The sequence below is a fragment of the Pseudogracilibacillus sp. SO30301A genome (genome assembly GCF_037072025.1).
Lineage (GTDB): Bacteria > Bacillota > Bacilli > Bacillales > Amphibacillaceae > Pseudogracilibacillus.
Genome location: NZ_JAXHDD010000033.1, coordinates 1 through 45,313 on the forward strand (window position 1 = coordinate 1; position 45,313 = coordinate 45,313).

The following is a 45,313-nucleotide window of genomic DNA, read 5'->3' on the forward strand; positions in this document are numbered from 1 at the left end:
CAACAATTTTTGGATATCCTTATAAAATCTATCGATTTTAGATGTTTTATTTCTCAAAGGTCCTTATAACAGCTGGTGTTTCTACTGAACTTTCAGTCCCGCGCAATGTTGGGCATGCCTATACGTATATAGTTGACGAGGATCCTGCTGTCCGTTCCGAAGTAGAGCGAATTTATACGTGGTTAAAGGATAACAAAACATCAATTAATTAACGTATATTTGGTTCCAAGCAAATTTTTTATTACTTGGAACCTTTTATTTTTAAATTTTTGGCTAGTTATGTCCCTCTATTAATAATGTTCTTGCATGATAATTTCTTAATTAAAATAGGGAGTATTATAAATGTTTTTATGCACTACCCATTTAGCATCCATTTTTTGTTTGTGATCTGTTTCTTTGGCCGGATATCCCATTGGAACGAGACCTAACGGTTGGACATAAGGAGGTAACTGAAGTAGATTTCTAATTTTTTTTTCAAGGAATCCACCAACCCAGCAACCGGAAATGCCTAATTCCGTAGCGGCTAATAACATATTTTGGACAGCGGACGTGGTATCCAAAGGAGCCAACTTATAACCTAGATCGCCATATCTGGCAACGGTACGTTTAAAATTAACACAAGGAATGATGATGATACTTGCGTCTTCAATCCAGTGTTGGTTTAATGATCCTTTCGAATAAAAACCACTAAAGGTACATGTTACTACTTTTTCTTTTGCCTCTGGTTCATCAATTATTATAAATTCCCATGGTTGCATATTGCCGCTTGCAGGAGCCATAGTCCCTGCGTTGATAATCTCTTCTAAGATCTGTTTTGGGATTTCTTTCCTGATAAATGATCTGCAGCTAACTCTTTTATAAATTGCATCAATCCGCGGATATTTATTCAATTGATTCATTTCCAATCCTCCTTGCTTACTACTTCTGAAATAGACAGTCGAGGGGGAGAGAATATTTCATCATTGCAGTATCCGGCAGTTATTATGGTACTTGGCTCTATGTACCATGGCAATTTTAAGTTTTCCTTTAACTTTTTGGGATCAAATTCTCGTAAACATGTTGTACAGACTCCGTGTGATTGTGCTATTAAACGAAAATTTTGAATTGCTGATTCAGCTTCTTGAATGGCAATTCTTTCTCCTATTTCTCCGACTCTTGCAATTGCTCTTCTATTTTCAATTAGAACAATCGCTACAAAAGGCGCTTGTAGCAGCCACTTTTGAGCTCCATAACTATCTTTTGTAAAGTAGGGATTTAATGTAGCATCAATTATTTGATGCCGTGTATTCGTTTTATCAACAACAAGTAATTCTCTAGCTTGTGTACTGACAGAAGATGGACCTAAAATAAATGCTTGAAACATCTCTTCCAAAACTTTTTTGGGAATGATTTGATCCTCAAAATTTCTAACATTTACTACTTCATTCATTATTTGCAGTAATGTTTTGGACAATGGCTTCCTCTCCTAATAAATAATTTACAGATTTTCAAATTACTTTTTTAATGAAAACTAGTATGCAAGCGCTTTTATGTAAAATCATAATAGGTACACTGTCTCTCTCTTTATAATTATAACACTACCACATACAGAAATTATAATGCAACCCTAAATTGCATACATTTTGGTCACTCAATTTATCCAATGATTACCATTAGGTATTTAAATGTTGCACTGAAGTATAATTAACGTTATATTTAGCAATTACTATCGCTTATGCTTCTGTTTAAGACTTTCATTCTAAATTGTTTAAATTATGAAAGTTTTTTAAAGAAACTGTTGTTAATGGAATAAATTATATGCTATAATTATTTTTAAATAAGGACAACCGTACCTTTATAAGGTACAAAGTAAAAAGAGCGCTTACAAATAGTTTGATGATTGGGCTAATGGTAAGTGTGAAATTGGAGGGAATAGCGTGAAGAAGAACATTATTGGCTTTATTTTATTTTTATTTGCAAGCGTTATCTTTTTGAGTGCTTGCGGGGGGAATGATGAGGAAAGTGGTAGTAGTGGAGAAAATATTGAGGGAGCAGAAGAGGTTGTTCAATTAAGTGAGATGCCTGATCGTCCATTCGTATTTATGTCGCAACAGATAATTGAAACGATTGATCCGGCCAAGCATACGGATGAAACAACAACGGCAGCTGTAATTAATATATATGATGCGCTAGTTTATCCGGATGTAGAGGCAGGAACGATTGACCCTTCTCCTAATTTGGCAACAAAATGGGATGTTTCCGAAGACGGCCTAACTTATACCTTTACATTACGTGATGATGTACAATTTCATAGCGGAAATTCCTTAACTGCCGATGACGTTGTTTATTCTATGCAACGCCTACTTGCTATTAAGCAAGGAAGTTCTTGGATGTTTTCCGATGTTTTAGAACCGGAAAATGTGAAATCAATCGATGACCATACAGTAGAGTTTAAGTTAAATACACCATACGCTCCATTTGTATCCACGCTTACACAATTATATGTAGTGGACAGTGAGTTAGTAAAAGAAAATGCGGTTGATGGTGATTATGGTGAATTCGGTGACTATGGTGAATCGTTCTTAGAAAATAATACGGCCGGAAGCGGTCCATATCAGGTAGTATCATTTGATCGAAGTTCTGAATTAAGTTTAACAAGGTTCGAGGATTACTGGAAAGGCTGGGAAGAGGGTCAGCTTGATGAAGTTAAAATCCGTGTTGTGGAGGAAGAAGCAACAGTTAGAACACTGCTTGCTGCAGGTGACGCGGATATGGCAAACCAATGGTTATCAATGGAAAGCTATAAAAACTTTGAAAATATGGAGGGCATAGAAGTTGCGGAAAATGTTGATACATCTATTTATCATATTCCAATGCATACTCAAAAACCCCCATTAGATGATGTGAATGTACGCAAAGCGATTGCATATGCTTTTGACTATGAGACTGCTGTAAACGACATTATGAACGGTGCTACACAAGCACGTGGACCAGTGTCTGAGGCAATACCAGGGCATAATAATGAGGCAATTCAATATTCAAAAGATATTGAAAAAGCGAAAGAATTTTTGTCGCAATCAAAATACGCTGGTGAAGAGCTTGAGATAGATTTTGTCTTTATTGGAGAATTCCCGGAACATAGACAATTTTCCCAATTATTACAAAATAACTTAAAAGAAATTGGAATTAATGTGAATCTGAAGCCAGATACATGGGCGAATATTACAGATATGGCGTCTGATATTGAATCTTCTCCACATATGTTCCTTGTAAATGTAGGTTTACGTTATCCACATGCGGATGCACATACATATGGTATGTATCATCCATCTGTTCACGGAAGTTATTTGGCAGCAAGCTGGTATGATAATGATGAGGTTACAAAGGTTCTAGAAGAGGGTCGTAAAGCAATTGACGTTGATGAACAGATGAATTATTATGCTCAAGCACAAGAATTAATTGCAGAAGACGCTCCATCTGTTTATATTGCAAACCAAACCCATAGAATTGCCTACCGCGACTATATTACCAACTATAAGTTTGTAGGTATTCTTGGATTTGATTTGAATTTCTATTATCTGAGAGCGAATCAATAATTAATAATGCTAGTATCTGAGACTTTTCAGATACTAGTAACTTTTCTTTACTATTAAATTTTAAAAAATATATCGGAGGGGAATAAAATGAGAATACATATCATTATGCCAGTGATATCAGATAAAATGAATGATACGATTATGGGACACTTAAGATGTGTTGCTTCTAGTGAAACGGAGTTAACAATAAGAACGGTAACGAGTGGTCCTTTGTCGATTGAATCAATGTTTGATGAAGGATATTGTGCAAGGCCAATTTTGGAAGAAGCACTTAAGCAAAGAGATAAAGGTGTCAACGGTATAATAATTTATTGCTTTGGAAATCCAGCAATCGAAGCGGCAAAAGAAGCTTTAGACATTCCTGTAATTGGAATCGGTGAAGCATCCCAAACGATTGGACTACCTTTATCTGATCAATTTGGTATTGTTACTACAGTTAGAAATTCTGTAGCACGAAATAAACGAAAAACGAGGACTTTAGGACTCTCAGATAAGTTAGGTGCTGTCATTCCACTAGATTTTCCTGTAGTTGAGTTAACGAATCATAACCAGGAACTAATTGATAAAATTTGTCATATTATTCAACCTTATGTACAAAATCAGACAATTGACTTATTGCATTTAGGCTGTGGTTATTTGATAGGTTTAGCAGATAAGTTATCAAATCAGTTAGGCATCCCAGTCGTTGATCCTGGATTAGCTGCCTTAAAATTAATGGAAGTATATGTGAAATTGAATCTAGTCCAAAGTCCAATTAGTTATATGACTCCTCCCGAAAAAGAGCGTATTTAAATGGTTACATATTAGTAAAGGAAGGTTATTGTCTATGAAAGAGTTTATTATAAAAAGAGTCTTACAGATGGTTCCTGTACTAATTGGTTTATCAATACTCATATTTTTCTTAACTAGAATTATTCCAGGTGATGCTGTAAGACTTGCGTTGGGACCTCAAGCAACTGAAGAACAAATTGCGGCGATGCAAGAGAAACTTGGTTTAAATGACTCGATTATTATTCAGTATTTTAACTATATGAAAGGATTATTCCAAGGGGATTGGGGTTATTCATTACGGACATCGCGAAATGTATTCGATGATTTGATTGCTACTTTTCCTGCAACATTTGAACTAACAACAGTAGCTCTACTTATTGCAATTATTTTAGGTGTTCCTCTTGGCGTTATTTCTGCTATCCGTAAAGATAAGTGGGCGGATCAGTTTTCACGAATTTTTGGTCTCACAGGTGTAGCGATGCCTCGATTTTGGTTAGGTATCATGCTGCAGATTGTATTTGCCTACTGGTTATCGTTATTTCCTATTATTGGAAGAGGAGATATTGAACTGACAACGATTACAGGAATGCGATTATTTGATAGTCTAATCACACTAAATATTCCTGCATTTATTGATAGTTTAAAACATATTATTTTGCCAGCGATCGCATTAAGTGTCGGTGCTATGGCGCAAATTATGCGACTTACACGGGCAAATATGCTTGAGCAGTTAAATAAAGATTATATTCTTGCATCAAAAGCATATGGATTACCACGAAACACGATTGTGTATAAATATATGCTTAAAAATGCTTTTACCTCTACATTAACGATTATTGGTTTAACATATGGATTTTTAATTGGTAATGCTTTTTTAGTAGAGGCAGTTTTTGGTTGGCCAGGTATGGCACAGTATGGTATTCAGGCGGTTATTTATCAGGACTTCAATGCTATTGTTGGTATTACACTGGTAATCGGTGTAGTATTTGCGGTTGCAAATTTAATTGTAGATATTCTTTATTCATATTTAGATCCGAGAATTAAGTATCAATAATGAATTTAGTTTCTTCATAGTAAAATTTTTGAAATGAAGATAATTGTTAGATTACGTAATAGTAAAGGGATAAAAAAACTGTATGAAAGAAGTGATAATAATCGAAAGCATAGCTAAAAATGAGAAAGTTGTAGAGAAACAAAATGTGAGTGAATGGCGAAAGTCGTGGCGAAGAATGAGAAGAAGTCCGTTAAGTATGGTTGGTTTAATTATTGTAACGTTTGTTATTTTGATGGCTATATTTGCACCTGTTGTGGCACCTTATCCAGACGACGTTTCCGGTGCAATTCATTTTGACCGAATGCTTGAACCGCCAAGCAGTGAACACTTACTAGGAACAGATGAAGTTGGAAGAGATATTTTAAGTAGGGTTTTGTATGGAGCAAGAATTTCATTAATGCTAGGCTTTATTGTACTAGGTTTATCTACATTAATTGGTTTACCGCTTGGTCTAATAGCTGGTTTCTGGGGTGGAAGAATTAATACAATTATTATGCGAATTGCAGATATTTTCTTATCTGTCCCTTCGTTAGTACTGGCATTTGCAGTTGCAGCGCTATTCCAACCCACATTAACAACTATCATGATCGCACTATCTTTTAGTTGGTGGCCTTGGGTAACGAGATTGGTACAAGGTGAAGTGTTATCTATTAAAGGTGAACAGTTTGTACAAGCAAGTATTGGAATAGGTGCAAGTAAATGGCGAATTGCTTTTAAAGAAATCTTACCGAATTGTATTTCTCCAATAATAGTAAAATCTACATTAGATATGGGATTTATTATTCTTATGGGAGCGAGTCTTGGTTTTTTGGGACTTGGTGCGGAACCGCCTACACCCGAATGGGGAACTATGATTGCAGAGGGAAGAGCATACTTACCTGAAGCATGGTGGGCAGCAACCTTTCCGGGACTTGCCATCTTGTTTGCTGTAATTGGTTTTAATTTATTAGGTGATGGTCTTAGAGATGTATTCGATGTTCAAATGGATGAATAGGAGTGAAAAATCATGGCTGAACCCCTACTCGAAGTAAAAAAATTAAAGATTAATTTTAGAACCGAAGATGGTATTGCCCAAGTAATTAATGATATTAATTTACATGTAAATAAAGAAGAAGTTATTGCTATTGTTGGAGAATCTGGATGTGGTAAATCTGTAACTGTACGGTCAATGCTTGGCCTGCTCTCTACTCTGCCAGCCCAATTTATTAATGGTGATATTAGTTTTGAAGACGAGAGTTTAGTAGGGTTATCTGAAAAGGAATGGCAAAAAATAAGGGGTAAAAAGATTTCGATGATCTTCCAAGATCCAATGACATCGTTAAATCCAGTATTTACAATCGGCGAGCAATTAATTGATGTTTATATGCTGCAAGGAAAATCAAGTTCTATTAATCTACCATCTAAGAAAAAGAAAGAGCTTAGAAATAAAGGAAGAGAACGCGCTATAGAAATATTAAAGAAAATGCGAATCCCTGATCCTGAATCGATATTAGATCGCTATCCAGTTGAATTGAGTGGTGGAATGAGACAACGGATACTGATTGCTCTAGCCTTAATTCATACACCTCAATTATTATTAGCGGATGAACCTGGAACAGCTTTAGATGTGTCTGTACAAGATCAAATTTTACAGGAGTTAAAAAGACTTGTTGCTGAAGAGAATGTTTCAATGGTTTTTATTACACATAATTTAGGGGTAGCTCGTATGATTAGTGACCGTATTTATGTTATGTATGCCGGGGAAGTAGTTGAAACAGCCGAATCTGAAGAATTGTTTAAAGACCCTAAACATCCATATACAAAAGGTCTGCTCAGTTCTATTCCTAAATTAAATGGAGAAATGGGCGATGGAATTGATGGAAGAATCCCTGATTTTGTAGACCCACCTCAAGGTTGCCGTTTCTATGACCGATGTCCCGTAAGAATGGAAAAATGTGCTTCCATGCGTCCAGAATTAATTGATGTTAAGTCGAATCACAAGGTAGCATGTCATCTGTTTGAGTAGAGGAGGTCAAAGATGAGTGAGAAAATTTTAGAAGTCAATGGATTAAAAACATATTTTCCAATATATAAAGGAATTTTAAAACGAAAAGTAGGGGAAGTAAAAGCGGTTGATGATATTTCATTAACAGTTAAAGAAGGAGAAACTGTTGCTGTCGTTGGGGAGTCAGGTTCTGGAAAAACAACCTTAGCAAAGACAGTAATGAAATTTATTGAGCAAACAGATGGGGAAGTGTTTTTTGAAGGAACAAACATAAAGGATATTAATGGAAGTAAGCTAAAAGAACTTAGAAAAGATATGCAGATGGTTCATCAAGACCCATCTTCTTCATTAAATCCTCGGAAACGTATTAGGCAAATATTGCTTGAGCCATTGATTATTCATAAAATTGGTACTCCGAAAGAAAGGGAAGAGAGAGTAAGAGAGTTAATAAATATTGTTGAGTTACCTGAAGAGTTTTTGGAAAGATATCCTCATTCTTTAAGTGGGGGACAGAAACAAAGAATTGGTATCGCAAGAGCATTGGCACTCGAGCCTAAATTCATTTTATTAGATGAGCCGACATCTGCTTTGGACGTTTCAGTACAAGCGAGGATCATTAAATTATTGAAAAAGCTCCAAAAAGAGTTTAATTTAACGTATTTTTTCATTACTCATGATTTAAGCCTAGTACGTAATATTGCGGATAGAGTTCTTGTTATGTATTTGGGAACTGTTATGGAACAAGGTGATGTAGAAACGCTTTATTCAAATCCCCAACACCCATATACTCAGTCACTATTTTCTTCTATTCCAGTTGTTGAAGAAAAAGAGCGTGAAATGTTACCGATAAAGATACCTCTTAAAGGAGAAATCCCTAGTCCAAGTAATGTTCCGACTGGTTGTAAGTTTCGTACACGATGTCCATTTGCGGAAGATAAATGTAAAGAACGACCACATTTGGAACAGAAAGAAAATGGTATCTATGCTAGTTGTCACTTTACAAAAGAGATTCAACAAAAAACGGAGATTATCTTATCAGAAAGTGTGAAGTCGATTAATGTATAAATCTAGAAGAATGAAGATTGCAACAAAGTTAAAGAATCAAGGGTATTCGTGGCTTGCCCTAGTGCCAGGTCCAAACCTTTATTACTTTACGGGACTTGCCTTGAAACAGTCAGAACGAATTTCGTTTGCATTATTATCAAATGCAGGAGATCTTGTTTTTATTTTACCAGAAGTAGAACAGAGTAAAGTCAAGAAAAAGGATGCTACGGATATCCTTGTTTACGCAGATAAAGAAGGGATTGAAAGTTTGTTTCCTCATCCTTTTTTTGACGGAATTTCAAAAGATTCAGTTGCGGTTGAAGATAACCATATGCGATTGGTAGAAGCGGAAGTTTTACAACAGTGTGGATTTGAAAAAATTGTTTCGTTTGGTGAGGAATTGCATAGAGAGCGTGTTATAAAGTCAGAAAAAGAGGCAAAAGATATACAAAGTGCGGTACATATATTAGAAACAAGTTTACAAAAAGTGTTGAAAATTATACAACCAGGAATGACTGAATTTGAAATTGCCGCTATTTTAGAATTTGAAATGAAAAAAGCCGGTTCAAAAGGAACACCATTTGAAACTATTGTAGCATCGGGCGAACGTGCTGCAATGCCTCACGGAAGAGCTTCAGAAAAGAAAATTATGGATGGAGAATTAGTCATTATTGATTTTGGTGCTTATTACAATGGTTATGTTGGAGATATGAGTCGTACGATTGCAATCGGAAATATTTCTGATAAGCAAAAGGAAATATATGAAACGGTGCAGATTGCTCAAAGGTTGGCTTTGGAACAAATTAAACCTGGAAAGACACCTCATGAAATTGACGTTGCAGCAAGAAGTTATATTACATCACAGGGGTACGGGGAATATTTTCATCATCGTACAGGACATGGCATGGGTATTGAAGCACATGAGGAACCTTATATTAGGCAAGGAAATTACGAACAGCTTCAACCAGGTATGGTCTTCACGGTTGAGCCAGGAATCTATTCAAAGGGTTCCTGTGGTGTCCGAATTGAAGATAATATTATCATCACAGAAACAGGATTTAAAAATTTTATGTCATTTTCAAAAGAACTGATTGTGATAGAAGAATGAGGTGGAGAAAATGAAGATTGCACATATTATGCCGGTAAATGCGAGTAAAGAACGAAAAGAAAAAGTTTTGAAAAAGTTGAAACAAGTTGTTCATTCAAATACAGAAATTGATATTATTGATTATAAAGATGGACCGGTAGACTTAGAATATTATGAAGATGATTTGAAGGCTGTTCAATTAATGATGGCTGATCGCGAGCGTCTGGCTCAATATGATGGTATTAATATTGCGTGTTTTTATGATCCGGGTTTAAGAGAATTGAGAGAAGTACTTGAAAACCCTGTAATGGGTATTGGTTTTGCGTCTATGACAGTGGCGAATATGCTTGGTAGCAAATCTACAGTTATTGTGGGGCGGGACAAATGGATCCCAAAAATGTCTGATAATAGTTTGATTTACGGACTAAATAAAAATGTTACAAATTGGCGGAGTGTTGGTTTATCCGTTCATCAATTAAAAAGTGAAAAAAAATTAACTAGAGAGAGGATACTTGAGCAAACACGGTTGGCGATTGAAGAAGATTTAGCAGAAGTAATTATTATGGGCTGTGCGGCAATTGATAATATTGAACAGGAGATTGAAGAAAAGTTTGGTGTACCAGCTGTAAATCCAATTATTGCAGGTATAACGATAACAGAAACATTAGCTCAATTAAGACTAAAAAATAATCTGTCACACAGTAAAAAGTATGATTATGCAATGAGGGTACAATAGAAAATAGTTTTATTTTAGCTCATGGATTGAACTGTCATTTGAACGGATGACAGTTTTTTATATTTAAATTTCAGAAGAAAATAATCGCCTTAGCTTAACATTTTACTGAGCTAAAGCGATATTAAATATATTATTACCCTATTCTACTTTTGTATTCTGGACTATTAGTTGGTGTTAGGTGTATTCTTTCTTTTGTAAATCCAATAATTTCATTTAGGTTTTCATCAATTATTATACCGTATTTCTCTTTTGCATCCCGGATGGTGATATAACCATTTATTACATCTTCTTTAACTTTTTCCGGTTTTCGGTGAAGAGGATTTCCATAACCCCCACCTGTTCCAGTGATTAGTTTTACTACATCGTCTTTGTCCAATGGAATTCGCGCTTTAAGACCATAAGGACCAAGCACGGTACCGTCTTTCTTTCTAATCACTACTTTATTTGGAGAACCTTCTTGTCCACCGTCAATGGACCAAGGAGCAAATTTATGGCGTCCAAACATACTTGTAACCGTTTGATTATCACTAAGTACACGGTAAGCTCTTATTACACCAAACCCTCCTGTATATTCTCCGGATCCTTGTCCGTCTGTATGAAGGCAATACTCGTCAATTAACACACCGAATCTTTTCTCTGCAACTTCAACAGGTACATTGTATGTTTCGCCTGGTCCTACACAAAATTGTGCACTATTTCCATCTAAGTTCTCACCAGCGCCCCATCCACCTACAGATGGTTCTACAATTAAAAACGGCTCCTTAGTGTCAGGATGATTTCCGGTTAATGTAATGGAACATATCGATAGAAAGTGACCGGCAACAAGTCTGTTGGGGAGATCGTTTGCTAGTGCTTTCCAAATTAGATCGGCACCACAAAGCCGTCCTTCAAAGTTGATAGAAACAGGTGCAGGTCGTTCTGCTGAAAGGATTGATTTCCTATCTGTAATGAGTTTCAGAGGTCTAAATACACCATCATTTATATTTTGTGTTGGATTGGTTACTGCTAAGAATAATGTTCTGACCCCGGCCATCAATGCATAATATGAACAGTTTACAGGACCTTTTACTTGCGGTTGGGAACCTCTATAGTCAACAATAAATTCGTCATCAGTAATCGTCACTTTGACCTTTATTTTAAAAGGTCCGTTTCCGAATCCGTCATCATCAATATAATCTTCAGCTGTGAATGTTCCTTTAGGTAATTTTTTCAGTTCTGCTTTAGCTACTTTTTCTCCTTGGTCCAGCAAGTGATCGATTGCATATAGTATTTGTTCCTTACCATGTTTATTACAAATTTCAAGAAATCTTTTTTCCCCTGTTTTAAGTGCAGCAACCTGTGCCCATAAATCTCCAATTGATAAATCAGGAAAACGTACATTCGCTTCAATCATTTCTACGACACTATCGTTTACTATTCCTTCATTAAATAGTTTTATGGCCGGAAACTGTAATCCTTCCTGATATATATCGGTAGAATCACTTGTAAATGATCCTGGGTCTTTTCCGCCAACTTCTGTCCAATGTCCTTTATTTGATGAAAAGGCTACTAATTCACCTTCGTAAAAAATTGGCATACAAAGTCCCACGTCGGATAAATGAGAACCGCCTCCTTTATATGGATCATTCATAATGATGATGTCTCCAGGTTTTAAGGCAGCACCATTGTCGTACTTTTTTAAAATTTCTTGAACCATCGTACTTAGCATTCCAATGAAACTCGTTACACCATTTCCTTGGGTGAGTAATTGTCCTCTGGCATCTGTCAAGCCAGTTGCATAGTCCAAAACTTCGTATATGATTGGACTCATTGATGTTCTTGAAAGAGCATAAAACATCTCGTCTCCAATAGCCATTAACGAGTCTTTAATGATTTCGAGGGTAAAAGGATTTATTTCATTTTTAATCATAGAATTAGTCGCTCCTTTTGTTAAATTTTAATATGCAAGTTTCCATATTCATCTATAAAAAACTTTTGATTAGGGTAGACGATTGAAGCAGCTGTAGGTTCTTCTACAATTAAAGGACCTTCTGCTTCCATACCGGGCTCTAATAGATCTCGATCATATACTTTTGTCTTAACCCATCCGTTTTCCTCAAAATAAACATTCCGTATTTCTTTAACCGCTTCCTCTATCTTTTTACCTGTACCTTTTATTTTGTTGAGAGAAGGTTTTTCGACATGGCCAAAAGAAACTAAATGCATATTAACAATTTCAATCGCTTTATCTTCTAGCTTGAATGTGTAATTTTTTTCGTGTTCTTCATGGAAAATTGTTGCGATCTCGTCAAGAGAATTAGAATTCCATGCACCACTTGGTACATTAACTTTTACAGTATGTTCCTGTCCAGCATATCTTAAATCAGCCATTCTGTGAAATAACATTCCAGATGATTCGATTCCTTGTTTTTCTAATTGGATTTGCGCTTCTTTTTCAATGCTTTCCCATTGTTTATTCATAATATCTATATGATCTGTATCAAGTTTATTAACAAGTGTTTTTATAAAATCATAACGCAGATCAGTCATTAACATTCCGAAAGCCGAAAAAACGGAAGAGGCGATCGGTACAATAACTTTCTTCACACCGAGTTCTTTTGCTAAAGCAGATGCATGTAATGAGCCACCACCTCCAAATGCAATTAATGAAAACTCGCGAGGATCATAACCTTTTCTTACTGAAATAAGTTTAAGAGCATTTAGCATATTGGAATTGGCTAATCGAATGATGCCTACTGCGGCTTCTTCAGTTGACAAACTAAATGGTTTTGCTATCTTTTCCTGAATGGCCTTTGCAATTTCTTCCATACTGCTTTTTGTATTAAAGTTCGCTAATGATAATCTTCCCGTAAACAAATTGGCATCGGTTGTCGTTGGATTTTCGCCCCCACGACCATAGGCCACAGGACCTGGTGTAGACCCAGCCGACTGTGGACCAACTTGAAGAGAACCTGAATCATTGATATGCGCAATGGAACCGCCTCCATTTCCGATTTCAACAATATCCACAACCGGGACTTTTATTGGATAGCCAGCACTTTTTTCATTCTTCTCTATATAGTAGTCAGTCGTTATTTTTACTTCGCTTTTGCTTATAAGTGAACATTTTGCAGTGGTGCCACCTATATCAAACGCAATAATATTTTCTTCGCCAAGTAATTTTCCTAAAATGGAAGCACCATAAATTCCTGCCACAGGACCTGATTCTACCAAGTTAATCGGTGTTTGCTTTGCTTGTGTGAATGAAGTAGTTCCACCATTAGACTGCATAATGTATCGTTTTCCATCTAACTTTAACTCATTTAACTTTTTCCCCAGTTGATTTACATAAGACTCAGCGATAGGTTTTACATACGAATTAAGTACAGTTGTATTTGTACGTTCATATTCACGCCACTCTTTCGTCACTTCATAGGAGCAGGTGACAGCTAACTCTGGCCATACAGACTGTATATATTCCGCTGTTTGTTTCTCATGGGTTGGATTTTGATAGGCATGTAAGTAAGCGATTGCAATTGCATCAATATTTTGTTTTTTAAAATATTCTACTATAGATTTTAATTCTTTTATATCTAGCGGTGTCAATACCTCTCCTTTGTAATTTACTCGTTCATTTACTTCTTGTCTTAAATATCTCTCGACGAACGGTTTAGGCTTTTCATAACGTATATTAAATAAATCCGGACGATTACCTCTGGCAATCTCTAAAACATCACGAAACCCTCTAGTTGTAATTAAAGCGGTTTTTACCCCTTTACGTTCTGTTAGTGCATTAATAATTATAGTAGTTCCATGTATAAAAGTATCAATGGATTCTGTATTAATACCACTCTTTTTAATGACATTAATTACTCCTTCTTCAAAATTTGCAGGAGTTGTATCAGATTTTTTAGTACCGAAGTTTCCATTCTCGTCTACGTAGACAAGATCAGTAAATGTTCCGCCGATATCTGTAGCGATTCTCATATCTAGGCTCCTCCCATGTTGTACCAAATAAAGGTACACTGTATCTATTTATTTAAATCTATTTTATACTAAATTTTTAGAGTATACAATAGATTTATATTATTTTTTTTCAATGCTGATATAATAAAGATAATAATTATATGATGGAGTGAGTGGAATGACTTTAAAAACATTAGATAGCGCATTAGAGATTTTGAAATATTTTACTAAAGATAAGGCGACATGGGGAGTTAGAGAGCTTGCCAAAGAAATGGAGAAAAGTCATTCGGTTGTTCATAGAATGCTCGTAACATTTGAAAAACATGGTTTTTTGCAAAAGGATATAGAAAGTCAAAAATATGAACTGGGCTTGAAGTTTTTTGAATATGGGTTGATTATTCAAGAAAAGTTAAAATTCAAAGATATGATCATGCCATATATGGACATGATTGCCGAACGGTCTAGGGAAAGTGTTTTTTTAACATTGGTTGATGGGACGGAAGGGGTCTGTATTGCTATAGCAGAAAGTAATCGCTCAATAAAATTTGAGGTAACGATTGGTACGCGCACACCGCTGTATGCTGGTGCTTCTTGCAAGTCAATCATGGCATATTTACCAAAAGAATTAAAAGACGAAATTATTAAGGCAGGTTTAAAGGAGTTCACTGATAATACAACCATAGAACCGAATGAACTGTTATCTGAACTAGATGAAGTAAAGAGAAAAGGATATAGTTATACGATTGGTGAATATACGGATGATGTTGTTGGTATTAGTGTGCCAGTATTTGATCATAACGGAAAAATATTTGCTTCTCTCACGATTGCTGCTCCTTCTTACCGAATTACAGATGAGATAGCTATGGAATGTTTATCATTACTTAAAGAAGGTGTTAAGAATATTCAGGAAAAAATTAACTCATATAGTATTACACAAAGTATAGGTGTCCTCCACAAGCAATGAGTATGGTCATTGTAGAGATTTTATATAAAATTAATTGAACATTAAGATTCTATTAGATCAATATTGAAAAGAAAAATACATGCAAATCTCTAAAAAAGGTTGACAAAATAAAAAAAAAATTGATTTAATATGACCAAAATCGTTACACTGTATCGTTTATCGGAACAGTTTTTTGTTGCTGTTTGAAAACGTTGCCAAATGAAACGAAACTCAAATTAAATCAGGAGGATATTTTATGGTATATAGTGAAGTTTCTCATTTAGAGTGTTCTAAATGTAAGGCGAAATATGAGCATAATCAAGTACTGAATCTTTGTAAATGCGGAAAGCCATTGTTTGTAAAGTATTATTTGGATAATTTAGCTAATGAATGGAATAAGGATTCCTTAAAGAACCGAGAACCTAGTTTATGGCGATATCACGAATTATTACCTATCGTTCATAAAGAAAATGTAGTGTCTCTTGGAGAGGGTATGACCCCTCTGTTGCGTATGGATCAAATGGGAAGCGAATTACATATTAATGATTTTTATTTAAAAGACGAATCTATCATTCCGTCTGGTACTTTTAAATCACGTGGAGCAGCTGTTGGAGTATCTAAAGCAAAGGAATTAGGCATTCAAACTATTGCTATGCCTACCAATGGAAATGCTGGCGCTTCATGGGCTGCTTATGCGACACGTGCAGGTATTAAAACAAAGATCGTTATGCCGGAATCAGCACCTACAATTCCACGGAATGAATGTTTTATGACTGATGCGGATTTGTACTTGGTGGATGGATTAATTAGTGATGCTGGACAAATAATTGGAAAAGCAGTTCAGAAGTATGACTGGTTCGATGCCTCCACTCTAAAAGAACCATATCGAATTGAAGGAAAAAAAACAATGGGCCTAGAAGTTCTGGAACAATTAAATTGGGAAATTCCAGATGTTATTTTATATCCAGCAGGAGGCGGAGTAGGAGTAATCGGTATTTATAAAGCAATACTAGAATTACAAGAAATAGGTTGGATCACTGAAAAATTACCAAGATTTGTTGTCGTTCAGTCCGACGGTTGTGCACCGATTGTAAGAGCATGGGAAGAGAATAAAAGAGAATCAGATTTCTGGGAAGATGCCGAAACAGTTGCATTCGGTATTACGGTACCAAAGGCATTGGGAGATTTTCTCGTTTTGGATATACTTTATAATACAGATGGATGTGCAATGGCAATATCGGATGACGACATGTTGAAAGAGCAGAAACATTTAGCTGCAATGGAAGGAATATATATTTGTCCAGAAGGTGCCACAACAATAGCTGCAACAAGAAAATTGCGTGAAAATGGTTGGATCAAGCAAAACGATAAAGTAGTTGCAATTAACACAGGCTCAGGCATTAAATATCCTGAGATTGTGGAAAGTAAAATTCCAATGTTACAAAAGGATGAGGAATTGTAATTTACAAAAACATTTTTTAATGCAGAAATAGATGTTGGAGGGCTATTCTCCGACTCTACCAACTATTGTATATGAAATTGAAGATGCCCACAAACCAGTAATCCTTTCTTACTGCTCACTGGCTAAAAGTGCGTTTATCTTCCAAAATCATTATGATTCTCTCCTTTACTAAGGTAGGGTACGTGGGATTGGTTGCAAGATAGCCCGACGTTATTCTGCTTTTCCGAATGTGTTTACCGATAATACTTTTAAATGTGGATTAAGACATTTTCTGCAGCCGCAACAGTTGTTTGCAGTAAATCCGGTTTACCACTTAGTACGTTTAAACGCGCCCGAAAGGATACCCGTATTTTCTAGTGATTATCCTTGTCAGTAAGATAGAAAGAAATTATAGTTTAAGAGGAGAAGGACTGTTAACGGAACAGAACATATCTAAATAGACTTTTGTTAATATTGGAAAGTTGCTCTATGTGAGAAATTTGGTTCAGACCCCGCTACGATAAAGCTTTAAGACTAAAATTTAATGTGGATTTAATGGGACTAGCTCTATTAGTATGTGACAACGTGTAAAGCTAGTCCTTTTAATTTACAATTCTTCAATCTTCCTTCCTGTAAATTTCGGTTTCCATAAGAAACTCTCATGACGGCAAAAAGCACACCGCCACCATCTATCATGAAAAGTATTTACATGCAAAACAAACACTCAAATATGCGTAGCAATTACTTTTTATAATGGTTAATATTAATTGCTCAAGGCGACTAATATACGTTTAAATTACCGTAAACTCAATTAAAATGGATGTGAAAAAACCTTAATTTGAGGGCTCGGTTTATCGTTCCTTACTCTCTTTATCCTATACATACATTCAAATGTCCGTTGCATTTGTCGATCTAAAATTTTAGATGGAATTTTTACAGCTTTACACTGAGGAAAAAGGAATCTTAAATTAAAATACTATTGACAAACTTAAAACTATATACTAGTATAATTGTATACAATTATTTTTGCGCACCTAACTAGGAGTGAAAGAAAATGAATTATCCAGGTACAACAAGGCTATCAGCAAAAGACTACGCTTACTTTGAAATAAAACAGAAGATTTTGGAAGGAGAATTGGCACCATCCCAATCTATCGTTGAGGAGGAATTATCATCTCAACTTGGAATTAGCAGGACACCCCTAAGAGGAGCCCTTCAACAATTGGAGTTTGAGAACTTGGTAGAACGAAAATCCAATGGAAGGTTAAAAGTCCCATCTATTTCTATTCAGGAAGTAGAAGAAATCTTCACGGTAAGAATGAAGCTAGAGGAAATTGCCGTTGAACAGGCGACAGATAATGCTACAGAGGATGATATTCATAATTTATCCAACATTGTTTATATGATTAAAAAAACATATGGAGATGGAAGAATCGAGGATATCCTGTATTACGGGGCACAGTTTCACAATTATCTTTATGATCTTAGCGGAAATCGCACAGTTAGTCACATTTTAACCCAGTTAAATGATCAAATTCATCGCTATAGAAGATTGGTTCCAGTGCAAAATGTCGATCGCAATAAAGAATCAGGCGAAGAACATGAGATCATACTCGATCGTATTGCCCAAAAGGATAGCCAAGGTGCCAAAGCTGTGATGCAAGAACATATTCAAAATAGTTTGGAAGCTGCAATTCATGCTATTAAAGCATTTAAAAAACAGTTTTAAAATCTGTATTGGAGGACTGGAACATGACAAAATGGAATTTTAACACGCAAGCAATTCATAATGAACAGGAACCAGATGCACAGACAGGGGCAGTATCTCAACCGATTGTCCCTGCTGTCGCATATTCGTTTGACACCGCAGAAGATGCTGTTGCGGTTGTAAATGGAGAAGCAGAAGGGGTGTATTATGGCAGGTATGGAAATCCAACATCCAGAAAACTGGAATTGAAGGTTGCATCTTTAGAAGGTTCTGAAGATGCACTAGCAGTTAGCAGTGGGATGGCAGCAATCAGTATTGGCCTGATGAACTTTCTTAGCCAAGGCGACCATGTTGTCGTAACAAAAGATGTATATGGTGGTACACATAAATTTCTTTCTACAATAGCACCAAGATATGGAATTGAATATGATTATGTCGATTGCACCGATGCGAGCGAGGTTGAAAAAGCAATTCAGCCAAATACACGTGCAGTCTATATTGAAAGCCCTTCCAATCCAAGTTTGACTTTAATTGATATTGAAGCGGTTGCAAAGGTGGCAAAATCACACAATATTCCTTTGATTGTTGACAATACTTTTATGACACCCTATTTGCAAAGACCTTTGGAACTTGGAGCTGATGTAGTGGTACATAGTGCAACAAAATATTTAAACGGTCATGGGGATGTCGTTGCGGGGATTGTTTGTGCAAACGAAGATGTCATCGCCAACATGCGAAAAAATGTGATGGGTGACCTAGGGCAACACATCAGTGCTTGGGATGCATTCCTGATTCTAAGAGGAATCAAAACACTAGGGATCCGTGTTAAACAGCATTGCCGGAATGCTTTAAAAATAGCTGAGTTTCTTGAAAAACATCCTGTTGTGGAAAAGGTTAATTACCCTGGATTAGCTTCACATCCACAGCATGATTTGGCAGTTAGGCAAATGGATGACATGGGTGGGATTGTATCCTTTGAAATTAAAGGGGGTGTAGAGGCAGGAAAAAAATTCATCAGTTCATTAGATATTGCGATGATTTCGTTTAGTCTGGGTGACCCAGAAACACTTGTGCAACATCCAGCATCGATGACACATGCATCCATACCTGAAGAAGAGTTGCATAAGTTTGGTATTTCGACTGGATTAATCAGACTTTCGGCAGGTTTAGAGGATGTTCAGGATATTATCAATGATTTAGATCAGGCATTATCAAATGTGGGGGAAAAAGTACAAATGTGATTAAAATGCTTTTAATGAAAATGGTGGTTATTTAGTTAGCTATTACACCACCATTTTATACCACCAAATTTATTAAAGTGTCTCATTCTATATTGAAAAAATGATACAAAATAAATGATATGCAAATTACAAATGTAAACGCCCATTGACAAAAAACTTTATCCGTTTTGATAATGGATAAGAACCCTATATATAAATTACTATAAAGTCGTAGATTTGAAAAAAGAAGGTGTCATGAATGCAAAACGAGATTGGCAATGAGGTAGCCATAATAAAAGAGAAGTTACTATATTGGAGAAGACATCTACATGAATATCCTGAATTATCATTTGAGGAAGTGGAGACATCGGAATTTATTTATTCCCAATTAAAAAAGCATAGAGAATTGGAAATATTCCGTCCAACTAAAACTAGTGTAATGGCTAGACTAATAGGTAATGAACCGGGTAAAGTAATAGCCATTCGTGCTGATATGGATGCGCTACCAATTACAGAAGATAATGATCTGTTGTTTAAGTCCAAAAAACATGGTGTTATGCATGCGTGTGGACATGATGCCCATACCGCAATGTTACTCGGTGTCGCAGAAATACTTGTTGGTTTAAAGGAACAGATAAAAGGGGAAGTTCGATTTATATTTCAGCATGCTGAGGAACTTCCGCCTGGTGGCGCCCAACAGATGGTAGATGCTGGCGTTATGGAAAATGTTGACCAAATTATTTGTGCACATGTGCGCTCAACTATGGAAATAGGTAAGGTAGGTGTGCTTGCGGGTCCTGTCTTGTCTTCCCCAGATACTTTTTCAATTAAAATTATAGGAAGTGGTGGACATGCAGCAAAACCACATCAAAATATAGATAGTGTAATTATCGCTGCTCAGGTGGTGACCAACCTTCAGCAGATTGTATCAAGAAATATAGACCCAATCGATGATGTTGTCCTATCAGTTACACAAATACATGGGGGAACAGCGCTTAATGTCACTCCAGGGTTTGTTGAATTGAGTGGAACGGTTAGAAGTTTTGATCCGAATCTAAGGAAGGATATACCAGCCCAGATGGAAAGAATTATCAAGGGAATAACAGAAGCACATGGCGCTTCCTATGAATTTGAATTTAAAAATGGGTACCGTCCTGTTATCAATGATGAAGAGTTAGCACAGGTTGTTAAGGATACAGTAATTGACTTGTATGGAGTTGATGCCTTAGGTGAAATTCGTAGAGGGATGGGTGGCGAGGATTTTTCCGCTTATTTACAAAAGGCGCCTGGATGTTTTTTTTATCTAGGAGCAGGCGAGAAAAATGCAACAAAAAATTATCCACACCATCACCCGAAGTTTACAATCAATGAAAATGTGCTTCCCCTGGGAGTTAACATTCTTGTAAACGCTGTCATGAGATTAATGATGAAGTAAGGAGATGTATCAGAATGGTTGATCCATCAAGATTGAAAAAGTTTCATAAGTATATGGAAAAAGAATGTTTGGATGCAGTTTTTATTACATTGCCAAGAAGTGTTTATTATTTTACTGGATTTAATACGAATCCTCATGAACGTTTTTTCGGTTTATACTTAGTGTTAGGCGAAGAACCTGTATTAATTGTTCCTGAATTAGATTTGGAAAAAGCGACCCTTAAATCAAACGTCCAGAATATACTCACGCATAGGGATGGCGACAACCCTTTGAAAATATTAAAAGAATTGACTACCCAAAGAATCGGAAAATGTGGGGTGCAGAAAGAGCATTTAACGTTAGCAAGATTTGAAGAAATTGATAGTGTTATTATGGCCGAATCTTATATTAATGTAGATGAAGAGATTCAGAAAATGAACGTAATAAAATCCCAGGATGAAATTGTAAAAATAAAAGAAGCCATTCGCATCTCAGATGAAGCACTGTATGAGGGCTTGAAAATAGTAAAACAAGGGATTAGCGAGTATGAAATAGCCGCTGAAATTCAATTTCAACGAATTAGGTTAGGGGCTGATGGTGGCGGATTAATGGTCGTGTCCGGTGAAAAGTCGGCTCTGCCTCATGGTCGTACTGGAGATCGAATTATAGAAGAAGGGGATCTTCTCTTAATTGACGGTGGAGTTCAGAAGGATGGATATGTATCGGATATCACAAGAACATTTGCGGTTGGAGAAATTAATGCGGAGAAAAAACGCATATACAATACTGTCCTGGAAGCGAATCATGCTGCAATAGAAGCAATTAAACCAGGTATATCTTTTGGAGAATTAGACACGATCGCTCGTAACATTATTATTGAAAAAGGGTTTGGAAAATATTTTACTCATCGCTTGGGACATGGTATGGGGATGAATAACCACGAATATCCTTCCATTCACGGTTTAAATCAAGATTTCATACAGGCCGGAATGGTATTTACTGTAGAACCCGGCATCTATGTACCTGATGTTGGAGGAGTACGAATTGAAGATGATGTTGCAGTTACTAAAGACGGTTTTGAAATTTTGACCCATTTTCCGAAAGAGTTAACAATTTTATAAATTATAAACTCTAAAGTTTAAGGAGGTGATCATGGTAGATTATATACCTATTTAGTAGTGAAATATAGTGGTGCCGGTCAAATATTTTATATTAGAAGTAACTATAAACAATTATGAACTATTACAAGGAGGAAAATTAATGAAGAAGATTTACCTTATGATTATACTAGCCGTAGTTCTAATCCTATCTGCTTGTACCGAGGGCACTGCAAATACGGATGGAAACAATACAAGTGATGAGCCAAAAAACAATGAAAATAGCAGTGATGAACTTCGTACAGATTTGAATATTGGAATTGAGGGAAGTCCAACAACACTTATTCCAAACACAGATCCAAACTTTGTTAAAGACTTGCACTTAAAAAGTATTTTTGAACCATTGATTGGTAGGGATCCAGACGGTACATTGACTCCACTTTTGGTAACGGAATGGGAGAATGTTGATGATTTAACTTGGAAATTTAAATTACGTGAAGGTGTAAAATTTCATAATGGCGAGATATTAACACCTGAAGCTGTCGAATATTCTATTGACTATATTATGGATGAAAAAAATAAATCTGGATACAGAGGTCACTTTGCACCTATTGAAAAAATTAACATTATTGATGAATTGAATTTTGAAATAATTACTAGTGAACCAATGCCTACATTGCCTATTAAATTAGCTGATAACATGTTGATCATGGAACCTAAACATATGGAAGAAGTTGGGGATAAAGCAGCTGAAGATCCAATTGGTACCGGTCCATATAAGTTTGTTGAAATGGTTAGGGATCAAAGTTTTAAAATGGAAGCATTTGAAGATTACTGGGGTGGGGATCTTGATATTCAAACTGTAAATTTCCGGGTGATACCGGAATTCAGTTCAAGATTGACAGCTTTTTTAGCTGGTGAAATTGATTTGCTTAATAATCTTCCAGTTGACTCAGTTGATAAAATCTTGGAAAGTGACCGTGGGGATATTGAATCAATCAGTTCAGCACGTATAATTTATCTAGGATTGAACGATAAGGAAGGTAGTCCATTTCTAGATAAAAGGGTTCGTCAAGCTGCTAACTATGCAATTGATCAAGACAGTTTATTAGAGAACATACTTAATGGTCATGGTACTAAAATGACAGGACCAATTTCGGAAATTAGTGAGGGTTATTCAGAAACAAAAGAATATGAATACAATCCTGAAAAGGCAATGGAACTATTAAAGGAAGCTGGATATGAACCAGGAGAATTAAAAATGACGCTTGAAACAACAAATGGTCGATATCCTATGGATGCACAAGTAGCACAAGCGATATCAACACAAATGAATGAAGCAGGTTTTGACATAAGTGTCCAAGTAAATGATTATTCTACACATGTAAGTAAAATTGCAGAAGGTGAAATAGAAGATATCTTTGTAAGTAGTATGGGAACACAGTTCGATGCATTCGGAACACTTGATAATCTATTTGTACCAGGCGGGACCTTTTTAATTCATACGGCGCCACAGGAGATACAAGACAAAATTTTACATTCCGGAACTATTATGGATCCGGAAGAAGCACAAAAGGAATTTGATGTATTACAAGAGTGGGTCGTTGAAGAGGCGGTAATGATTCCATTATGGCAACAAGGGGATATCTATGCGATTGATAAAAACTTGGAATTCCATCCACGTGTGGATCAGCGATATATTTTAACGGATGTAAAATGGTTAAATTAAATTCTAAATAGAAATTAATTTAAAAAATGAAGTATTATATTTATTTGAAGACAAAGGCTGCTATACAAAAATTAATAAACCATTTTTATAGTAGCTTTTAATTTTGAGATAATATTAAAAATCATTGATTCTAGCACACTGTCATTAAGTTTGACGAATCATAAATGGACGAAGTTCCGTAAACAAAAGCGGGTGTTAAGCTACATTTACGACTTGTGTTTATGGATAAAGAAACTGTATATCCAGAAAAAGCAGTGATAACAAATGTCATAGAACATGACAGAAATCTACTAGAAGTACTTGTAGATGATAAGGACGCCATGTATGTGTTTGGCCGTGGATGTGTTGACTACGAAAGGTTTGATCGAATGACAGATGACGATAACTTTTTCATTTCAAGAATGAAGAAAAACGCCGTCATTCGTGAAGTAGAATCCTTTTCGATTTCTGAAAATTCTACCATTCTATCTGGCAAAATGGTTTTCATCGATACAGTCCAATATCGTACGGAAAATGACTTCCGTCTTCTCGAGGTGGAGGATACAAAAGGAAACGTTCTTCGATTGATTAATAACCTTTTCGATTTACAACCTGATGAAATTAGTGATATATACCTTGTACGTTGGGAAATAGAGTTAATTTTCAAATGGTTTAAACAGCATGTTGCTAGGGTTCTAGTTTTTTAGTAAAACTGATAGAAGTCAGTTTACTAAACATTCCAACAAAATTTATAAAAACGCTAGTGATTAAAAATAATATTTTATTGAGCCAAATTAATAACCTACTAATGTTTGTCTCATGGAAAAGGAGGATCTTATGCTAGGATATATATTAAAACGTGGTGTACAGACATTGATTGTTCTTTTTATTACGGTGGTTTTGGTGTTTTTTATTATACGCTTAACTGGTGATCCCACGTATTTATATATGCCGGATGATGCCACAGATGAAATGGTTGAAGAGTTTCGCAAGCAGATGGGATTTGATCGTCCAATGTATATGCAGTTTGGAAACTTTTTAAAGGATGTGGTAACAGGTGATTTTGGGGAGTCTATTATGTATCGACAAGATGCATTATCCATGGTTCTTGCTAAACTACCGGCCACATTTCAACTAGCATTTGGTGCATTATTTATTGCTATAATGGTTGCTATACCTATAGGAGTGATTTCTGCTTATAAACAAAATACGATTTTCGACAGAATAGGAACAGGTTTTACTATAGTGGGGCAGGCAATTCCAGGATTTTGGTTAGGACTTTTGCTGATTCTATTGTTTTCTGTAACTATTAAATTATTCCCTTCAGGTGGTGGGGGATCTGTACTCCATTTAATTTTACCTGCAGTCACACTTGCGGCTCATAGTGCTGCGCGATTTGCAAGATTTACCAGATCGACAATGTTGGATGTATTACGTAAGGATTATATTCGCACTGTTAAATCTACTGGTGCACCGATGTATTCAATTCTATATAAATATGCATTGAAAAATACATTGATTCCTCTTATAACAATAGCTGCCTTGGATTTAGGTGTTCTATTGGGTGGAGCGGTTATTATTGAGTTTGTATTTTCTTGGCCTGGGTTGGGTCAATTACTTTTAAATGCAATGATGGGGCGAGATTTCCCGGTTGTTATAGCGGGTGTCTTTTTCATAGCATTAAGTGTTTCAGTTATAAACTTTTTTGCGGATATACTATATGGTCTTGTAAATCCACAGGTTCGGTTAAAGTAAGGAGTGATTTAATTGGCCAAAAAACTTGAAGATGTACAAACACAACAGGTTACAGTAGTACAAACATCACAAATAAAAGGAAGTAAAAAATCAAAATTTAATTATTATCTAAAGGAACTTATTCATCACCCTAGTGGTTTTACAGGGGCTATCATTCTAGTAATTGTCATTCTTGTCGGTATTTTTGGTAAAATGATTGCCCCTTACGATCCCATGGCTATGGATCTTGGTCTTAAACTTTTACCACCACTTTCGGAGGGGCATATTTTGGGGACAGATCAATTAGGTCGGGATATTCTATCTAGGATAATTGTGGGAACGAGGGTATCATTGATAATCGGTGGGGTTACAGTTATAGGTGCTGGTATAATTGGAACCGTTATTGGTATTATTTCAGGGTATTTTCGAGGATGGATAGATGCCGTCATAATGAGAATTGTTGATGTAACATTAAGTTTTCCATTTATATTAATGGTACTTGTCATTAGTACCGTACTTGGTGCAGGGTTGAAAAATATTATTTTTGCCTTAATTATCGCTGGATGGGTAGCTTTTGCAAGAATAGTAAGAAGCGAGGTACTAGCTCTAAGGGAAAAGGAATTTATTATTGCTAGTATTGCTACGGGCGTTCCCCGATGGGAGATAATTGTAAAACATATTTTACCTAACCTTTTTACCCCTATTATTGTTTTGGCTTCACTTCAAACAGCTAATTATATTATTGCAGAAGCTGGAGTAAGTTTCTTGGGCTTTGGAATTCAGCCACCAACTCCTGCATGGGGGAATATGCTAAGTGAGGGAAGAGATTTTATTTTCAGTTCCTGGTGGTTAATAACTTTCCCCGGTATTGCAATCTTATTAACAACCTTGGGAATAAACCTAGTAGGTGACTGGTTAAGGGATGTACTTGATCCTGAATACAAAAAGTAGGGGGTTTTTATAATGCCTAATGGGGATGTTGTATTAAAGGTAAATAATCTAAAAACTTATTTTCATACAAGTCGTGGAACAATTAAAGCAGTAGACGGTGTCGATTTTGAGGTCAAAAAGGGTAAAACAGTTGGATTGGTCGGCGAATCTGGGTGTGGGAAAAGTGTAACATCACTTTCAATTATGGGATTGCTACCAAAACATTTAGCAAAAATAGAAGATGGTGGAATTAATTTTAATGGGGTAGATTTAACTAATATTAGTGATCGGGAACTCAGGGGTATAAGGGGTAATGAAATATCAATGATTTTTCAGGAACCTATGACTTCTTTAAATCCGGTCTTTACAATTGGTCAACAGTTAAGTGAACCTCTTAAACAACATACAAAAATGAATAAATTAGAAAAGAAAAAAAGAATCATTGAAATATTAACATTAGTTGGTATACCGAGACCAGAGGGAGTTTATTCGCAATATCCGCACCAGCTATCTGGTGGGATGAGACAAAGGGTTATGATCAGTCTGGCTATGCTTTGTAATCCAAAACTCCTAATAGCCGATGAACCAACAACGGCGCTTGACGTTACTATCCAAGCGCAAATTTTGGAACTTATTAAAGAAATTAAAGATAGAACTAATATGTCTGTAGTTTTAATAACCCATGATTTAGGCGTTGTCGCAGAAATGTGTGATGAAGTAATCATCATGTATGCAGGTAAAATTGTGGAAAAAGCGGATGTAAAAACAATTTTCAATCTTCCAAAACACCCTTACACAAAAGGACTTTTAAAGTCCCGTCCAGGTATGAGTCAAAGTGGAAGAAAGCAGAAATTAGAATCGATTCCTGGAAGTGTGCCCAGACCAGATGAGATGCCAATTGGATGCACATTTGCACCTAGATGCCCTTTTGCTATGGAAAAATGTTTTTCTGAAAAACCGCCTCTTTATCAATTGGAAAAGCAAGTATCTAGATGCTGGCTTCATGAGAATGAGGGAAAGGAGATATTCTAATGTCTGAAGTTTTGCTAGAAGTGAAAGGCTTAAAACAGCATTATAGTATAGATCAGGGTTGGTTAAAAGAAAAAAAATACGTAAAGGCTGTTGACGGTATCGACTTTAAGGTTATAAAAGGAGAGACATTCAGTTTAGTTGGTGAAAGTGGTTGTGGAAAATCCTCCACTGGAAGAACCATTCTACGACTTAATGAGGCAACAGACGGGGAAATTATTTTTGAGGGTCAAAATATTGTGGAATTGTCATATAGAAAAATGAGAAAATTTCGGAAAAAAATGCAAATGATTTTTCAGGATCCATTTGCTTCACTAAATCCCAAGAAGACAGTGCGTCAAATTTTAATGGAGCCTTTGCGTGTTCATAACTATTATTCAGCGGAGGAACGTCTAAACAAGGTAATTAAAATTTTAGAAATTGTTGGTTTATCACAATATCATCTTGATCGTTATCCTCACGAATTTTCTGGTGGTCAAAGGCAAAGAATTGGAATTGCCAAAGCCGCAATATTAAATCCAGAATTAATTATTGCCGATGAGCCTGTATCCGCTTTAGATGTATCAATTCAATCACAAGTAATTAATTTATTGCTAAAATTACAAGAAGAATTAGGGCTCACTTATATATTTATTTCTCATGACCTTGGGGTTGTTCGTCATATTTCAGATCGCGTTGCCGTAATGTATCTTGGGAAAATCGTTGAAATTTCTAATACAGAAGAGTTATATAACAATCCTTTGCATCCTTATACGAAAGCACTAATGTCGTCGGTACCTATTGATCATCCAGAAGAGGTTAAAGAGAGGATTATTTTAACCGGTGATGTCCCTAATGCTGTTAATCCACCAAGTGGATGTGCGTTTCATCCAAGATGTCCATTTGCCATGGATATATGTAAAAATGTTAATCCTGTACCTACAGAAAATCCAAATGGGCATACTGTTTCGTGTCATCTGTATGAATAGGCTTTTGGTTTGTACATTAAAAAAGGAAATGGATAGGATCATTATAAACATCTATTTACCACAGCTTTAATTGATTTTTATATAATTTGTTAGGTTAATTCAAACGGATAACCACTAATTTTGTGGAAGTTAATACCAGCTAAATCATGTCGAATACTCATACGTGTTGATTATTCGGGTTTGCTGGCAATTTAATTGTATACAATTACACATATATTTAGTAGAAGTTTGCGGTTGTTATTGTAAGACGGAAAGAGTGTGTCCGTGTGATGAAGGTCATAATTTTTATGTGAAATTCCCAATGCGGAATTAATATAAAAAAGTAAAAATAATGGAGGGTATTAAAATATGAAAGCAATTGAGAGAATACAAAATATGATTGAAGGAAAAGAAGTAGATCGACCGGGGGTGTCATTTTGGAAGCACTTTCCCTTAGTCGACAGAAAAGTGGATAAAATGATCAAAACAACGATAGATTTCCAGCTGCAATTTCAATCTGACTTTGTAAAATTAAGTCATAATGGATTATATTCCACAGAAGATTGGGGCAATATTATTAAGTGGCCATCAAGAGAAACTGAAGTTGGGCAAGTCACTGAATTTGTCATTAAGGAGGCGGAGGATTGGAAGCGCTTAGAAGTAAATAAGCCAAATACAGGAGCTTTATTGCGTGAAGTATTGATTACAGAAGGAGTTCTTGAAAGGTTTAAAGGAAATGTGCCTGTTCTTTCAACAATCTTTAGTCCATTAACGACTGCGATTAAACTGTGCGGAGAAGAGACATTGCTCCGGCATATAAATGAAGAACCAGATTTATTGCGTAAAGGCTTGAAGACGATTACAGAGACAACCATATTATTTTTAAGAAAACTGAGTGAAAAAGGGATCGATGGCATCTTTTTTGCCTCCCAGTTGGCAACTTTCGATCGCTTAACATCTGAACAATATGATGTTTTTGGGAAAAGATATGATGAAATTGTTTTACAGGAGTTAACTGGGAATACCTGGTTCAATATTGTTCATATTCATGGAAAAGAACCAATGATTGAAAAGTTGGAAGCCTATCCAGTACAGGCATTGAACTGGCATGATCGCATAGCCAATGTAACATTAAAAGATGCACGAAAACTAACCGATAAAATATTAATCGGCGGTATTGAAGAAAATTATGATTTGGAAAATGTAAATGAGCACACGCTTCAGTCTCGTTTGGAAGATGCTGTTACACAGGTTGGTGATCTTAGTAAACTTATTTTAGGACCAGGTTGTGTCATGCCGCTCACAGCAACAAATGAACGCTTTGCTTTAACGAAGAGTATAGTTAATAAATTGGAAGGATTTAGGGTACCACAAGTGGAAGCATAAACATTACCCCAAAGCTTCGTAATGCACATTACGAAGCTTTCTGTGCATATGTAGGAGGATATTTATGGAGAAGTGGGGCAATTGGTTCATCTTTGTTTTTGTGTTGTCATATTTAGTAAGGCAGATATGTGATATACAATTTTTGGATTATATAAATGCTATTTTAACAATCATCATTATTGGGTTTACCGTTGCCTATAGTAAAAAGCTGCCAAAGCTATTCAGTTTTATCATGCTTGTAATTGGGGGAATCATTTTATTTACCGTGGAACCGTCAACCCAATTAGTCATTGAGAGTGTAACAAAAAACTTGCCACTTGTATGTTTAATCATCGTTGTTCCGATTTTATCTGTGCCGATCCATTTAGGTAAATATAATGAATCGATCGCCGCATTTTTGGCACAGTTTAAAAATAGAGTGGAAGTTTTATACATGCTTATTTATAGCTTTTTTTATGTATTGGCGCCAATCACCAACCTTGGTTCATTACATATTATTCATTCGATGGTTAAAAATATGAATCTGTCCAGTAACTTTCTCGGCAGACTTTATACGCGGGCATTTACATCCATTAATACGTGGGCCCCTTATTTTGCATCTGTATTTTTAGTTGTTTATTACTTAAAAATTCCAATGTATGTCTTCATCCCATTTGGTTTACTGTTAAGTATATTTCAATTCGCTACAGCTGTAATACTTTTTTCTGTTAAAGAAAAACGTAACATACAACTTAATGGTATGAAAGTGAAAGAGAAAAAGGGAAGTAAAAGTTTAATAGAATTATTGTTAGCTTTACTTTTATTAATTGGTGTTATTTTTGTACTGGAACCCTATATCAAGGTAAATGTCAGTGTGTTGATCATCATTTTAGCAATAGTGTTTTCGCTAATTTGGGCAATTTATTTGAAGAAAACAAAAGGTTTTGTTCAGGAGGTTAATAAGTTTACAAATGGGGTAGTCAGGAAGCAGTCAAATGAAATTGCATTATTTCTGACAGCGGGTTTTTTTGGTGTAACATTGGCTGCCTCACCGATTTCGGGTTACGTTAATGCGCTTTGGAGCATGATTGGCAATCAATCCTTTGTTTTATTAACATTTTTTACAATCCTTATTGTATCTTTCTTATCCATTTTTGGGATTCACCAAATCGTGATTGTGAGTTCCATATTGGCGAGCGTATCCCCTGATTTGTTAGGAATACATCCTATTACCTTTGCAATGATGTTATTAAGTGCATGGGCAATCGGTAGCACTGTGTCACCAATTGCTCCCGGTAATGTGATTGTGTCGAATTTGTTGCAGATTAATATATTTAAACTCATATTTAAGATGAATTTACTTTTTACTACCTTGTTAATATTTGTTCATACCATTGTAATTTATATTGTGCATTTGTTGATTTAACCATGGTGGGATTAGACAGTCACTCTAATTATGACCAAGATAGTTTAAATAAAGAATTTTAAAAGCATTTAAAAATTATAATTAAGGCAATGCTTACAGGTTATTATATGTATATTTTTGAGAAAAGAGAGAGGATGATGTCGTTTGAAAAAGAGATGCCTTCATTCCCGGTTCTCCCACATTCTTAGGGATTGAATCAAGAATAGCTCTAATCATTCAGATTGTACTTGGTGTAGTATACAATTTATTTAAACGAAAAGAATATAAAAACTTTCTGGATTGAACAACTAAGATATTTAACATTGGGAGAAAGTGCTAAGAGAGAAAACAGTAAAAGGTAATTCTAAAACAGTTCGTATCCATCTTGGTACGAACTGTTATACTATAAATTCAATTAAATGGATGTGAAAAAACCTTAATTTGAGGATTCGGTTTATCATTCCTTACTCTCTTTATCCTGTACATACATTCAAAAGTCCGTTGCATTTGTCTATCTAAAACTTCATATGGAACTTTTACAGAAAGCTTAAGGCCATTATTGAATATGATATTCGATTTTGAAGGGCAAGAGCTTTCTTTAATTTTGTATATGTGTTGGTAGGAAATCCATTTATTGTTGATGTCTGAAGGTGAATGGGTTGGAAAGAAATAGATTCCTTTCTGGATGTTGATTGGGATAGGGACTTTTCTTTTGAAGTTTGTATGATGGATGACTGCATTGCGCCTGCCTTCGTAAGTGCAACATTCTATATGGCAGGTTTCATCGATGAGTTCAAGTTGAGTTTTACGTACTTTTATAATTTGATCAGTCTCGATCACAATTGATTCAAATTCAATTTGCCTCGCTGGCAATAATGCCAGCGAGTTTTCATTAATGATATAATCTGATTTTATTTGCTTCATTTTTATCTCCTTTACATTATATTTTTTTCGTACCTGTTTATGATTTCGATTGCTTGCGGGAGGAAATCATTTTGATGAATTTCTAGTTCATGAGCTATTTTTAAAAATGTTATTATACCCGGAAGATGCTTCCCCCGTTCAATGCGACTTAAATGGTTCGGATCGACTTTGATCTCTTGACCTAATTTCTCTAATGAATAATTTTTATGTATGCGTCGGTGCTCTCTCGTTAGTTTTCCAAAAAAGTAGTTTAGATCCAAATATTCTTTTTCACTCATTAAAATTCTCCTTTTCTATCATTATGATATAGGTATATAGTCTGGTTCCAAGGCATGCATAGCTAAATTTATGAATATTTTATGACATTTCCTTGGATAAGAATCGTTATTTATTGTTTTAGTGATAGTTAAATCAAATATGCCCTAACCTCCTTTTAGTCGGGTGAAATGACTATTTAGCTATAAAAAACATGCCTTTAATACTATATTATCTCATATAAGGTTGATTATAGAACTAATTATGCATAGTTAGTGTTTGTGAAATTTATCTGGAATCTTCCTATGATAGTGTTACTTGCTCGAGCGGTAATACAAATCTAGGGGGAACGTGAATGAATAAAGAATTTGATGTGTTCTTTAAAGCGAATGAACGAAGAATTCATTATCAGATCCATCGATTAGGAATTACGGGTGAATGGTATGAAGACTTTTATACTGAAGGGATTCTGGCACTCTGGAAAGCATATAAAGAATTCAATGAGACGAAAGGGAAAATTGGGACATTTTTAAATTATCGTATTCGGTATAGATTGCTAGATTTGCTCCGGAAAAAATTACGTGAACAAGAACTAGTGGAAGAAATGAAACATGAAGAGTCAGTTCGATTAGATGACGGAAATCGACACCGAGGAACAGGGATGCCAGTTGTGAATGTACGTGGAATTGTGCTGGAAGACCACATGTTTTGGGAAAACGTTCGAAGCCGGTTATCAGAAAATCAATGGAAATGGGTGAAATATTTTATTATTGCTGATTTGTCCGTGAAAGAAATTATGGAACTTGAAGGTGTGACAGCTGATGCTGTAAAAGGATGGGGACAGGCGGTGAGGAGGAACTTGCGGGATGAGGAGTTGAGACGGAAGTTGGAGGAGATGATGTAATGAAAAAGTATGATGGTTAGGTTATAAATGGTGACTAGCTACAGAAAGTTCTCCATAAGGAATCTTTGATAGCTCTTCTACACCGTATTTGGTAACTCGCTCTATAAAAGTTGAATCCATTCCAGCCAATAGGGAAACCGGGCATGAGAAGTGAGTTTATCGCTGACGTTTTAGAGAATATTCTTAAAGTTATTGTCGAAGCTTTTAAATTAAAGATATAAGAGATATGTAAGATACTAGTGACTTATTTAGGAGAGATTAATGACTTCTTATAAACAGCGCCTAGAAAAAGCCTTGTTTATAAGAAGTCAATGATAGAACATTTAATTATCCTGCATTTATAGGAATATCCCTTTGATGGTTGTCTACGAATTATTTTTTGATTAATAATTATTTTCAATTGAGATTTTAATAGTTTTTCATGAAATTAATTTATGAATTGATCCTTGGTATAATCTTGATTTAATACTAATAACATTTCTAACGCACTCATTTCAGGTAATTTTTCAAGAAAATCTGTGAGTTCGTCGTAATGCTGGAAACTGAATGCTTCTAATTCCTGTACTGGTTTGTAGGTGTTTTCATACTCCTCAAAGATTAGTTTGTATAGACGGAGAATGTGAATAGATTGACTTGATTCTGAGAGTGCAGCAACTCCGATTTCAGTTGACACTGGTGAAAATATGACGGTCTCCAATTTCATATTCTCCATTAACTCATCTGGGAAAGCAACTGATTTTTCTTTCATTGATACATTCCTCCTTTTATTTTACAATTAAAAAAGTATTCTATTGTAAAAATTAAGAATAATTTGATTTCATTCTACCTTTTTATGAAGATAATGTCACCTTTTGGGTGCTCGATTTCCAAAACATTTATTTATAATCAGTGATGTAAAAGCGGCAGATTATTTTGTTGTCTTGTTTCAAAAATGAATTAGTAAAAGGTATCTTATTAATTTAGAAAGAAAAATTTTGGGGACTGTCTCCCGTGTTTTTCATTCGATCTTAATACATTGTATTCCATCAGTTTGTGCGAATTAGGCTTATTATAAGAGACCACCTAATCGAGAGTAAATATTTTCGATTAGGTGGTTTTCTTTTTCTAAGTAGACATAATAGACAGGGATCATCAGTTTATACTTTTCAAAAACTTAGTCAATAAAGCAATTTGTTCTTTTGTTAATGATTTTGTAGATTCTAATAATCGACGTTGCTCAGGTGGAAGACCAACTTCTACTTCTGAAAAGAATTCAGAAAGTGATATATTTAATGCTTTACAAATTCTCTCGAGAGCATCTAGTGAGGGTTTACTACCACCACGTTCAATTTTAGATATTTGTGATGGATCTAGGTTTGTCATTTGTGCTAATTTTCGTGCAGAAATGTCTGAAGTTTCTCTTAAATTTTTAATTCGCTTTCCAATATTAATCATTTTTTATTCCACCATTTCAATTATTATTTCAAAGAATGTCAAAAAATGAAATTAATTAAACAATAAGTATTGACAAGTTGAATTTTATTCAATATAATGTGGTTAGTAAGTTGAATTATATTCACTTTTTAGTCGTTTAATAAGAGTTAAATTTTACTTTAATGGCAAGGGAAGAAGGGAGGTGCATCTTTTAAAGGGATTGATTTTAATTCAACTATATTAGTGTATATTCCACCGCAACCATTATTGATAAAAAGTTTGTATAGGGTTAATTTTATCAATAAAGGTGCGAAGAGACAAGAAGTAAGAAGGATGATGAAACTTAAAATAAAAGGAAATCAACAAAAATATGTATCCGCTGTTAGCTGGAACTTTACCTGTTAGTCATCATATTTCTAAAGCGTTAGAAGATTATGTAGGTTTCATAAACGAAAAAGGTGAGAGAAAGATTGATGCAGTATATTATCCTTCCGGTCAGTTATTTGAAGATAATGCAATATTAGAAGCAATTCCTTCAGGTACAGTTGAGATGGCTCAGATAAATTACGATAAGGGGAGATAGCAAATTTAAATAGATTAATTTAAAAGGATAAAAAAATTTGGCTATTGTTTTATTGCACTTTTGGTATTATTCATTTGTTTAACTTATTTAAATAAGAGTAATGTTTTATCGGTTTGAATAATTCTAGTATAACAATGAGGTTAAAAAATGAAGCGGATGTTGCCGTAAAATGAAGTGTATCTAAACAGATTGGAGATTTAAAAAAAGATCTTATCGCTAGTATCAAATAAAACTCCCACATCTATATGATGTGGGCTATTCAAAACAATATGATTCTATCGATCTATTAAATCAATTATTTCTCGAATATCGTCAATTTGCAATGCATCTGCAATTTTTTCAATATGTCCAAAATTAATATTTTCTCTTTTTTGGTTTGATAGTTCACTTAAAGCTGCGTGACGAATGTCCGTTAAGCGCGAAAGTTCTCTTAACGAAATATTATGTTTTTTTAGTAAATCTTTTATTTTGACAATGACTTTTTTCTCCATAATTCACCTAATTATTAAAAAAGTATTTGACTATATAAAAAATTTAGCATATAATTCTTCGATAAGTGGTACGCATAAAAGTAACGAGGATGGATAAAGAAGTGAGTTGTAAATGTTTTTGTCGAAGGGTGGTGATTTAAAGATAAATGAAAGGGGTTTCAAAGATGGCAGACAACTAATTAAAGAATATTTGAAAGGGAGTAATTACCTATGGACATATCGCCTTGGACTCTATTGACGGATCTTGGGTTTGTTGCTTTGTTGTTATTGGTAGGGAGCATTCTAAGAGCTAAAGTTAAAGTTATTCAAATGCTGTTTTTACCTGCAAGTTTAATTGCTAGAATTTTAGGATTGATTCTAGGTCCTAATGGTGTAGGAGTGATACCATTTTCCAGTGCCATTGGAACATATCCTGGTATTTTAATCGCTGTAGTTTTTGCATCATTACCGATTGCTGCTAAAAAGATGAATTGGAAGACGATCATTGATAGGGTAGGTTACTTTTGGGGCTATTCTCAGTTCATAATGATAGTGCAATGGGGTCTTGGAGTACTATTTGGTTTAGTTGTACTAAAATTCATATGGCCAGAATTACATAATGGTTTTGGATTAATGTTAGCTGCCGGTTTCGTAGGAGGTCATGGCACAGCGGCAGCAATCGGTGAAGCCTTTAGTGGACATGGATGGGAAGACGCAGCAAGTTTAGCTATGACATCGGCCACTGTAGGAATTGTTGTAGCAATAGTTGGTGGTATATTTTTGATAAATATGAGTGCACGTAAGGGGGAAGCAAGTTTTATAAGTGATTATAAACAATTGCCGAATGAGCTTAGAACGGGTCTTATTACACGGAATAAACGTAAAAGCTTTGGAGACGATACTGTTTCATCAATTTCGATTGATCCATTAATATTTCATTTAGCAATCATACTAGTGGCGACAATTGGTGGATATTATTTAAGCGATTTTGGTGGGAGAATACTTCCTCAAGTAACTTTACCAGCATTTAGTGTAGCGTTTATTGTCGCAATATTCATTCAGCAAGTATTGGTTGCAACAAAATCTATTGATTACTTTGATAAGCGAATTGTAGATAGAATTAGTGGAAGTGCTACTGATCTATTAGTTGTGTTCGGAATTGCATCTATCAAATTACCGGTAGTAATTAAGTATGCCACTCCGTTAATATTTCTATTTTTATTTGGGATTGTATATTGTTACATTTGCTTTAAAATATTGGGTCCGCGGATGCTTAGAGAATTTTGGTTTGAGAAATCAATTTTCTCATGGGGATGGATGACGGGAACAATGGCAATGGGAATAGCACTTTTAAGAATTGTTGATCCAGACTTAAAAAGTAAGACACTTGATGACTATGCATTAGCTTATATACCTACTGCTCCTGTTGAAATACTTGTCGTTACATTTTCACCATTACTGATAATGAGTGGTCAACATTGGTTATTCATCATCATTACACTTGGTTTTGGATTAATAATCTTTTTACTTGCCCTTATGCGGGGGTGGTGGATAAAAGATATAAATGTTCATCGGAAACGTGCAAGTAACGGCTAGGATTGAACAAAAATGCTTAAGTAAATTAAAAAAAAGGATTGATATTTTATGACTTCGAAAGATACTAAAATTGAATTTTTATATTTATCTGAAGAGGATTTAATTAAATCTGGTGTTCTTGAAATGAATACTTGTGTTGAAACGATGGATAAAATGTTCGGAATCATTGGTGATGGTGATTATTTAATGGGAGGTCCAAAAGAAAATGAACACGGTATTATGTTGTGGTTCCCAGAAGAAAAGAGATTTGAAAACATGCCGGTCGCGGGTCCAGATCGCAGGTTTATGTCACTAATTTCTTATTTGGGTGGAGATTTTAATATAGTTGGTGAAAAGTGGTATGGGTCAAATATAAGTAATAAGGATAAAGGACTTCCTCGCTCCATTCTTACTGTTACTTTAAGTGATGTTGATACTGGGCAGCCACTAGCTTTTATGTCTGGAAATTTAATAAGTGCAATGCGGACAGGGGCAGTTCCAGGTGTAGCAACACGATATTTAGCTCATGAAGACGCAAAAGTTTTAGCTGTTGTTGGAACGGGTGTCATCAATAAAGCCTGTGTACAAGCAGTTTTATACGCAAAACAAAATATTGAAACGATTAAAGTATTTGATATTGACCCTAAACGTAGTCAAGCATTTATAGACGGACTTCAGGATGATGTCAAGACTGAGCTAGAAGTTTCATATTCGATGGAAGCTTGTATACGTGATGCAGATATTGTATCAGTTGCAACATCTGGAGCGAAAAGACCTGAAATTAAGGATGAGTGGGTAAAAGATGGATGCCTGATTACACTAACGGGAACGGCAAAACTATCGGAAAACTTTTATAAAGAAAATACGATCGTAGCAGATAACTGGGAAATGCATGAAGCATGGTATCGAGATGCACTTGAACGACCTAATGGAATGGAAAGTATTACAAGTTGGGCTCCAACAGGCGATATTTTGAAAATGATCCATGACGGAAATTTAAAAGATAAAGTATTTCATAATTTAGGAGATATTGTTCTAGGAGGAGATGATTTTAGAAAATGTGAAAAAGAAAAAATTGTTTTTGTAACGGGTGGGTTATCGACAGAAGATACAGCATGGGCTTATCACGTGTACAAAAATGCTTTGAAAAATTCTATTGGTCAAAAGTTAAAGCTATGGGATCAACCCTATTGGGCGTGAATGTGAATTTCAGTAAAGTTGGTGTCGGACAGTCCAAACTAGTTATATAAGCAGAGTAGGAGTCTTGTATAAACGAAGGGGTGGTATTTCGAACTACTGTAAAAGTAGAATATAGGAGTACATTTTTGCAGCTGAAAATTTTACAGGGAGTGGATATTATACGTCATTTCAGTCCGGGTGATGCTCCTGCAGCTGTCACTACCTTTGATGGTTATCCGATAGGAAAAGCAGGATATGCTCTATCATTAAGTGCTTTTGCTTCATTAATAATGTCTAAATCCCGAGTTTGGCAGTTTTGAAAATTAGCACAGCGGTAATATGGAAAACATATTAAAAAAAATATCTGAATCAAAAATAATTCCTATTTTAAGAAAGATAGATCCAGCTAAGATCGATAAAATCATTGAAATCTTTATTAGAAACGAAATTAGAGTTGTGGAAATAACAATAGATTCATTAGATGCATCTAATATTATAAATAGATTAAAAGAATATTACGGTGATAGTATTATAATTGGTGCAGGAACAATCTTGAGTGTGGAGGACGCAAAGTTGGCTAAAAAAGCTAAGGCAGACTTTATATTTTCCCTTACTTAAATGAAGAAGTTATTGCAGCCTGTATACATGATAACGTTGTAGTGATCCCGGGTGTAATGACGCCGAGTGAGATATATAAGGCTTATGAAAAAGGTGCAAATGCACTTAAGATATTTCCAGCTTCAAATTTGGATCCTTCTTATATAAAAAATATTAAAGCTCCACTCCCGAATATACCGTTAATCGTAACAGGTGGGATAAATTTAGAAAATATTAATGAGTATCTTGATGCTGGTGTAATGGCGACAGGAATAGGTGGATTGCTTTTAAATGAAGATTGGTTGAATAAAAATGAATGGGATAAATTCGAGGCCCTAGTCAAGCAGTATAAGTTGACGGTGAAAGATAATGAATAATTTTAGTAGGTGATTTTTTGAAATAATTAAAGTAACTCCGCATGTTATAACCACTCCTTTAGAAAAAAGTTTTTATTTCTCCCAAGGTTTTGTAGAATCAAGAAATTCCTTGATTGTAGAAATTGAAACTGATGAAGGATTGATTGGATGGGGCGAGTCTTTATGCCATGGACAGCAACCGCCAGAAATAGCAGCCACATTTATTAAATACTGTTTTGAGCCACATTTAATCGGAAAAAACCCTTACGATGTTGAGGTCCTTTGGGAAGATATGTACAATAAGTCTAGACATTTTGACCAATATGGAGCGGCGATAAACGCTATTAGCGGTGTAGATATTGCATTGTGGGATATTATCGGAAAAGATTTAAATAAACCAATCTCACATTTGATAGGAGGTCAGTTTCGTAAAGAAGTTGTACCATACGCAACAGGACTTTATAGGTATAAAAATAATAACCATATTGAGGTTGGTATAGAAGAAGCAAAATCTCATATTGAAAAGGATTTAAAGCATTAAAATTAAAGATAGGTTTTGGTGTCGAAGAGGACATTGCATATATAGAAGCAATTAGAGAAACAGTGGATCCCAATATCCTTATTATGGCAGATGCAAATTGTGCGTACAATGTTCCAGAGTTAAGAAGATTGATTAAAAAAAGCGAATTACTTAACGTCCATTTCTTTGAAGAACTATTAGCTCCAGAAGATATGGAAGGTTATACCCAGATAAGAAACCTAAGTAGCACTATATAGCTTCAGGTGAAAATATATTTGGAAAAATAGGGTATCGTAATTGGATTGCCAATGGTGCTTTGGATATAATCCAACCAGATTTAATGTCATCAGGTGGGTTTACAGAATGTAAGAAGATTTCTAATTTGGCTCATTCATGGAATACGCCATTGATACCGCATGTTTGGGGTTCAGGTATTGGTTTAGCTGCCTCGTTACAGTTTATTGCGAATTTACCATTTACACCACAATCAATGAATCCAATGGAAATTATGTTAGAATATGATCAGTCTGATCATCCTTTTAGAGAAGACTTGATATACAATCAAATAAAAATGGTAGACGGAAAGATTCCAATTCCAAATAGGCCTGGTATTGGGGTAGAAGTTAATGAAGAAATAATACGTAAATATTCAAAGGAAATATTTATTTAAACCTAGATGTAATTCTGAGTAGAAGCAATCAATTTGAAATTTATGTATACAGAGTAATATCTGAATTGTATATTAGATGTTGCACTTGTTATCTACTAATCTTGGTGAAGTACACCCCAGATCCTGAAAAGAATCTAAATTACTGGAGGAATTTGGAAACTCCAAGGCCATTCAATTAGTGTGGGAAGGAGGATATGGATTATGGCATGAAGCCATTAGAATAGTATGAATCTGTTCTAATGGCTGTAAGATCTTTCTCCATTAGTAGTAGGCCAATGGCATCTCCCTCTGCATCCACTAGTCCTACTATTCGCAAATAGTGGCTCATGGATATGGACAATCAGCCAATTAGGTGAATTCATATCTAAACTGCTTCCTTGTAACTTAATTGACTGTAAGCCAATGTCGTAATTAGAACATATACTGGAATCATTTCACCTGTTGAACTGAAGTGTGAACCTGCCCAATCTACCTCCAGGAATTCACCTGGCTTTCTACGAATTGGCAATGTTAATTTTAACCTTTTTAAATATTTCTCGTAATTCTTACAAAATGTTTAGTAGACATAAGGAACATTCCCACCCTCACATGCTTTTGTTGTGTACCATGATGCAACAAGGTCAAGGTTTTCTATAGCCCTTGGCACTTTCTCCCAATTAACCGGGAAGTAACCTTTCTCAATGGCTTGTTTCTTTGGAAAGAAAAACGCCACCAACCATGGGTTGATCATAGTGTCGTTCAAACTTTCCAAACCATATTTTTTGGCACGTTTGTCGAGCCTCAGCAACCATATTCCTGGAGTAGCCAGTGCTAGAACTGATTGTTTCTTGATTGATCTCTTCAAAACACAGCTCTATAATCTCATGGCAATTAACCATTAAAAACCTTCTGTATAACAATGTGTCATTCTTATTGCATGCAATTTTTATAGAGGAGGTTATTCTATTTATTGCGCTGACCCCCAGTCTAAAAAAAGTTGCTCATTTTCCTGCATTTACAGGCTCAAAACTCCGCATAAGTGACTCAATTCTCCGCAATAATCTTGTGTTCAAAATCTATCATTTCAGTCAAAGGACTAAGAAAAATCCCTGTTAAATAAATTTGATAAATTAATATTATAACATATAACAGAATAATAGTATCGTTATTGAGAAAAATGTATCAAATAATAGACGGATTGCGTTTTGTATATGGGAATTAATTTGAATTGCCATTTTAATTTTAAGACCTGCTATTAGTTAATCATTTGGAATTAAAACTGTGTTTATAGATGTTTTTGATATATTTTTAGATAGCTAATATATAAGTGGCATGAAAATTGCAATAAAATAATGCGCCCAGGAACAATAGGTCAAAATTTTAGGGAGCATAATGAATATTAGGTAGGGAGATGTTTAAGTATGACATGGGATATAGGCATCATAGGACTTGGAACGATGGGGAGTATGGCAATGTGGCAGCTGGCAAAGCAAAATGTTTCGATTATTGGATTTGAGCAGTATGGGATTGGTCATGATCGTTCTGCGGCAGGAGGGGAGTCAAGGTTATTCAGAACGGCGTATAAAGAAGGAGAACAGTATGTGCCTTTATTGAAAGAGTCCAAACTTTTATGGCGTGAATTAGAAAAGGAAACAGGAAATAAATTATTGTCATTAAGTGGAGGACTAACTATTGGAAATCCTGACGACGACATTATGAAAAATGTTATTAAAAGTGCTAAGCATTATGATATTGAGCATGAAATTTTGGATTATAACGATGCTAAAAAAAGATATCCGCAACATCTAATAGACCGTAATGAAATTATGGTCTTAGACAAAGAAGCGGGTTTTTTAAGACCCGAGTATGCGGTGGTATCGGCGGTTGAAAGGGCAAAAGAACTAGGTGCAACTGTTAATTCTTATACACCTGTAACGAATGTTGAACAAGATGGCGAAAAAGTTATTATACAAACTAGGGAAAAGGAATACAAGGTTAATCAAGTTTTAATTGCGACAGGTCCTTGGATCAGGGAGCTTATTCCAGAGTTTAGTCCAATTGTGGAAGCAAAAAAAATAATTCTTTCTTGGTTTGCTCCTCATAATGCGGAAGATTTTCTGCCAAAAATGTTTCCAATTTTCACTAGAACAAGTGGAGAATATAAATTTTATGGAGGTCCAACTGTTGAGAACAGTATGGTGAAGGTAGGAGTTAGTAATAGCATCCCGCTTGGAGACGCTAAAAATATTAATCGCACGGTTGAACCCGAGGAAATATGTGAAAATGTAATGATTATAAAGAAATTTTTTAATGGGCTTTATCCTGATCCAGTAAGGGTTAATGCATATATGGATGCTTATACTATTGATAATCATTCACTAGTGGGAAGAATACCGAACTTTCCAAATGCAATTGTTGTAGGAGGGTTTTCGGGTCATGGCTTTAAAATGGCTCCTGCCATAGGCAAGATTGCAAAGGATATTTTATTAAATCAAAAAAACAATTTTGATATAAATGCTCTTTCTCCTTTGCGTTTTCAAAAAAAGTAAATGGAGGGGATTTGATGGATATATTTTCAAAAGAATCTATGAATGGTAAACATATTCTAATCACAGGAGCAACAGGAGGTATTGGATACGAAACTGCAAAGGTATTAGCATCAATGGGTGCCTCGATATCATTAACGGGGAGAAATGAAATAGTGTTAAAAGAGCTTAAAGAAGAACTTTTGTCCATTACACAATCGAATAAAATTTTTACACAAGTTGCTGATTTAACAAACGACAGCGAAAGAACGTCACTGATAGAATCTTGTCAAAAACAACATGGGGATATATATGGATTGGTTAATTCTGCTGCAATCTCAGCAGGGGATGTAGTTGAAAAATTAAAAAAAGATGATGTTATCAATATAATGAACATTAACTTTATATCTACCTTAATGCTTACTCAGATGGTGTATAAAAAAATGCTAAAAAGAAGGGAAGGTAATATTGTCAATGTTAGTTCCCTTTCAGGAATTCGAGGTAGTTTTGCTAATACACCATATGCTGCAAGTAAATTTGCTTTAATAGGTTTTACGCAATCGATGGCTTTAGAGGCTATAAAGTCCAATATAAGAGTTAATGCTGTCTGTCCCGGTTATGTTGATACAAAAATGGGGAGGGAAGGAATTAAAAGAAAGGCATTATTGAAAGGGGTTCCGTTTGAAGAGTATTTGAAAACGATAGAAAATTCTATCCCCTCTGGTCGTATCACAAAGCCAAAAGAAGTTGCGAATACAATTGCCTTTTTATTAACAGAGGCTTCAACAAATATTGTTGGTGAATCTTTAAAAATATCTGGTGGAAGCGTGTTATAGTGCGTTATTTATTATCATAATTGATACAAATGTATCGTTTACGAAACAAAAAAAGATCGCTAAGTAAATGGAATAATCAAATAAAATGGTTTTGTTAAAGGTATAACAATCGATTTTCGGAAAGGTATAAAGTTGGCACAATTTTTTCAACATTATATTTTATCAAACTATATTTTATAAGAGAGGATATTTTTACATGAGTTATAGACTAGCTGTAGACACGGGTGGTACTTTTACAGATATTGTTTTAATTAATGACCAAACTGGAGATACCCATGTTACAAAAGTTCCATCTTCGTCCGAAGATCCTTCAAAAGCTATTATAAGCGGTGTAGAGCAATTATTGAAGGATACACAAATATCTGAAAGTGAAATTTCATTTTTTATACATGGGACTACTGTTGCAACTAATGCATTGTTAGAACATAAAGGTGCAAAAACTGGTCTAATCACAACTAAAGGCTTTAAAGATGTGTTAGAAATTGGAAGACAAAATCGTCCAGACTTGTATAACTTTCAGGTCAGAAAGCCAAAGCCGCTTATCCCTAGAGAGCTTAGGATGGAGATGACGGAGAGAATTAATTATTTGGGAGAAATAACAGAAGATTTAAATATTGAAGAAGCTAAAAATATTATAGAATATTTTAAAATACAAAATGTCGAATCGATATGCGTTAGTTTTCTAAACGCTTATGCAAATACCAAACATGAGAATACTATACAAGAACTAATTGAAAAAGAATACCCTGAATTTTCTGTTTCTCTTTCTTCTGAAGTATTACCTGAATATAAAGAGTATGAACGGACAAGCACGGTTGCAATTTTCTAGTACTAGTATTGGGATTATCCATAACAGGTATCCTTTATGTTGGAATTGGATTTAACATGAATAACCTGTCCTTCCATCATAAAGGAGTTTTTTTGGTGTATTCGAGGATTTTAAATAAATTATTTTACATAAAAAGAGTCTTTTTTAGATAAAATTGATTCTATTTTGTCTAACCTGTCACTAACTTTATTGGAGTATTTAATTACTATTTCCTGCAACAGGTATTCGGCAACAAATATAGCACTTAAAACGGAATTGTGGAACGGTGTACTGTCATTTAAACACGGTAACAATATATCTGAATGTGTTTTAACAGGTGAAGAATAGCTATCGGTAAATGATATAACCTTCGCATTTTGCTTTTTAGCATCTTCTATAAAATCAATAACATTTTTGGAATATCTTGAAAAAGTACATGCTATAATTAAATCGTCTGCGGACAAATCCATTATTTTTTCAGGTAAATTTCCACTTTCTGGCATCAGTAATTCACAATTTGGATATAAACGATGCAATCTATAATACATAAAATAGACAACTGAAAGGCTGGATCTAAAACCT

43 protein-coding genes and 2 pseudogenes are annotated in these 45,313 nt (G+C 35.1%); 34 read left to right on the plus strand and 11 right to left on the minus strand.

Features of this window, described 5'->3' with window-relative positions; all coding sequences use genetic code 11:
- Positions 1-317 precede the first annotated feature (317 nt).
- Both SPD89_RS14900 and SPD89_RS14905 read right to left on the minus strand, forming a co-directional pair.
- Entirely contained in the window at positions 318-899 is a 582-nt protein-coding gene (locus tag SPD89_RS14900; protein ID WP_336262743.1) for a nitroreductase family protein, read from the minus strand.
- A complete protein-coding gene (locus tag SPD89_RS14905; protein WP_336262744.1) occupies positions 896-1,453 on the minus strand; it encodes a nitroreductase family protein in 558 nt (185 codons plus the stop codon). Before SPD89_RS14905 ends, SPD89_RS14900 begins: the two co-directional genes overlap by 4 nt.
- Before the next feature lie 463 nt (positions 1,454-1,916).
- On the opposite strand from SPD89_RS14905, the gene SPD89_RS14910 reads away from it, so the two are divergent.
- From SPD89_RS14910 to SPD89_RS14945, 8 genes are all read left to right on the plus strand, one after another.
- Entirely contained in the window at positions 1,917-3,575 is a 1,659-nt protein-coding gene (locus SPD89_RS14910) for an ABC transporter substrate-binding protein (RefSeq protein ID WP_336262745.1), read from the plus strand.
- 87 nt (positions 3,576-3,662) lie between these two features.
- On the plus strand, positions 3,663-4,367 hold the full coding sequence (locus SPD89_RS14915) for an aspartate/glutamate racemase family protein (RefSeq protein WP_336262746.1): 705 nt from the start codon (positions 3,663-3,665) through the stop codon (positions 4,365-4,367).
- Between the two features lie 34 nt (positions 4,368-4,401).
- On the plus strand, positions 4,402-5,400 hold the full coding sequence (locus SPD89_RS14920; RefSeq protein ID WP_336262747.1) for an ABC transporter permease: 999 nt from the start codon (positions 4,402-4,404) through the stop codon (positions 5,398-5,400).
- A gap of 82 nt (positions 5,401-5,482) precedes the next feature.
- Positions 5,483-6,394, plus strand: a complete 912-nt coding sequence (locus SPD89_RS14925) for an ABC transporter permease (protein WP_336262748.1) — start codon at positions 5,483-5,485, stop codon at positions 6,392-6,394.
- A gap of 12 nt (positions 6,395-6,406) precedes the next feature.
- The gene (locus SPD89_RS14930; protein ID WP_336262749.1) at positions 6,407-7,405 is read left to right on the plus strand and encodes an ABC transporter ATP-binding protein; all 999 of its coding nucleotides are present in this window, start codon (positions 6,407-6,409) and stop codon (positions 7,403-7,405) included.
- Between the two features lie 12 nt (positions 7,406-7,417).
- Positions 7,418-8,449, plus strand: a complete 1,032-nt coding sequence (locus SPD89_RS14935) for an ABC transporter ATP-binding protein (protein ID WP_336262750.1) — start codon at positions 7,418-7,420, stop codon at positions 8,447-8,449.
- Positions 8,442-9,536: a M24 family metallopeptidase gene (locus SPD89_RS14940; protein ID WP_336262751.1), complete on the plus strand. Its 1,095-nt coding sequence runs from the start codon at positions 8,442-8,444 to the stop codon at positions 9,534-9,536. Before SPD89_RS14935 ends, SPD89_RS14940 begins: the two co-directional genes overlap by 8 nt.
- A gap of 10 nt (positions 9,537-9,546) precedes the next feature.
- Positions 9,547-10,251 carry an aspartate/glutamate racemase family protein gene (locus SPD89_RS14945; RefSeq protein WP_336262752.1) on the plus strand — a complete coding sequence of 235 codons (705 nt, stop codon included), beginning with the start codon at positions 9,547-9,549 and terminating at the stop codon, positions 10,249-10,251.
- Positions 10,252-10,384: 133 nt separating this feature from the next.
- On the opposite strand, the gene SPD89_RS14950 is transcribed toward SPD89_RS14945, so the two are convergent.
- Together SPD89_RS14950 and SPD89_RS14955 are read right to left on the minus strand one after the other, a co-directional pair.
- Positions 10,385-12,160, minus strand: a complete 1,776-nt coding sequence (locus SPD89_RS14950; RefSeq protein ID WP_336262753.1) for a hydantoinase B/oxoprolinase family protein — start codon at positions 12,158-12,160, stop codon at positions 10,385-10,387.
- A 20-nt stretch (positions 12,161-12,180) separates the two neighbouring features.
- Positions 12,181-14,217 (minus strand): hydantoinase/oxoprolinase family protein, encoded by a 2,037-nt coding sequence (locus SPD89_RS14955; protein ID WP_336262754.1) that lies wholly within the window; start codon positions 14,215-14,217, stop codon positions 12,181-12,183.
- 157 nt (positions 14,218-14,374) lie between these two features.
- Between SPD89_RS14955 and SPD89_RS14960 the strand changes: the two genes are divergently transcribed.
- The 14 genes and pseudogenes from SPD89_RS14960 to SPD89_RS15025 all read left to right on the plus strand — a co-directional run bounded on the left by SPD89_RS14960 (position 14,375) and on the right by SPD89_RS15025 (position 31,158).
- On the plus strand, positions 14,375-15,160 hold the full coding sequence (locus SPD89_RS14960; RefSeq protein ID WP_336262755.1) for an IclR family transcriptional regulator: 786 nt from the start codon (positions 14,375-14,377) through the stop codon (positions 15,158-15,160).
- Positions 15,161-15,395: 235 nt separating this feature from the next.
- The gene (locus tag SPD89_RS14965; protein ID WP_336262756.1) at positions 15,396-16,601 is read left to right on the plus strand and encodes a threonine synthase; all 1,206 of its coding nucleotides are present in this window, start codon (positions 15,396-15,398) and stop codon (positions 16,599-16,601) included.
- A gap of 1,033 nt (positions 16,602-17,634) precedes the next feature.
- The gene (locus tag SPD89_RS14970; RefSeq protein ID WP_336262757.1) at positions 17,635-18,309 is read left to right on the plus strand and encodes a GntR family transcriptional regulator; all 675 of its coding nucleotides are present in this window, start codon (positions 17,635-17,637) and stop codon (positions 18,307-18,309) included.
- Positions 18,310-18,332: 23 nt separating this feature from the next.
- Positions 18,333-19,529, plus strand: a complete 1,197-nt coding sequence (locus SPD89_RS14975; protein WP_336262758.1) for a trans-sulfuration enzyme family protein — start codon at positions 18,333-18,335, stop codon at positions 19,527-19,529.
- A 238-nt stretch (positions 19,530-19,767) separates the two neighbouring features.
- The gene (locus SPD89_RS14980) at positions 19,768-20,943 is read left to right on the plus strand and encodes an amidohydrolase (RefSeq protein ID WP_336262759.1); all 1,176 of its coding nucleotides are present in this window, start codon (positions 19,768-19,770) and stop codon (positions 20,941-20,943) included.
- A gap of 14 nt (positions 20,944-20,957) precedes the next feature.
- Positions 20,958-22,043: a M24 family metallopeptidase gene (locus SPD89_RS14985; RefSeq protein ID WP_336262760.1), complete on the plus strand. Its 1,086-nt coding sequence runs from the start codon at positions 20,958-20,960 to the stop codon at positions 22,041-22,043.
- A gap of 139 nt (positions 22,044-22,182) precedes the next feature.
- Complete coding sequence (locus SPD89_RS14990; protein WP_336262761.1) at positions 22,183-23,748, plus strand: ABC transporter substrate-binding protein; 1,566 nt, start codon at positions 22,183-22,185, stop codon at positions 23,746-23,748.
- A 114-nt stretch (positions 23,749-23,862) separates the two neighbouring features.
- A pseudogene (locus SPD89_RS14995) lies at positions 23,863-24,413 on the plus strand (IS4 family transposase); the annotation flags it as partial.
- A gap of 151 nt (positions 24,414-24,564) precedes the next feature.
- On the plus strand, positions 24,565-25,482 hold the full coding sequence (locus tag SPD89_RS15000) for an ABC transporter permease (RefSeq protein WP_336262762.1): 918 nt from the start codon (positions 24,565-24,567) through the stop codon (positions 25,480-25,482).
- Between the two features lie 12 nt (positions 25,483-25,494).
- The gene (locus SPD89_RS15005) at positions 25,495-26,412 is read left to right on the plus strand and encodes an ABC transporter permease (protein WP_336262763.1); all 918 of its coding nucleotides are present in this window, start codon (positions 25,495-25,497) and stop codon (positions 26,410-26,412) included.
- Between the two features lie 12 nt (positions 26,413-26,424).
- Positions 26,425-27,423, plus strand: coding sequence for an ABC transporter ATP-binding protein (locus tag SPD89_RS15010; protein WP_336262764.1), 999 nt, complete (start codon positions 26,425-26,427; stop codon positions 27,421-27,423).
- Positions 27,423-28,388 carry an ABC transporter ATP-binding protein gene (locus SPD89_RS15015; RefSeq protein ID WP_336262765.1) on the plus strand — a complete coding sequence of 322 codons (966 nt, stop codon included), beginning with the start codon at positions 27,423-27,425 and terminating at the stop codon, positions 28,386-28,388. The genes SPD89_RS15010 and SPD89_RS15015 overlap by 1 nt, the downstream gene beginning before the upstream one ends.
- A gap of 348 nt (positions 28,389-28,736) precedes the next feature.
- Positions 28,737-29,753, plus strand: a complete 1,017-nt coding sequence (locus SPD89_RS15020) for a uroporphyrinogen decarboxylase family protein (RefSeq protein ID WP_336262766.1) — start codon at positions 28,737-28,739, stop codon at positions 29,751-29,753.
- 64 nt (positions 29,754-29,817) lie between these two features.
- Positions 29,818-31,158 carry a hypothetical protein gene (locus tag SPD89_RS15025; protein ID WP_336262767.1) on the plus strand — a complete coding sequence of 447 codons (1,341 nt, stop codon included), beginning with the start codon at positions 29,818-29,820 and terminating at the stop codon, positions 31,156-31,158.
- A 390-nt stretch (positions 31,159-31,548) separates the two neighbouring features.
- On the opposite strand, the gene SPD89_RS15030 is transcribed toward SPD89_RS15025, so the two are convergent.
- On the minus strand, positions 31,549-32,061 hold the full coding sequence (locus SPD89_RS15030; RefSeq protein WP_336262768.1) for a competence protein ComK: 513 nt from the start codon (positions 32,059-32,061) through the stop codon (positions 31,549-31,551).
- A gap of 11 nt (positions 32,062-32,072) precedes the next feature.
- Positions 32,073-32,339 carry a helix-turn-helix domain-containing protein gene (locus SPD89_RS15035; protein ID WP_336262769.1) on the minus strand — a complete coding sequence of 89 codons (267 nt, stop codon included), beginning with the start codon at positions 32,337-32,339 and terminating at the stop codon, positions 32,073-32,075.
- 332 nt (positions 32,340-32,671) lie between these two features.
- On the opposite strand from SPD89_RS15035, the gene SPD89_RS15040 reads away from it, so the two are divergent.
- The gene (locus SPD89_RS15040; RefSeq protein WP_336262770.1) at positions 32,672-33,220 is read left to right on the plus strand and encodes a sigma-70 family RNA polymerase sigma factor; all 549 of its coding nucleotides are present in this window, start codon (positions 32,672-32,674) and stop codon (positions 33,218-33,220) included.
- Between the two features lie 427 nt (positions 33,221-33,647).
- On the opposite strand, the gene SPD89_RS15045 is transcribed toward SPD89_RS15040, so the two are convergent.
- Both SPD89_RS15045 and SPD89_RS15050 read right to left on the minus strand, forming a co-directional pair.
- Positions 33,648-33,968 carry a hypothetical protein gene (locus SPD89_RS15045; RefSeq protein WP_336262771.1) on the minus strand — a complete coding sequence of 107 codons (321 nt, stop codon included), beginning with the start codon at positions 33,966-33,968 and terminating at the stop codon, positions 33,648-33,650.
- A 383-nt stretch (positions 33,969-34,351) separates the two neighbouring features.
- Complete coding sequence (locus tag SPD89_RS15050; protein WP_336262772.1) at positions 34,352-34,654, minus strand: helix-turn-helix domain-containing protein; 303 nt, start codon at positions 34,652-34,654, stop codon at positions 34,352-34,354.
- Positions 34,655-35,003: 349 nt separating this feature from the next.
- On the opposite strand from SPD89_RS15050, the gene SPD89_RS15055 reads away from it, so the two are divergent.
- Entirely contained in the window at positions 35,004-35,216 is a 213-nt protein-coding gene (locus tag SPD89_RS15055; RefSeq protein ID WP_336262773.1) for a hypothetical protein, read from the plus strand.
- Between the two features lie 275 nt (positions 35,217-35,491).
- On the opposite strand, the gene SPD89_RS15060 is transcribed toward SPD89_RS15055, so the two are convergent.
- Positions 35,492-35,707 carry a helix-turn-helix domain-containing protein gene (locus SPD89_RS15060; RefSeq protein ID WP_336262774.1) on the minus strand — a complete coding sequence of 72 codons (216 nt, stop codon included), beginning with the start codon at positions 35,705-35,707 and terminating at the stop codon, positions 35,492-35,494.
- 210 nt (positions 35,708-35,917) lie between these two features.
- Between SPD89_RS15060 and SPD89_RS15065 the strand changes: the two genes are divergently transcribed.
- From SPD89_RS15065 to SPD89_RS15090, 7 genes and pseudogenes are all read left to right on the plus strand, one after another.
- Positions 35,918-37,282 (plus strand): sodium/glutamate symporter, encoded by a 1,365-nt coding sequence (locus tag SPD89_RS15065; protein WP_336262775.1) that lies wholly within the window; start codon positions 35,918-35,920, stop codon positions 37,280-37,282.
- 48 nt (positions 37,283-37,330) lie between these two features.
- A complete protein-coding gene (locus SPD89_RS15070) occupies positions 37,331-38,461 on the plus strand; it encodes a tyramine oxidase subunit B (protein WP_336262776.1) in 1,131 nt (376 codons plus the stop codon).
- Positions 38,462-38,586: 125 nt separating this feature from the next.
- Positions 38,587-38,760 (plus strand): hypothetical protein, encoded by a 174-nt coding sequence (locus tag SPD89_RS15075; RefSeq protein WP_336262777.1) that lies wholly within the window; start codon positions 38,587-38,589, stop codon positions 38,758-38,760.
- A gap of 19 nt (positions 38,761-38,779) precedes the next feature.
- Positions 38,780-39,414 (plus strand): annotated as a pseudogene (locus tag SPD89_RS15080) (bifunctional 4-hydroxy-2-oxoglutarate aldolase/2-dehydro-3-deoxy-phosphogluconate aldolase).
- A gap of 109 nt (positions 39,415-39,523) precedes the next feature.
- Positions 39,524-39,934 (plus strand): hypothetical protein, encoded by a 411-nt coding sequence (locus SPD89_RS15085; RefSeq protein ID WP_336262778.1) that lies wholly within the window; start codon positions 39,524-39,526, stop codon positions 39,932-39,934.
- A 41-nt stretch (positions 39,935-39,975) separates the two neighbouring features.
- Positions 39,976-40,170 carry an enolase C-terminal domain-like protein gene (locus SPD89_RS23135; protein ID WP_442961177.1) on the plus strand — a complete coding sequence of 65 codons (195 nt, stop codon included), beginning with the start codon at positions 39,976-39,978 and terminating at the stop codon, positions 40,168-40,170.
- A 44-nt stretch (positions 40,171-40,214) separates the two neighbouring features.
- A complete protein-coding gene (locus SPD89_RS15090) occupies positions 40,215-40,583 on the plus strand; it encodes an enolase C-terminal domain-like protein (protein WP_336262784.1) in 369 nt (122 codons plus the stop codon).
- A gap of 556 nt (positions 40,584-41,139) precedes the next feature.
- Here the strand turns inward: SPD89_RS15090 and SPD89_RS15095 are convergent.
- A complete protein-coding gene (locus SPD89_RS15095) occupies positions 41,140-41,427 on the minus strand; it encodes a hypothetical protein (protein ID WP_336262779.1) in 288 nt (95 codons plus the stop codon).
- A gap of 556 nt (positions 41,428-41,983) precedes the next feature.
- Here SPD89_RS15095 and solA point away from each other — a divergent pair.
- The 3 genes from solA to SPD89_RS15110 all read left to right on the plus strand — a co-directional run bounded on the left by solA (position 41,984) and on the right by SPD89_RS15110 (position 44,752).
- Positions 41,984-43,111, plus strand: coding sequence for an N-methyl-L-tryptophan oxidase (gene solA, locus SPD89_RS15100; protein WP_336262780.1), 1,128 nt, complete (start codon positions 41,984-41,986; stop codon positions 43,109-43,111).
- A 14-nt stretch (positions 43,112-43,125) separates the two neighbouring features.
- Entirely contained in the window at positions 43,126-43,923 is a 798-nt protein-coding gene (locus tag SPD89_RS15105; RefSeq protein ID WP_336262781.1) for an SDR family NAD(P)-dependent oxidoreductase, read from the plus strand.
- A gap of 196 nt (positions 43,924-44,119) precedes the next feature.
- On the plus strand, positions 44,120-44,752 hold the full coding sequence (locus tag SPD89_RS15110) for a hydantoinase/oxoprolinase family protein (RefSeq protein ID WP_336262782.1): 633 nt from the start codon (positions 44,120-44,122) through the stop codon (positions 44,750-44,752).
- A 119-nt stretch (positions 44,753-44,871) separates the two neighbouring features.
- On the opposite strand, the gene SPD89_RS15115 is transcribed toward SPD89_RS15110, so the two are convergent.
- Positions 44,872-45,313: MurR/RpiR family transcriptional regulator (locus SPD89_RS15115; RefSeq protein WP_336262783.1), on the minus strand; the 442-nt coding region annotated here is incomplete at its 5' end.

What these genes read in the sequence shown, in the direction of transcription:
- SPD89_RS14900 (WP_336262743.1), bottom strand. Translation starts at nt 899, where the DNA reads ATGAATCAATTGAATAAATATCCGCGGATTGATGCAATTTATAAAAGA.
- SPD89_RS14915 (WP_336262746.1), top strand. Translation starts at nt 3,663, where the DNA reads ATGAGAATACATATCATTATGCCAGTGATATCAGATAAAATGAATGAT.
- SPD89_RS14920 (WP_336262747.1), top strand. Translation starts at nt 4,402, where the DNA reads ATGAAAGAGTTTATTATAAAAAGAGTCTTACAGATGGTTCCTGTACTA.
- SPD89_RS14925 (WP_336262748.1), top strand. Translation starts at nt 5,483, where the DNA reads ATGAAAGAAGTGATAATAATCGAAAGCATAGCTAAAAATGAGAAAGTT.
- SPD89_RS14930 (WP_336262749.1), top strand. Translation starts at nt 6,407, where the DNA reads ATGGCTGAACCCCTACTCGAAGTAAAAAAATTAAAGATTAATTTTAGA.
- SPD89_RS14935 (WP_336262750.1), top strand. Translation starts at nt 7,418, where the DNA reads ATGAGTGAGAAAATTTTAGAAGTCAATGGATTAAAAACATATTTTCCA.
- SPD89_RS14940 (WP_336262751.1), top strand. Translation starts at nt 8,442, where the DNA reads ATGTATAAATCTAGAAGAATGAAGATTGCAACAAAGTTAAAGAATCAA.
- SPD89_RS14945 (WP_336262752.1), top strand. Translation starts at nt 9,547, where the DNA reads ATGAAGATTGCACATATTATGCCGGTAAATGCGAGTAAAGAACGAAAA.
- SPD89_RS14950 (WP_336262753.1), bottom strand. Translation starts at nt 12,160, where the DNA reads ATGATTAAAAATGAAATAAATCCTTTTACCCTCGAAATCATTAAAGAC.
- SPD89_RS14955 (WP_336262754.1), bottom strand. Translation starts at nt 14,217, where the DNA reads ATGAGAATCGCTACAGATATCGGCGGAACATTTACTGATCTTGTCTAC.
- SPD89_RS14960 (WP_336262755.1), top strand. Translation starts at nt 14,375, where the DNA reads ATGACTTTAAAAACATTAGATAGCGCATTAGAGATTTTGAAATATTTT.
- SPD89_RS14965 (WP_336262756.1), top strand. Translation starts at nt 15,396, where the DNA reads ATGGTATATAGTGAAGTTTCTCATTTAGAGTGTTCTAAATGTAAGGCG.
- SPD89_RS14970 (WP_336262757.1), top strand. Translation starts at nt 17,635, where the DNA reads ATGAATTATCCAGGTACAACAAGGCTATCAGCAAAAGACTACGCTTAC.
- SPD89_RS14975 (WP_336262758.1), top strand. Translation starts at nt 18,333, where the DNA reads ATGACAAAATGGAATTTTAACACGCAAGCAATTCATAATGAACAGGAA.
- SPD89_RS14980 (WP_336262759.1), top strand. Translation starts at nt 19,768, where the DNA reads ATGCAAAACGAGATTGGCAATGAGGTAGCCATAATAAAAGAGAAGTTA.
- SPD89_RS14985 (WP_336262760.1), top strand. Translation starts at nt 20,958, where the DNA reads ATGGTTGATCCATCAAGATTGAAAAAGTTTCATAAGTATATGGAAAAA.
- SPD89_RS14990 (WP_336262761.1), top strand. Translation starts at nt 22,183, where the DNA reads ATGAAGAAGATTTACCTTATGATTATACTAGCCGTAGTTCTAATCCTA.
- SPD89_RS15000 (WP_336262762.1), top strand. Translation starts at nt 24,565, where the DNA reads ATGCTAGGATATATATTAAAACGTGGTGTACAGACATTGATTGTTCTT.
- SPD89_RS15010 (WP_336262764.1), top strand. Translation starts at nt 26,425, where the DNA reads ATGCCTAATGGGGATGTTGTATTAAAGGTAAATAATCTAAAAACTTAT.
- SPD89_RS15015 (WP_336262765.1), top strand. Translation starts at nt 27,423, where the DNA reads ATGTCTGAAGTTTTGCTAGAAGTGAAAGGCTTAAAACAGCATTATAGT.
- SPD89_RS15020 (WP_336262766.1), top strand. Translation starts at nt 28,737, where the DNA reads ATGAAAGCAATTGAGAGAATACAAAATATGATTGAAGGAAAAGAAGTA.
- SPD89_RS15025 (WP_336262767.1), top strand. Translation starts at nt 29,818, where the DNA reads ATGGAGAAGTGGGGCAATTGGTTCATCTTTGTTTTTGTGTTGTCATAT.
- SPD89_RS15030 (WP_336262768.1), bottom strand. Translation starts at nt 32,061, where the DNA reads ATGAAGCAAATAAAATCAGATTATATCATTAATGAAAACTCGCTGGCA.
- SPD89_RS15035 (WP_336262769.1), bottom strand. Translation starts at nt 32,339, where the DNA reads ATGAGTGAAAAAGAATATTTGGATCTAAACTACTTTTTTGGAAAACTA.
- SPD89_RS15040 (WP_336262770.1), top strand. Translation starts at nt 32,672, where the DNA reads ATGAATAAAGAATTTGATGTGTTCTTTAAAGCGAATGAACGAAGAATT.
- SPD89_RS15045 (WP_336262771.1), bottom strand. Translation starts at nt 33,968, where the DNA reads ATGAAAGAAAAATCAGTTGCTTTCCCAGATGAGTTAATGGAGAATATG.
- SPD89_RS15050 (WP_336262772.1), bottom strand. Translation starts at nt 34,654, where the DNA reads ATGATTAATATTGGAAAGCGAATTAAAAATTTAAGAGAAACTTCAGAC.
- SPD89_RS15055 (WP_336262773.1), top strand. Translation starts at nt 35,004, where the DNA reads ATGTATCCGCTGTTAGCTGGAACTTTACCTGTTAGTCATCATATTTCT.
- SPD89_RS15060 (WP_336262774.1), bottom strand. Translation starts at nt 35,707, where the DNA reads ATGGAGAAAAAAGTCATTGTCAAAATAAAAGATTTACTAAAAAAACAT.
- SPD89_RS15065 (WP_336262775.1), top strand. Translation starts at nt 35,918, where the DNA reads ATGGACATATCGCCTTGGACTCTATTGACGGATCTTGGGTTTGTTGCT.
- SPD89_RS15070 (WP_336262776.1), top strand. Translation starts at nt 37,331, where the DNA reads ATGACTTCGAAAGATACTAAAATTGAATTTTTATATTTATCTGAAGAG.
- solA (WP_336262780.1), top strand. Translation starts at nt 41,984, where the DNA reads ATGACATGGGATATAGGCATCATAGGACTTGGAACGATGGGGAGTATG.
- SPD89_RS15105 (WP_336262781.1), top strand. Translation starts at nt 43,126, where the DNA reads ATGGATATATTTTCAAAAGAATCTATGAATGGTAAACATATTCTAATC.
- SPD89_RS15110 (WP_336262782.1), top strand. Translation starts at nt 44,120, where the DNA reads ATGAGTTATAGACTAGCTGTAGACACGGGTGGTACTTTTACAGATATT.